The following is a 56,254-nucleotide window of genomic DNA, read 5'->3' on the forward strand; positions in this document are numbered from 1 at the left end:
GCCGCCGAACAATTTTTGGGAAAACCCCCGCATCTTCGGATGCGGGGGTTTTCTGCGTTTAAGCTCGAATCCATGCGCTATGACCTCGTGATTTTCGACAACGACGGCGTGCTCGTCGACAGTGAGCCCATTTCCAACCGGTTGCTCGCGGCGTACCTCACCGAACTGGGGCACCCCACCTCCTACGAGGAGTCCATTCGGGACTACATGGGGTCGGCGATGCACCGCATTCACGAGCTGGTCCTAGAGCGGACCGGACAGCGGTTGCCGCAGGACTTCGACGACGTCTTTCACACACGGGTGTTCACGGCCTTCGAGCAGGAACTCGTGGCCGTGGCCGGGGCCTCCGAGGTGCTGGAGAAGCTGGCCGCTGACGGGGTGCCGTACTGCGTGGCGTCCTCCGGGAGCCATGAGCGAATTCGCGTGGGGCATCGGACCACCGGGCTCGACCGGTGGTTCGACGAGGAGCGGATCTTCAGCTCGCAGGACGTCGGGCGGGGCAAGCCGGCCCCTGATCTCTTCCTGTACGCGGCTGAGCGGATGGGGGTCGCGCCGCAGCGGTGCGTCGTCGTCGAGGACAGTCCGCTGGGGGTGCAGGCGGCAGTCGCAGCCGGCATGGACGTGTACGGGTTCACCGCCATGACGCCCGCGGAGAAGCTCGCCGGGGCCACCCGGCTCTTCTCCGGCATGGGGGAGTTGCTCGACCTGCTGGTGTGAGCCGTTCCCGACGACCAGGCCGAAGCTGAGGAGAATTCATCTTTGGCTGGATCTACCCACGGGTAGGCCTGGGCCCTACGCTCGCCGCCATGACTGATGTGCTGCGGCGCGGCAGGGGCTCGTTGGCGTTCAGCTTCCTGGTGCAGGGTGTCGCCTTCGCTCTGCTCGTGACGAGGATCCCGGCCATCCAGGACCGGTACGGGGTTTCCGACGCGCTGCTGCCCGCGTTTCTGGCGGCCGTGCCGATCCTCGCCGGGGTCGGGAGCGTGACCACTGAGCGGTTGGTGAAGCGGGTACGGCCGAGCCGGCTGCTGCGGTGGTCCCAGCCCGTGGTGCTGCTGGCGCTGCTCGGCGTCGGGGCCGGGGAGCGGATGGTGGAGCTCGGGATCGCGCTTGCGGCCTTCGGTCTCGCCGTCGGCGTGCTGGACGCGTCGATGAACATGCTCGGGGTGAGCCTGCAGCGGTCGTACGGGCGCAGCATCATGCTCAGTTTCCACGCGGCGTACAGCCTGGGCGGGATCGTCGGGGCGTCGCTGGCGTGGGTGGGGGCGCACTGGCATCTGGCGTTGTGGGTGTCGTACCTGCCGGTCGTGCTGGTGCTGCTGCCGGCCGTGCTGGTGGGGAGCCGGTGGTACGTCGACGACCGGGGCGGTGCGGCGGGCGAGGCGGAGGAGCCGGCCGGGGAGGGCCAGGTCCTCGTCTTCAAGTGGCTGTTGCCGCTGTGTCTGGTGATGACGGTCGCGTACATCGGGGACTCGACGGTCTCCAACTGGAGTGCCAAGTACCTCCAGGACGTGCTCGGGAGCTCGGAGCAGATGGCGACCGTGCCGTACAACGTGTACATGGTCACGACGCTGCTGGGGCGGACGATCGGGGACCTCGGGGTGCGGCGGTTCGGGGCCGTGGCGGTCGTGCGGGCCGGGGCGCTGGTCGCGGCGGGTGGGTTCGCCGTGGTGGCGGGGGCGCCGGGGGCGTGGGTCGGGATGCTGGGGTTCACGCTGTTGGGGCTGGGGTTGTGCGTGCTGGTGCCGCAGACGTTCGCGGCGGCCGGGAGGCTGTTCCCGGGGGCGTCGGACGCGGCCGTCGCGCGGCTGAATGTCTTCAACTATGTGGGGTTCTTGATCGGTTCGCCGTTGGTGGGGGCGCTCGGGGATCTGTGGAGCTACCGCGGGGCCATGCTCGTGCCGATGGTGTTGGTGCTGGTGACGCTGGTGTACGCCCGTTCGTTCGCGGCTCAACCGGACCGATACGGTGGCGGGCATGAGCGGCCGCGCACAGCTGATGTGGGACGAGGCAGTAACGGGCTATGACTTCGGTCCCGGGCACCCGATGGACCCGGTCCGGCTCGCCCTGACCCGGAGACTGGTCGACGCCTTCGGGCTGGACCGTGAGGTGGAGGTCGTCGCCGCGAAGGCGGCCGGGGAGTCGACGCTGCGGCTCGTCCACCGCCAGGACTACATCGGTGCGGTGAAGGCCGCGTCGGCGGATCCGGGGGCGGCGGACCAGTCGTACGGGCTGGGGACGATGGACGATCCGGCGTTCGCCGGGATGCACGAGGTGTCGTCGCTGATCGCCGGGCAGTCGGTGGGGGCGGCGGAGGCCGTGTGGCGGGGTGAGGCGCTGCACGCGGTGAACTTCGCGGGCGGGCTGCACCACGCGATGCCGGGCGGTGCGTCCGGGTTCTGCATCTACAACGACGCCTCGCTGGCGATCGCGCGGCTGCTGGAGCTCGGGGCGGAGCGGGTCGCGTACATCGACGTCGACGTGCATCACGGGGACGGGGTCCAGGCGGCGTTCTGGGAGGACCCTCGGGTGCTGACGATCTCGCTGCACGAGCATCCCCAGACGCTGTTCCCGCAGACCGGGTGGCCGGAGGAGACCGGGGCGGACTCCGCGGAGGGGTCGGCGGTGAACGTGGCGCTGCCGGCCGGGACGGGCGACGCGGGGTGGCTGCGGGCGTTCCACGCGGTCGTGCCGGAGCTGATCGCCGACTTCCGGCCTCAGGTGCTGGTGACGCAGCACGGGGCCGACACGCACTTCGAGGATCCGCTGGCGCACCTGGCGGTGTCGCTGGACGCGCAACGGGCGGTGCAGGTGGCCTGTCACGACCTGGCGCACGAGTACGCCGACGGGCGGTGGGTGGCCCTGGGCGGGGGCGGTTACGCGGTGGTCGACGTGGTGCCGCGCTCCTGGACGCACCTGGTGGCGATCGCGGCCGGGCGGGCCGTGGAGCCCGAGGCGATGATCCCCGAGGGCTGGCGTCAGGAAGTGTTCGCGAAGACGCGGCAGTTGGCCCCGGCGCGGATGACGGACGGGCGCTGGCCCGTGGCCTGGTCGGGCTGGGACGAGGGGTACGACCCGGCGGACCGGCTGGACCAGGCGGTGCTGGCGACCCGGCGGGCGGCGTTCCCGCTGCGGGGGCTGCTGGCGTGAGGGAGTGCCGGCGGGCGTAGGCCGACCGTGCGGTGTTCGCGGGTTCTCGGGACAGGGGGAGTTCCGGTCACGCACGATCTTCTTGTGCTGACCACCGAAGCCCTGCGTGCGCATCTGGTGGGCGCTCGGCTCGCCGGGACCGTGGCGACCTCGCGGGAGGAGAGCCTGCGCAGTTACCGGCTCTTCGCCGCCCGGGACCCCCGGGTGCTGCTCGGTATCGATCCCGAAGGTGCCTGGGGGCAGCGGGAGTTGATCGAGCTGATGGCGGACCGGTGTGGTGTTTCGGCCGATTACCGGTTGGTTTCCGGCCAGGACGTGATCGATCCGGAGCGGACCCTGGCGGCTCTGGACGCCTTCGCGGAACGTCTCGCCGAGGCCGCCGGGCGGGGTGCTCCCGTGCTTCTCGGGACCGGGCACCCGCATCGGCTGCTCGGCTTCTACGGCGCTCTGGCAGACGCGCTGTCGGCGGCTGGATGTGCCGTTCTCACCCCGGCGCAGGGTCGCCGTGTCGACATAACGACCCGGTTCGGCCTACGCACGTACAACCTCGACTACGTACGAGGAGTCGCGCTGGTGCGGACCCCGGGCGTGGAACGCCCCGGTTGTGAGCCCGGCGCACATACGCACTCACCTCTCCCGGTTCGTACCGTACTGGCCGCTTGTGCGGAGGCCGGCGGGCCCCTTCCGGAGCTGGTGATCGGGGACCACGGGTGGGTCTGCGGGGCAGGTCAGCTGGGGTTCGAGGCCATCGGGCCGGCCGATACGGACGACCCGGCGCTGTTCGTGGGGGAGGCCGAGGGGTCCGTGGCCGTGGCCGTTCCACTTGATGACGGCGTGCGGTCCGATTACTACCTGCCGCTTACCCGCTACGTACTCAATCGGGCGTGTCTGTCACAGTAGGCCGCCGATGGGTGCACCTCTTCCCCACTCGCATCACTGGCACCTACATTGGGGAGTGAGCACGCAGCGACGAAGAGTCACCGGAAGGGGAAGCCGGTGGCCGTCGAGTGCGGAAGGTTCAGGTGTGTCATGGCTGCAGCTGGCGAGAGGCCTCTGAACGAGGTTCAGTTCCTTACCGTGGCGGAAGTCGCCTCGGTGATGCGAGTGTCGAAGATGACCGTGTACCGGCTGGTGCACAGCGGTCATCTGCCCGCGATCCGTGTGGGGCGGTCCTTCCGCGTCCCGGAGCAAGCGGTTCACGAGTACCTCCGCGAGAGTTACGTGGGGGTGGAAACCGCCTGACGGCAGGGTCGGGGCGATCCCCACAGGGCACTCGGGATCCCCCCGGCCTCCTCGATTACGACCTCAGCGCTCGGACGGGTAGGCTGGCCCCTCGTAGGTCGTATGGGCCCATGGCGCCCAAACACCGAGTGATGAGAAGTGAGCGAGGGTAGTCGTGGGCTCTGTTATCAAGAAGCGGCGCAAGCGGATGGCGAAGAAGAAGCACCGCAAGCTGCTCAAGCGCACGCGCGTTCAGCGTCGCAACAAGAAGTAAGTTCGCGACGCGCGAGCCGCGAAAGCGTTGCTGTGGCCCCCCACCCACCGGTGGGGGGCCACACGCATATCCGCCTCGGGACCCGCGGCCGCGGCCCCGCGCTCCTGCGTCCGGCTGCTTCGGTCACTTCGCGCATCGGGCGGTCATCACAGCGCAACGACAACCCGCTAAGTTGGCCCCACGGGGGAACGCGGCGGGGGCAAGACGTTCTGGAAGGAAGGCGCTGATCTTGGGCAAGGTCGTGCTCGTGACCGGAGTGGCCCGCCAGCTGGGGGGCCGGTTCGTCAGGCGGATCCAGCGGGACCCCGAGGTGGACCGGGTCGTCGCCGTGGACGCGGTGCCGCCCGAGCACCATCTGGGCGGCGCGGACTTCATCCAGGCCGACATCCGGCAGCCCGGGATCGCGAGGGTGCTCGCCGAGACGGGCGCCGACACGATCGTCCACCTGGACGTGACGGGCACACCGCTGGGCAGCGGCAACCGTGCCTCCCTGAAGGAGACCAACGTCATCGGCACCATGCAGCTGCTCGGTGCCTGTCAGAAGTCCCCGTCCGTGCGACGGCTGGTCGTGAAGTCCAGCACGAACGTCTACGGCTCCGCGCCCCGCGACCCGGCCGTGTTCACCGAGACGACCCCGCCCAAGTCCCTGCCCAGCGGCGGCTTCGCCAAGGACACCGTCGAGGTCGAGGGCTATGTCCGCGGCTTCGCGCGCCGCCGGCCCGACGTGGCCGTGTGTGTGCTGCGGTTCGCCAACATCCTGGGCCCGACCGCGGACACCCCGCTCGTCTCGTACTTCGCGCTGCCGGTCCTGCCGACGGTGTTCGGCTACGACCCGCGGCTGCAGTTCGTGCACGAGGACGACGTGATCGAGGTGCTGCGGATCGGCTCGCACGAGCCCCGGCGGGGCACGCTCAACAGCGGCACCTTCAACATCGCCGGCGACGGTGTGCTGCTGCTCTCCCAGTGCTCCCGGCGCCTCGGGCGGCCCACGGTGCCGCTGCTGCTGCCGGCCGTCACCTGGGCGGGCTCGCTGGTGCGTACGCTGGGCATGACGGACTTCTCGCCCGAGCAGATCCGGCTGCTCACACACGGCCGGGTGGTGGCCACGGGCCAGATGCGCGAGACGCTGGGATTCCAGCCCAAGTACACGACCGCGGAGACGTTCGCGGACTTCGCCCGCAGCCAGGGCCCCGGACTTCTTCCGCCGGAGGCCCTTGCGGGGGCCGTCGACCGGATCGCCGACTCGCCCCTCGCGGGCGGCGGACACTCCCCGACGCAGAGCGCCAACTGAGGAGCGCATCAACGATGGCGGACGCCAAGGTCATTCCGTTCGACGACGACCGGTCCCGCGGGAGCGCCGTGCAGCGCCCGCAGCGGCGCCGGGGCGCCGGGAACCGCCGCTCGGGCGCGGAGTCCGTGCCGGTACGCGAGGTGCAGCCCCTGCCCACCAGGGCCGTTCCGCAGGATGATGTTCCTGTGACTTCCGATGAACAGCCGCCGGAGCCTTCCCGGGACGGCGAGGGCGGGCTGGAACGGCGGATCGCGGGCGGCCTGGCCTTCCTGCGCCGCCGCCTCACCGGGGACTACGAGGTCGACGACTTCGGCTACGACGAGGAACTCACCGACCAGGTCCTGATGTCCCTGCTGCGCCCGCTGTACGACACGTACTTCCGGGTCGAGGTGAAGGGCATCGAGAACATCCCGTCCGAGGGCGGTGCCCTGATCGTCGCCAACCACTCCGGCACACTGCCGATGGACGGCCTGATGATGCAGGTCGCCGTGCACGACAACCACCCGGCGGGCCGGCATCTGCGGCTCCTCGCCGCCGACCTGGTGTTCATGCTGCCGGTGGTCAACGAGCTGGCCCGCAAGCTGGGTCACACCCTGGCGTGCGCCGAGGACGCGTCCCGGCTGCTGGAGCAGGGCGAGCTGGTCGGGGTGATGCCGGAGGGCTTCAAGGGGCTGGGCAAGCCCTTCGCGGACCGCTACAAGCTCCAGCGCTTCGGCCGCGGCGGTTTCGTCTCGACGGCGCTGCGCGCGGGGACGCCGATCGTGCCCTGCTCGATCGTCGGGGCGGAGGAGATCTACCCGATGATCGGCAATGCCAAGACGGTCGCGCGGCTGCTGGGCTTCCCGTACTTCCCGATCACGCCCACCTTCCCGTGGCTCGGGCCGCTCGGGGCGATCCCGCTGCCGACCAAGTGGACGATCCAGTTCGGCGAGCCGATCCCCACGGACGGCTATCCGCCGGAGGCGGCCGAGGACCCGATGCTGATGTTCAACCTGACCGACCAGGTCAGGGAGCAGATCCAGCACACGCTGTACAAGCTGCTGGTGCAGCGGAGGTCGGTGTTCTTCTGACGCCGACGTTCGCAACAGCCGGCCGGTCGCTCGGAGCCGCCGGACGGAGTCCGGCGCAGCTGTCCGAAGCCCGCGGAGCGGTGCGAGGGCAGCAGACAGGAGGGGCCAAGCTGCTGGTGCAGCGGAGGTCGGTGTTCTTCTGAACCTGCCCGCGTATTGAGCCGGCCCGCGTACGGCGTTGGGGGCGCCCCTTGCCGAAGGGGCGCCCCCAACGCCGCTGTCTAGTCCGCGTCCTCGCTGTCGATGCCCAGGCCGGGCAGCAGTCCGGGCAGGAGCGGGGGGAGCGTCACATCCGGCTCGGGGACGGGTGTGTGGCCCTCCGCCGACGGAGAGGTGCTCGCCTCGCCGTCCTTGCCCTTCGGCGGGTCGAGGAGGCCGCCGGTGTTGCCGCCGAGCAGGCCGTCACCGTCGCTGCCGGAGCCGGTCGAGCGGCTGGGGCCGCCGCTGCCGGTGCGGCCCTCGTCGCTGGGCCTGCCGCCGCTGTCGCTGGGGCGGGCCGAGCGGTCGGTGCCGGAGGAGCCACTGGGGGCCGACTCGGAGGCGCCGCGCCGCTTGCCGTCGCCGCCGCTCGTGGCCGGGGGCTCGGGCAGCAGGGACTGCAGCGGGGCGACGTCCTCGTCTATGGCGTCGAACACGGACGACACCTGCTCGCTGACGTCCCCGAGCTGGACGGGCAGTCGCTCGCGCAGTTCGCCCCAGGCCTCGCGGTGGGAGCGGGAGAACGCGGACAGGGCCTGGATGGGGCCCAGCGAGTCCGGGTCGCGCTCGTACGCCTCGCTCAGCAGCCGGTGGCCCTCCGACGCGTCGTGCCGCATCCCGGACAGGGCACGGCGGATCTCGCCGAGGGACTCGTGGTCCAGGGGGCCGCTGCGGCCGCGTTCCATCAGGCGGCGTGCCTCGCTGAGCCGGGTGGAGGCGTGGTCGAGGTAGACCCGGCCGCGCTCGTCCGACCCGTCGGCGAGGCCGAGCGTGACGTCCTCGATGCCGCGCTTGAGGCCGTAGAGCGAGTCGCCGGGCAGGGCGTCCGAGCTGGCGGCGGAGACTCCGCCGAAGGCGCTCGCGGCCACCCCTACGCTGAGTCCGCCCGCGGTGAGGCCCTTGGCGAGCCGGGAACGCGGCCGGAACTTCTTCAGCGAACTCGCGCGGTGCGCGCCGCGAGCCCGGGATCGCTGCTCGGGGACCGCGCTGTCCGTCGCCCCGCCGCCCGCGGTGCCCTCCTGGAGCATGGCCTCGAAAGCGGCCACCAGCTGGGCCCGCTGGACGACCTTGACCTCGGGGTCGAGCTCCGGCTTGGGCAGCGCGCCGAGCCCCGAGGCGAGCGCCAGATGGCGGTCCTGCTCGCTCGGTTCCGCGGCCGCCGGGGCCGGTGCCGATCCTTCGGGCTGCCCGGCCGCCGTGCCCTGCTCGGGCTGCTCCTCCAGGGCCTGGGCGAAGGCGTTCGCCCGCCGGTGCGCCGATACGTTCGCGATCACTGGCGGCACCTCCTCTCGTCATGACGGTCGACTCCCCAGGGGGTCCTGAGGGTTGCACACCCTGACCACGACCACACGATCGAGTGATCGGAGCCGGCCAGGGGGTGACCACAGGGAGCCTGCATCCCGCACAACGAGCGGCGCGGCACTTGGGTTACGGACACCGGCTGATCGAATGCCGAAGCCAACGAACCGTCACGGAACGTGAGTTGAATGTCGCCGATCGTGCGGGGCGGTCAGCGGGCGTCTTCCGGGAGGAGCCGGGCGAGGGTGCGGACGGCCCGGTACTGGAGGGTCTTGATGGCGCCCTCGTTCTTGCCCATCACCCGGGCGGTCTCGGCGACGGAGAGGCCCTGGAGGAAGCGGAGCGTCACGCACTCCTGCTGCTGTGGGTTGAGCCGCCGTACGGCGTCGAGCAGGGCGGCGTTGGAGAGGGACTCCAGGACGGAGTCCTCGGGGGAGCGCTCGACCTCGTTGGCGTCGAGCATCTCGCCGGTGGTGACCTCGAGGCGGAAGCGGCTGGACTTGAAGTGGTCCGCGACGAGGTTGCGGGCGATGGTCACGAGCCAGGCGCCGAAGTCACGGCCCTGCCAGGTGAACGTGCCGATGCGGCGCAGGGCGCGCAGGAAGGTCTCGCTGGTGAGGTCCTCGGCAGTCGCCTTTCCTCCGACCCGGTAGTAGATGTACCGGTAGACGGTGTCGCTGTACTGGTCGTAGAGGCGGCCGAAGGCGTCGGACTCGCCGGCCTGGGCGCGCTCCACGAGGTCCATCATCCGGGCGCTGTCGCTGTCCGCCGCCGGACGGCGGGCGGTGGCCGCCCCGGACGGGCGGCCTCGTCTGCCGACCGCGGCGCTGCCGTCGGCCAGTGCGTAGCACGGGCCGACGGGCGCGGCGGTGGCGAATGCGGGGACGGCGTACGCGGTGGGGACGAAGCCGCGCAACAGGTCTTGGACCGTTGCGCGCAGCGTAGCCAGGCCCGAGGCGTCAACCCCGACGTGTGGGTACACGGGACTCCCAGAGGCAGAGCTTCCATCACGTGCAGTGCGGGACCTTTCACCCGTCGTAGCGACGGAGGGGTACCGGTTTGCGTCTGAGGAGAATAACGCTTCGTGCAGGCGCTGCTACACCGAGTTGCTCAAATCATCGATTACGTCGCTTCCGTAACCGATTGACACCGGATCAAGTGCCTGAGGGTGAGCGGTTGTTGATCGAAATGGTTCGGATTGCGGCTGAGTCCGGGGCGTGTTGTGGCCGTGTGCAGCCAAGAGGACTGGATGCGAGGTTGTGGGGGTACGCCAGTTGGATTTACGGCGATTGTCAGGCCGTAAACGATGGTGTCCCGGTTTGATCGGTTGGTCAGCGGCGCCGGCGGTGCAGGGCGATGGCGGCCGCGGTGCCGCCTGCCACCGCGCCGACACCCGCCGCGGCCGGGATGCCGACCTTCGCGGCCTTGCGGCCCGTGCGGTAGTCGCGCAGGCGCCAGTCCAGCCGGCGGGCGTGCTTGCGCAGCTTGCTGTCCGGGTTGATGGCGTAGGGGTGGCCGACCAGCGAGAGCATCGGGATGTCGTTGTGCGAGTCGCTGTAGGCGGCGCAGCGGCCGAGGTCCAGGCCCTCGGCGGCGGCCAGGGCGCGGACGGCCTCGGCCTTCGCGGGGCCGTGCAGCGGTTCGCCGACGAGTTTGCCGGTGTAGACGCCGTCGACGGACTCGGCGACCGTGCCCAGGGCGCCGGTCAGGCCGAGGCGGCGGGCGATGACCGTGGCGATCTCGACGGGGGCGGCCGTCACCAGCCACACCTTCTGGCCGGCGTCCAGGTGGGCCTGGGCGAGGGCGCGGGTGCCGGGCCAGATGCGCTCGGCCATGTACTCGTCGTAGATCTCCTCGCCGATCGACTGCAGTTCGGCGACGCGGTGGCCCTGGACGATCGAGAGGGCCGAGTCGCGGGCCTCCTGCATGTGTTCGGGGTCCTCGACCCCGGCGAGGCGGAACCACGCCTGCTGCCAGGCGAACTTCGCCAGCTCGCGCGTCTCGAAGAACTTCCGCTTGTACAGGCCACGTCCGAAGTGGAAGATGGCCGCGCCCTGCATGACCGTGTTGTCCAGGTCGAAGAACGCGGCGGCCTGGTCGTCGCCGTGCACCGGGAACTGCGGTTCCTCGGTCGTGCCGGCGACTTCCTGCGTGGACTTGCGGGCTGCCTCCGCCGAGGCCTCGCCTGCCAAAACGCTCCGCGCCGTGGCGGAGCGCCTACGGGGAGTGAGCCATCCTAGAGCGGCCATGGCGTGAGCATAGCCAGTTTGTTCGGGGGTTCCGGAGTCGGAAGGTTGGGAGCCTGTGAACTCTCGGCAAGCGTGTCGTTAAAGATGCCGCGCGGGACGGGCGCGGTCGGCGCGTCCTCTGGCGCTTTCACGAGGGTTCCGCCCGGGCGCGGCCGCGCGACAATGGCCGACATGAGTCCCCTCTTCCGTCGCAGGCCCCCTCGGGACCGGCTCGTCACCCTGATCCGCAAGCCCGGCTGTCATCTGTGTGATGACGCACAGGTCGTTGTGGAGAAGGTGTGCGGTGATCTCGGAGTCCCCTGGGAGCAGAAGGACATCACCGAGGATCGGGAACTGCACGACCAGTACTGGGAGCAGATCCCGGTCGTGCTGGTGGACGGCAGGCAGCACACGTTCTGGCGCGTGAACGAGGACCGCCTGCGCAAGGCGCTGACCGACTGATCCCGCCCGGTGAGCGACTGACCGATCAGTCCAAAGAGGCCGTCGAGTCGCTTAGGATCGATGGTGACTTGGTCTCGGGGGCGGGATTCACTGAGGAGAGTGTGCGGTTTTGCCCCCGAAAGACAAGGAGCGGCGGTGCGTATGCGCCGGTTCCCTGCGCGTGCGCCGGGGGCGCGTGACCCCGGTCACGTTGGCCGGGCAAATCGGACACCATCTTTGTGCACGCGTTCACAAAGACATAGCCTGCATTCGACGGGGCGGTCATGTAGGGACGTATGACCGCCTACAGCCCCGCTCTACCCGCAGGAGCACCGTGGCAACTGGCCGAACTCACCGACCGGCGACCCGCAGCCGAGGGATTCCCGAGGCCACCGTCGCCCGGCTTCCGCTGTACCTCCGCGCTCTGACCGCGCTGTCGGAGCGCTCGGTGCCCACGGTCTCCTCCGAGGAGCTCGCGGCCGCGGCGGGGGTCAACTCCGCGAAGCTGCGCAAGGACTTCTCCTACCTCGGGTCGTACGGGACCAGGGGCGTCGGCTACGACGTCGAGTATCTCGTGTACCAGATCTCCCGCGAACTGGGGCTCACCCAGGACTGGCCGGTTGTGATCGTCGGTATCGGTAACCTCGGCGCCGCCCTGGCCAACTACGGCGGGTTCGCCTCCCGTGGGTTCCGGGTCGCCGCGCTGATCGACGCCGACCCCGCGATGGCCGGAAAGCCCGTCGCCGGGATCCCGGTGCAGCACGCCGACGACCTGGAGAAGATCATCCAGGACAACGGCGTGTCGATCGGTGTCATCGCCACCCCCGCCGGTGCCGCCCAGGCGGTCTGCGACCGGCTCGTGGCCGCCGGTGTCACCTCCATCCTGAACTTCGCGCCGACCGTGCTGTCCGTCCCCGAGGGCGTCGACGTGCGCAAGGTCGACCTCTCCATCGAGCTGCAGATCCTCGCCTTCCACGAGCAGCGCAAGGCCGGGGAGGAGGCCGCCGCCTCCGACGGGGGCGTCCCCACCGCCGCCGCCCGCAGCGACTCCACCGACCAGGGGCCCGACGGGGACATGCCCGCCGTGATGCCGGCATGAGCCTCCTCGTCGTCGGACTCAGCCACCGCAGCGCCCCGGTCAGCGTGCTGGAGCGGGCCGCGTTGACCGCGGACTCGCAGGTCAAGCTGCTCCAGGACACGGTCGCCGCCGAACCGGCCTCCGAGGCCGCGGTGCTCGCCACCTGCAACCGCATCGAGCTCTACGCCGACGTGGACAAGTTCCACGCCGGTGTCGCCGAGCTGTCCACGCTGCTCGCCCAGCACAGCGGCGTCGGCCTGGAGGAGCTCACCCCTTATCTCTATGTGCACTACGAGGACCGGGCCGTCCACCACCTGTTCTCGGTGGCCTGCGGGCTGGACTCGATGGTCGTCGGCGAGGGGCAGATCCTCGGCCAGATCAAGGACTCCCTGGCCCGGGCGCAGGACCTGCAGTCCGCCGGCCGGCTCCTGAACGACCTGTTCCAGCAGGCCCTGCGGGTCGGCAAGCGCGCCCACTCCGAGACCGGCATCGACCGCGCCGGCCAGTCCCTGGTCACCTTCGGCCTGGAGCAGCTGGCCCGGGGCGGGGACGTACAGCAGTGGGCGCGGGGCAAGAAGGCCCTGGTCATCGGGGCCGGGTCGATGTCCTCCCTGGCCGCCGCCACGCTCGCGCGGGCCGGGGTCGCCGAGATCGTCGTCGCCAACCGCACCCTCGACCGCGCCGAGCGCCTCGCCCAGATCCTCATGGACGGCGACGACACGGACGTGGCGGCCCGCGCGGTACCGATGGAGTCGGTGCCGGCCGAGCTGACACGTGCCGACGTCACCGTCTCCTGCACGGGTGCGACGGGCCTGGTCCTGACGGCCGAGTCGGTCGCCGAGGCGGTCGAGGGCCGTACGCCGGCGCCGGCCGCCGGGTCCGGCGAGGACGGACCGGGGGCGCCGGGCGGCGAGTCCGGCTCCGCGACCGGTTCCGGGGAGCGGCGCGGCGGTGCGTCGGGCACCAGCCTCGGCAGCGAGGACGGCTGCCCGCTCGACCTCTCCGCGGTGCAGGGCACCGCCGGGTTCTCCGTGCTGGGCGAGGCCGCAGTGGCCGGGATGGCCGCCGCCGACCTCGAACAGCACGCGGCGTGGGTGGACAACGGCTCGGTTGGTGGCGACCGGCGTGCCGCGTCCGGTACGGCCCGGCCGGGACGGACCGGCACGCTCGACCCGGCCGCGGACACCGACGCCATCGCCGCGCTCGCCGCGACCGTCGCCACCGTCGGGCGGATCCCCGAGCGGCGCCGGCCCGAGCCGCTCGAGGAGCCGCAGCGGCCCGAGCCCGTGCTCTTCCTGCTGGACCTCGCGATGCCGCGCGACATCGACGCGGCCGTGCACCGGCTGGCCGGGGTGCGGCTGGTGGACATCGAGTCGCTGGCGGAGGCCTCCGCGGGCGCTCCGATGGCTGCCGATGTGGACCAGGTACGGCGTATCGTCTCCGACGAGGTCGCGGCCTTCGGGGCAGCACTGCGGGCCGCGCACATCACACCGACCGTGGTCGCCCTGCGCACCATGGCCGCCGATGTCGTGGCCGGCGAGATCGCCCGGCTGGACGGTCGGCTGCCCGGTCTCGACGACAAACACCGAGCGGAGATCACCCAGACCGTGCGGCGCGTGGTCGACAAACTGCTCCACGCGCCGACCGTGCGGGTCAAGCAACTCGCGGCCGAACCCGGCGGCGCCGGGTACGCGGACGCACTGCGGACCCTGTTCGACCTCGACCCCGAGACGGTGGCCGCCGTCTCCCGGGCCGAGGACAGCACCACCGAGAAAGACCGAGGGCCGGCATGACCGACAAGACGCTGAGGCTCGGCACCCGGCGCAGCAGGCTCGCCATGGCCCAGTCCGGGCAGGTGGCGGAAGCCGTGAGCCGGGTGACCGGGCGGCCCGTCGAGCTCGTCGAGATCACCACGTACGGCGACACCTCGCGCGAGCAGCTCGCCCAGATCGGCGGCACCGGCGTGTTCGTGACCGCCCTGCGCGACGCGCTCCTCAAGGGCGAGGTCGACTTCGCGGTGCACTCGCTGAAGGACCTGCCGACCACGCAGCCCGACGACCTGGTCGTCGCGGCCGTGCCGGTGCGCGAGGACCCGCGGGACGTGATCGTCGCCCGGGACGCGCTGAAGTTCACCGACCTGCCCTCCGGGGCCCGCATCGGTACGGGTTCGCCGCGCCGCATGGCGCAGCTCAACGCGTACGCCCGCAGCCACGGCCTGGACATAGCGACGGTCCCGATCCGCGGCAACGTCGACACCCGCATCGGGTTCGTGCGCAGCGGAGAACTCGACGCCGTCGTGCTGGCCGCCGCCGGACTCAACCGGATCGGCCGCGGCGACGAAGTGACCGACTTCCTGTCGGTCGACACGGTTTTGCCCGCCCCCGGCCAGGGGGCCCTGGCGATCGAGTGCACCGCGGGCAACGCGGACCTCATCGCCGCGCTCGCCGAACTCGACGACCCGTTCACGCGGATCGCCGTGACGGCCGAGCGATCACTGCTCGCCGCCCTGGAGGCCGGCTGCAGCGCACCTGTGGGCGCGTTGGCCGACCTTCTGGCCGACGGGCAGATTGTCAAGGAAATGCGCCTGCGCGCCGTCGTCGGGACCACCGACGGCACGCGCATGGTGCAGCTGTCCACCACCGGTCCCGTGCCCGAGACGCACGACGGGGCAATGGCGCTCGGTCGCGAACTCGCGGCCGAGATGCTCGCCCAGGGCGCGGCCGGTCTGATGGGGGAGCGAGCACAGTGAGCCCCACCACCCTTTCCGCCGGTCCTGAACACGGGCACGTCACCTTCCTGGGTGCCGGACCCGGAGATCCGGGACTGCTGACTCTGCGCGCCGTGGAGGCGCTGGCGAGTGCCGACGTCCTCGTCGCCGAGCACGAAGTGCTCGACGTCGTACGTCAGCACGCCAGGCAGGGCGTGTCCGAAGTGCATACGGACCCGGATCCTTCCCAGGATCCGGCACCGGGCACAGGAACGCCCCAGCTGACGGTAGTTGACGGCACGTCAACCACCGTCGCCGCCCCCGCGGTGCGGGATGCCGCACATCTTGTCATGGAGGCCGCACGGGGCGGCAGGCGGGTCGTGCGTGCGGTGTCCGGGGACCCGGGCCTCGACACGTACGCCGCCGAGGAGATGCTGGCGTGCGCCGCCGCCGGGGTGCCCTTCGAGGTCGTCCCCGGCATCGCGAGCGCCGTCGGCGTGCCCGCCTACGCCGGTGTGCCGCTGCGCGACGCGCAGGGCGCGGACGTGCGGTTCGTGGACGCGCGGACGGCGTCGGACCGGTGCTGGACGGAGGTCGGGGCGTCGGACGGCACGGTCGTCGTGTCCACGACGCTGGACTCCGTCGCCGCGGCGGCCGGCGAGCTCGTCTCCGCCGGGCGCAAGCCGGACACCCCGATGACGGTCACCGTCGCCGGCACCACCACCCGGCAGCGCACCTGGAGCGCCACGCTCGGCACGATCGCGCAGACGCTGAAGCAGCTCAAGGTGCTGCCCTCGCCCGACGGCGGCCGGCCGGTGATAGCCGTGGTCGGTGAGCGTTCCGCCGCCGCCCAGCGCGACCAGCTCGCGTGGTTCGAGTCCAAGCCGCTGTTCGGCTGGAAGGTGCTCGTGCCGCGGACCAAGGAGCAGGCGGCGTCGCTCTCCGACCAGCTGCGGTCGTACGGGGCCGTGCCGCACGAGGTGCCGACGATCGCCGTCGAGCCGCCGCGCACGCCCCAGCAGATGGAGCGCGCGGTCAAGGGGCTCGTCACGGGCCGCTACGAGTGGATCGCCTTCACCTCGGTCAACGCGGTCAAGGCCGTGCGGGAGAAGTTCGAGGAGTACGGGCTCGACGCGCGTGCCTTCGCGGGCATCAAGGTCGCGGCCGTCGGCGAGCAGACGGCGAAGGCGCTGATCGCGTTCGGCGTGAAGCCGGACCTGGTGCCGAGCGGTGAGCAGTCGGCCGCCGGTCTGCTGGAGGACTGGCCGCCCTACGACCCGGTCTTCGACCCGATCGACCGAGTGTTCCTGCCGCGTGCCGACATCGCCACGGAGACGCTGGTCGCCGGGCTGATCGAGCTCGGCTGGGAGGTCGACGACGTCACGGCCTACCGGACCGTGCGGGCCTCGCCGCCGCCGGCGGAGACCCGCGAGGCGATCAAGGGCGGTGGCTTCGACGCCGTTCTGTTCACCTCGTCGTCCACCGTGCGGAACCTGGTCGGCATCGCCGGCAAGCCGCACAACGTCACCGTGATCGCGTGTATCGGCCCGGCCACGGCGAAGACCGCCGAGGAGCACGGGCTCCGGGTGGACGTCATGGCTCCCGAGCCGTCCGTCCACAAGCTGGCCGAAGCCCTGGCCGACTTCGGCGCGAAGCGCCGTGCGGCGGCTTTGGAGGCCGGCGACCCGGTGACGCGGCCGAGCGAGCGGCGGCCGGGGGCGCGGCGGAGGCGGTCGACGACGTGACCGACCCTCACTGGCTGCGGCTACGCGGGAGTCACCGCGTGGCCGTAGCGCAGGAGGTTGTCCGGGTCGTAGACGGACTTGTCGTGGCGTAGGCGGGCGTAGACCTCCGGGGTCCAGGCTCGGGCGATGTCCTGTTCGTCGCCCGGGGTGCCGTGGATGTTGACCATGGTGCGGCCCGTCCCGTACGGGGCCATGGCCGTGTAGAGGCTGCGCGTCGCCTGCTCGACGGCCTCGGCCACGGGTGGGGCGGGCATGATGCCGACCGACTCCATGAAGTAGCGGGCGTCGCGGGAGCAGACGGCGTCCTCGACGGCGGACGGGCGGGACAGTGCGCCGCCCATGTGCCGCAGCGAGGCGACCAGCAGGGGGTACTCGGCGCCGGCGCCGGGGCCCACCTGCTCCAGGAACGTGCCCATGGCGTCGGGGGGCAGGTCGCGCAGGAGCATGCAGCACTCGCGTGCCGGGAGCGGGTCCTGGGGTTCCATGTGGATGCGGTCCAGGGCCGCGTGATCCATCTCCTCGACGGTATCGACGGCGACGGGGGCGGCTTCGCGCAGCGGCGCGATCAGGGCCTGGCCCTCGGCCGGGTCGCCCGGCCACGCGATCGCGACCCGGGCCCAGAAGCCGCCGCGCAAGGGCTCCGGGATCTGCGGGATCGGCGGCAGGCGCAGCACCGAGAACATGCTGCACATCTCGTCCGGGACGGTGCGGGTCCAGTCCGTCCAGGTCCGCAGCAGGGTCTCCGTGTGTTCGGCGTGGCAGTGGATGCCGCCGCCGTAGAGCCTGGGCAGGGGCAGCAGCTCGGTGACCAGCGAGGTGACGACACCTACGTTGCCCTTGCCGCCGCGCAGGGCCCAGAACAGTTCCGGTTCGTGGCGGGGGTCCGACTCGCGCAGGTGCCCGTCCGGGGTGACGACCTGGAAGGAGCGGACCAGGTCGGCGGCGTAGCCGTAGGCCCGGCCGAGGACCGGGAGTCCGCCGCCGAGGGTGTAGCCGACGACGCCCGCGTCCGTGGAGGTGCCGCACAGGCCCGCCAGGCCGTGCGGGGCGGCCGCGGCCATGACGTGGCTCCACTTGGCGCCGGCGGCGATGGTGGCGGTGCGGGTGGTGGGGTCGACGTGGACGTCCGTCATGCGGGACGTGTTGATCAGCAGGCCGTGCTCGATCGGGAAGTTGGCGCCGTGGCCGGTGGCCTGGACGGCGACGGGGGTGTGGGTGGCGTGTGCCCAGCGCATGGCGGTGACCACGTCGTCGGGGCCGGTCGCGCCTATGGCCACGTCCGGGGTGTGCAGGGAGGCCAGGTTGAAGCCGGTGACCTCGTCGGCGTAGGCGCCTTCGCCGGGGCGTAGGACGGGGCCGTGGATCTCTGAGAGGGCGAAGAGGTCGGGGGTGTGGTGGGGGGCGGTCATCGCGTCCTCCGTGGGGGGCGTACGGAGGGACGGCGGCGGTGTGGGGGCCGTCGGGGTCCTTGTTGTTTCAGCATGGACCTGGGTGGTGTCGGGCGCATTGTGGGGCGGTGGGCTGCGAGGTGCTCGGCGTGGGGGCTGGGGGCGGGGCGTGTCGCAGCCCGGCGTAGCGGGGTGCCGCTGCGCCCACCCGTGCCGCCCCTAGCGGCACGCATGCCCGCAGCTGGGCGGCTGCGCATGCCCGCAGCGGGGGCGGCTCGCATGCCCGCAGCGGGGCGGGGCGGTGCGCGTGCGGGCGGCGGGGGCCGACAAGGCGTCGGTATCGGGGGGTTTGGGGCGGGCGTAGCGTAGGGGCATGACGACGTACGGATCTTTCCCCGGTACTCGGCCGCGGCGGTTGCGGACCAACCCCGTGATGCGTCGGATGGTCGCCGAGACCCGGTTGCACCCCGCCGATCTCATTCTCCCGGCCTTCGTGCGGGAGGGCGTCAGCGAGCCCGTGCCGATCACCGCGATGCCGGGGGTCGTGCAGCACACCCGGGACAGTCTGAAGAAGGCCGCCGCGGAGGCGGTCGCGGCGGGGATCTCCGGGATCATGCTGTTCGGCGTGCCGGAGGAGTCGAAGAAGGACGCACTCGGGACGCCGGGGACCGACCCGGACGGGATCCTCCAGGTCGCCCTGCGGGACGTGCGGGCCGAGGTCGGCGACGATCTGCTCGTCATGTCCGACCTGTGCCTCGACGAGACCACCGACCACGGGCACTGCGGCGTCCTCGACGAGCACGGCCGCGTCGACAACGACGCGACCCTGGAGCGGTACGCCGAGATGGCCCAGGTGCAGGCCGACGCCGGCGCCCATGTCGTCGGGCCCAGCGGGATGATGGACGGGCAGGTCGGGGTCATCCGCGACGCGCTCGACCAGATCGGGCGGGAGGACGTCGCCATCCTCGCCTACACCGTCAAGTACGCCTCCGCCTTCTACGGGCCCTTCCGGGAGGCCGTCGGCTCGTCCCTGCAAGGGGATCGCAAGACGTACCAGCAGGATCCCGCGAATGTGCGTGAGTCGCTGCGGGAGCTCGCCCTCGACCTGGAGGAGGGCGCCGACATGGTGATGGTCAAGCCGGCCGGGCCCTACCTGGACATCCTCGCCCGGGTCGCGGACGCCGTGGACGTGCCCGTCGCCGCCTACCAGATCTCCGGCGAGTACTCGATGATCGAGGCCGCCGCCGAGAAGGGCTGGATCGACCGGGACCGGGCGATCATGGAGGCCCTGACCGGCATCCGCCGGGCCGGTGCGCGGAGCATCCTCACCTACTGGGCCACCGAAGTGGCCCAGAAGCTCAAGGATCAGTAGGTCGACCATCAGCAGGTCGAGGATCAGTAGGTCAGCGCGTCGTCCCTGTCGCGCAGCCAGTACGTGACCGTGAGCGTGCTGTCGTAGTACACGCCCTTGGCCGGCAGGGTCGGGAGCGCCGAGGGGCCGCCGTCGCTGTTCGGCGTGCGGCCCTGGAAGTCGACCGTGAGCTTGTGGCTGGTCGCGCCCCACTCGCCGCTGCCGTCGGCCGCCGACAGTGAGACGCCCGCGTAGCCGGACTCGCCGGGGGCCAGCGTCGTCACCGCCTGCGGCTTGGAGTCCTTGATCGGCCGCGGGACCCACTGCATCTCGTCGAAGCGCAGGACCGGGTAGTAGGTCAGGTCGCACATCTTCGAGCCGGTGTTCTTCACCGTGAGCAGCATGTGGTTGAGGGGGCGGCGGACCGGCTGGGCGGTGACGGTGGTGTTGGAGCCGTTGCAGGAGACACGGGTCGCCGTGGTGCCCTTCGCGGCCTTGTCTCCCTTCGCGGACTTGCCGCCCTTGGTGGGCTGCGTACCCGTCGCGCCGGTCGTGCCCTGCGTGCCGGTTGCCCCGGTCGTGCCCTGCGTACCGGTCGCGCCGCTCGTTCCCTTCCCGCCGGCCCCGTCCTCGGCCGGGTGCGTCGCGGTGACGCTCGCCGAGGCCGGGTCGGGGTGCGCCGCGCCTTCGTCCTTCGTGCCCGTTCCGTCCTGACAGGCCGTCAGGGCCAGGGCGGCCAGGAGGGCGACGGGGAGGGTGTGGTACTTGCGCATATCTTGCGTTTCCTTTCGGACAAAGGCAGTGGACAAGCGGGCCCGGGCGGGTCGCGCTGCCGGTGGGCCGGGAGCGGCGTGCTTGGATGACCAGAGCTTGTGCGGGGGTCCGTCCCGGCCGCCAGACCCGGCGGGGGATCGGGGACGTTGGAACGCCCGCACATGCTGTGACCAGGGAGAACAGTCATTCCCTGGAACGGGGGAACGGGACACGGGGCATGGAGGAGCGGTGTCGGAGGGCACGACCGCGGCGGCATTCGCCGCCCTGCTGGGGGAGTTGAAGGAGCGCTCGGGGCTGAGCTACGGGGTGCTCGCCAAGCGGCTTCACATGAGTACGTCGACGCTGCACCGGTACTGCAACGGCGATGCCGTGCCGACCGATTACGCACCGGTGGAGCGGCTCGCCCGGCTGTGCAAGGCGTCGCCGGAGGAACTCGTCGAGCTGCACCGTCGGTGGGTGCTGGCGGATGCGGGGCGGGTGCGCAAGGGGAGTGGCGGTACGGGGAACGGTGGTACGGGGAACGGCGGTACGGGGAACGGCGGTACGGGGAACGGCAGTACGGGGAACGGCGGTACGGGAGGTGCGGGTTCGGGGGGCACGGCTGCGGGGAGTGGCGCTTCGGAGGTGACCTCTATGGAGGTGCCCCCGACGGACGTGACCCCCATGGACGTGCCCCCGACAGACGTGACTCCGACCGAGGCGGCCTCCTCGGATGCCGGCGTCCTCGCGTCGAAGGAGGGGTCCTCGCAGGCCGACGTACCCGAACCGTCGGAGCCCGCGGGCCGCCCGCGCCCCCGTCGCGCCCTGCTCGTCGGTGTCGCCGCGGCCGTGGTGCTCGGCGGGGTCGGTCTCGCCGTGGCCGTTCCCTCCGGTGGGTCGGACGACGAGGGGCGGCGTGGCGCGGCGGCGGCCTCCGGCGGTGGCGGCGGGCAGGAGGGGAGGGGCGCGGCGGCGTCCGTGTCGCCCTCGGCCGGTTCGTCGTCGGCGGGCCGCGAGGACAAGGGCGAGGGGAAGGGCAAGGGCGGGAAGGGCAAGATGACTGCTTCCGAGTCCCCCACCTCGGCCTCACCCGGCACAGGTGCCGGCCCCGGCCCCGGCGCCGGTGGCACCGGGCGGGACAACGCCCCCGCCTCTGCTCCCCTCACCGTGGACACGGAGCCGCATGCCTGGGAAAGCCCCTGCTCCCAGCGCTACTTGATCGATCTGCCGCCGGGGCGGGTCGGGCCGCCGCCGCCGGAGCAGGATGCGCCCGGCTGGGTGGCGGCCAACGGGGCCGTGCCGTCGGGGGAGCAGTTCCTGAAGCTGACCGTGCAGGGGAAGGGGCAGGAGACCGTGGTCGTCAAGCGGCTGACGGTCCGTATGGCCGGGAAGCGCGCGCCGCTCGCCTGGAACGACTACGCCATGGGGTATCCCGGCGTCGGCTGCGGCGGTGGCGTGCCGACCCGGTTCTTCACCGTCGCCCTCGACGCCGCGCGCCCGGGGGTCGTGCCCGAGGCGGGGCACGCGGACTTCCCCTTCAAGGTGAGTGAGAGCGATCCGGAGGTGTACTACATCCGGGCCGACGCCTCCGCGTACGACGTCAGCTGGTACCTGGAGCTGGACTGGTCCAGCGGCGCCCGCACGGGCACGCTGACCGTGGACGACCACGGCCGGCCCTTCCGCACGAGCGGCAACAACGGGCGTCCGGCATACGAGTTCCCGCTGGGCGGCGAGAAGTGGGTCAAGGAAGGGACCACGCAGTAGCCCTGACGGGGCGGGCTCTGTGGGCGGGCTCAGTGGAACTCGTGGACCAGCTCGATCTTTCCGACGATGTGGGCGTTGAACTCGTCGAGTTCCTCGGCCGGGACCCACAGTTCGAGGATGGTGCGGCCGCCGGCCTGCTGGACCGGGTAGCGGGTCAGGAAGCCGGTGTCGACCTCGAAGCGGGTGACGAAGCCGGCCCCGTCGTGCTTGACGTTCCAGTCCCGGGCGATCCGGATCGCGTAGTCCTCGTTGAGGACCGGGTAGAAGATCGGCTGCTCGGGGAGTCGGGGTGGCCAGGCGCGCCAGTCGAGGTCGCGGACCAGGTCCAGCTCCTTGGGGCCGGTCGGGCGCCAGAGGGTCGTCGTCGGTCGGTGGTCGTTCGGCACGGGCACCATCAAATCAGTTGAACCGTTAGGTTGTTGACCGTCGTAGTGGTTGCTGATTGAACAACCTACTTTCAGGGAGACGTCCATGTCCGGTGACGCCCTCAGCCAGGATCCCGCCGAGCTGCAGAGGAGGATCGACAGCAGCAAGGCGCACCCGGCCCGGGTCTACGACGTCTTCCTCGGCGGCAAGGACCACTACGCCGCCGACCGGGACGCGGCCGCCGCCGCGCTGGCCGCCAACCCGCGCGGGTACCTCGACGTACGGCACAACCGCGACTTCCTCCGGCGTGCGGTGACCACGCTCGTGGAGCAGGACGGCATCCGGCAGTTCCTGGACATCGGGACCGGGCTGCCCACCGCCGAGAACGTGCACCAGATCGCGCAGCGGATCACGCCCGAGTCGCGGGTCGTGTACGTCGACAACGACCCCGTGGTGCTCGCGCACGCACGCGCCCTGCTGACCAGCGGACCCGAGGGGCGTACGGACTACATCGACGCCGATCTGCGGGACCCGGCCCGCATCCTCGAACAGGCCGCCAAGACCCTGGACTTCGACCGGCCGGTCGCGCTCTGCCTGGTCGCGGTCCTGCACTTCGTCGCTGACGAGGAGGCGTATCCGCTGGTGAGCGGGCTGATCGACGAACTGCCCGCCGGCAGCCGGCTGGTGCTGAGCCACCTCACCGAGGACCTCAACCCCGAGAACATCCGCGCGGTCCAGCGGACCTACACCGAGCGCGGGTTCACCTTCGTGCTGCGGTCCCGGGCCGACGTCGAGCGGTTCTTCACGGACAACGGGCTGGAGATCGCCGACCCGGGGGTCGTCCCGGCGCACCGCTGGCGGCCCGACCACGCCGCCCCCGTCCCCGAGCAGCCGGAGGAGTCCTACCTCGCCGGTCTTGAGGAGATCGAGAAGGTGCGCTACCGCGACATCAACGACGTGACGGACGCGGACATCAACGTGTACGCGGCGATCGGCGCCAAGGCGTGAGCCATGGGTTCCGCCACGGTGACCGGCACCAAGGGGTGAGCCACCGGTCCCGCCGTGGTGCACGACGGGGCGTCCGGATCCCGGAAACCTGCTTGTAGACGGCACGTACTTCCTTAGGCTGCGGGGCACCAGGCGTCACCGCAGCCGAAGGAGCCGTGTCATGACCGTCGCCGAGCCCCTGCCCACCCACTCTCCCGTGCCGCCCCTGGCCGCGCGGGTACGGGCCGTCGGCGGCTCCCCCGTACGGGACATCCTCGCCGTCACCGCCCGCCCCGAGGTGATCAACTTCGCGGGCGGGCTCCCGGCACCGGAGCTGTTCGACGCCGAGGGCATCGCCGCCGCATACGAGGCCGTGCTCGCCGAAGCACCCGGTCGGGCGCTGCAGTACTCCACGACCGAAGGCGAACCCGCGCTGCGCGACGCCCTCGCCGCCCGGACCACCGCGCGCGGCCTGTCGACCGGCCCCGACGACCTGCTCGTCACCACCGGCTCCCAGCAGGCCCTCTCGCTCCTGGCCACCGCGCTGCTCGAACCCGGGGACACCGTCCTCGTCGAGAGCCCCTGTTATCTGGCCGCACTCCAGGCCTTCGGCTTCGCCGGGGCGCGGATCGTGGTCGTGCCCGGCGACGAGCACGGCATCGACCCCGCGGCGCTGGAGGAACTCGTCGTGCGCGAGCGGCCCAAGCTGCTCTACACCGTGCCCACCTTCCAGAACCCCACCGGCCGGACGCTGCCCGCCGAGCGGCGCGCCGCCGTGGCGTCGGTCGCCGCCCGGCGCGGACTGTGGATCGTCGAGGACGACCCGTACGGGGAGCTGCGCTACGACGGGGAACGCGTGCCGTGGATCGCCGCCCACCCGGGCGCCGAGGACCGGACGGTGCTGCTCGGCAGCTTCTCCAAGGTCATGGCGCCCGGGCTGCGGCTGGGCTGGCTGCGGGCGCCCGGCGAGCTGCGGCGCGCCTGTGCCGTCGCCAAGCAGGCCGCCGATCTGCACACCCCGACCGTCAACCAGCTCGCCGCGGCCCGCTACCTCGCCGACAACGACCTGGACGCCCATGTCGCCCGCGTCGCCGGCGTGTACCGCGACCGCCGCGACGCGATGCTCTCCGGGCTCGCCGGGGCGCTGCCCGAGGGGTCGGTCTGGCACCGGCCCGAGGGCGGCATGTTCCTCTGGGCCCGCCTGCCGGAGCCGTACGACACCACGGCCCTGCTGCCGCAGGTGGTCCGGCAGAACGTGGCCTACGTCCCCGGCGCCCCCTTCTACGCGGGCACGCCCGACCGGACCACCCTGCGGCTGTGCTTCGTGACGCAGACGCCACAGGAGATCGGGGAAGGGCTGCGCAGGCTGGGGGAGGGGCTCAGTCCCACCAGAAGTGCCACGTCCGCTGGTTGAGGACCTGGTGCTCGGCGTAGGCGCGGAGGGTCGGGTCCGCGCCCTGGTGGATGTTGTCGGGGCAGAACGCGAGGTGTTCGGCGGCGACGGCCTGCGCGGCGGCCCGGGTCGTGGGCGGGCTCGCCACGGACACCAGCAGGTGATCGAAACCGAGGGCTACGACCCGTATGCCGAAGCGGTCCTCCCAGGACCGGAGCACCGCGCTGAGCCGGGCCGTGTCGCCCTCGTGGTTCGCAGGGCCCGTCCAGCCGATCGCCGTCGGGATGTCCGCGCTGCGGCGGGCCGGGACGAGGGCGAGGCGGGGATCCTTGAAAGGGCCGCCGTCGCCGAGCAGGGCGTCCACGGTGCCGGCGGCCACGGCGTCCGGGTCATCCTGGGTCTCAAGGGCCGCATCGGCCGGGCCCGGACAGGCTTCGCCCTCGGCGTGCTCTTCCCAGTACTCCGCCAGGACCTCCTCGGCATCGTGGTCCCCGGGGTAGGACACCTCGCCCGGCATCAACTCCCAGCGGTCCGGGCCGCCGTGGCCGTCGCCCGTCTCCAGCACGACCGGCAGGAGGCCCGCACGACGGGCCGGCTCCAGCGCCGTCCAGCCGCCCGGGACGGCCCGTTCACCGGCGCACCACAGCAACGGCTCGTGCCAGGGGCCCTCGTCGGTGGTGTCGAGGAGCGTCCCGGCGGGGAGTCGGAGGCCGAGCGAACCGCCGCTCGGGTCTGCCGCCAGCTTCGGCAGAGGGTTGGGAAGAGTCGCCATGGTGGTGACTGTAGAGCCGGGCACTGACACTCCGCCCCGGCCGACGACCGCCGTAGCGGACAGCAACTGACCTACTTCCTCCCTACGGTCGGGACATGACCACTTCCTCCGAGAAGACGGACCTGCTCGCCGCGTTCGCGGAGCAGCGCGCGCTGCTGCTGATCACCGTGCGCGGACTCACCGACGCGCAGGCCGGGCGGCGTACGACGGTGAGCGAGCTGACGCTCGGCGGCATCGTGAAGCACCTCGCCACGGGAGAGGAGATGTGGACCCGGATCATGTCCGAGCGCGACGGTGAACTGCCCGACGGCATGCTCGAGGTGGCGCAGTACCGCATGGCCGAGGGCGACACGCTCCCCGCGCTGCTGGAGCGCTACGCGTCGGCCGCCCGGGCCACCGAGGAGGCGGTGTCCGCGCTGCCGGACCTGGACGTCAGCGTGCCGCTGCCGAAGACGCCCTGGTCCCCGCCGGAGCCCGAGTTCTGGTCCGCGCGCCGCATCCTGCTGCACCTGATCAGGGAGACCGCCCAGCACGCCGGGCACGCGGACCTCGTCCGGGAGACCCTGGACGGCGCGAACACCACGGCGCAGCGCTGACGCCCGAGGGCGGCACCCCCTGGGGGAGTGCCGCCCTCGATGCGGTCACGGAAGAATCCGGCGTCAGAGCCGCCCGGCGTCAATGCCGCCCGGACTCCGAGCCGTCCGGCGTCAGAGCCGCTCGGGGGTCCGGATGCCCAGCAGGGCCATGCCCCGGTGGAGGGTGCGGGCCGTGACGTCGCAGAGGAACAGGCGGTTCTCGATCTGCTCCTGCGTCTCGGCCTTCAGGACCGGGCACTTGTCGTAGAACGTCGTGTACAGCGACGCCAGCTGGTACAGGTACGCCGCCAGCTTGTGCGGGGCGTACTCCGTCGCCGCCTCCGCCACCGTCGCCGCGAACGAGTCCGCGTGCAGGCCCAGCGCGCGCTCCGCCTCGTGCAGCTCCAGCTCGGGGTGCGCGGCCGGGCGGGAGGCGCCGGCCTTGCGCAGGATCGACTGGATACGGGCGTAGGCGTACTGGAGGTAGACGGAGGTGTCGCCGTTGAGCGAGACCATCTGGTCCAGGTCGAACTTGTAGTCGCGGTTGGCCGACGTCGACAGGTCGGCGTACTTCACCGCGCCGACGCCCACCTGGGTGCCGCGCTCGGCGATCTCCTCCTCGGAGAGGTCCTGGGCCTTCTCGCGGACGACTGCCGAGGCGCGGTCGATCGCCTCGTCGAGGAGGTCGACCAGGCGGACCGTCTCGCCCTCACGGGTCTTGAAGGGCTTGCCGTCCTTGCCGAGGACCGTGCCGAAGGCCAGCTGGTGGGCCTTCACGTCGTCGCCCAGCCAGCCCGCCTTGCGGGCCGTCTCGAAGACCATCTTGAAGTGGAGCGACTGACGGGCGTCCACCACGTAGATGATGCTGTTCGCCTTGAGGTTGAAGACGCGGTCGCGGATCGCGGAGAGGTCCGTCGCCGCGTAGCCGTAGCCGCCGTCCGACTTCTGCACGATCAGCGGGACCGGGTTGCCGTCCGGGCCCTTGATGTCGTCGAAGAAGACGCACAGGGCGCCCTCGGAGCGGACCGCGACGCCCGACTCCTCCAGGAGGCGGCAGGTCTCGGCGAGCATGTCGTTGTAACCCGACTCGCCGACGATGTCCGCGTCGCGGATCTCCATGTCCAGCTTCTCGAAGACGGAGAAGAAGTAGATCTTCGACTCGTCGACGAACTTCTGCCACGTGGCGAGGGTCTGCGGGTCGCCCGCCTGGAGGTCCACCACCCGGCGCCGGGCCCGGGTCTTGAACTCCTCGTCGGCGTCGAAGAGCTTGCGGGCGGCCTTGTAGAGGCGGTCGAGGTTCGACATCGCCTCTTCGCCGGAGGCATTGTCGGCCTTGTGGTCCAGCTCGTGCGGGTGCTCCTCCAGGTACTGGATGAGCATGCCGAACTGGGTGCCCCAGTCGCCGATGTGGTGGCGCCGGACCACGTTCTCGCCGGTGAACTCCAGCAGCTGCACCACCGCGTCGCCGATCACCGCGGAACGCAGGTGGCCGACGTGCATCTCCTTCGCCACGTTCGGCTGGGCGTAGTCGATGACCGTGGTGCCCGGCTGCTCGGCGTGCGGCACGCCGAGGCGGCCGGTGTCGTCGGCGTAACGCGCGGCGAGGTTCCCGGTGATCGCGCGGTCGGTGAGGGTGATGTTGAGGAAGCCGGGGCCGGAGACCTCGACGTCCTTGATCAGCTCACCCGACTCGACACCGGAGACGACCTGAGTGGCCAGCTCGCGCGGGTTGGCCTTCTCCTTCTTGGCCAGGGCCAGGATCCCGTTGGCCTGGAAGTCGGCCCGGTCGCTTCGTCGCAGCAGCGGGTCCGCGGAGCCGGCCTGCGGCAGGGCCGCCGACAGGGCCGCCGCGAGGCGCTGGTGGACGGAGTCGCTGAGGGACGTGACCGAGGCCATAGGTAAGGGTGCCGTTCTCCTCGAGGGAATCGATAGACACGCCCAGTATCCCATGGGGGTAAAGCCGTTTTTCCGGGCGCCAGGGGGTCTGGGACAATGGTGCGGTCAGCCGTGCGACCGTACCGGCTGCCCGATGCAGAAAGAAGGACGTGCCGATCGTGGCTCAGAGCACCGAGACCACCGACTGGGTCTCCCGTTTCGCGGATGAGGTCATCGAGGAGTCGGAGCGCCGGGCCCCGGGCAAACCCGTCGTCGTCGCGTCCGGCCTGTCACCCTCGGGCCCCATCCACCTCGGCAACCTGCGCGAGGTCATGACCCCGCACCTCGTCGCCGACGAGATCCGCCGCCGGGGCCACCAGGTGCGGCACCTGATCTCCTGGGACGACTACGACCGGTACCGCAAGGTGCCCAAGGGCATCGCCGGGGTCGACGAGGACAGCTACAAGGAGCACATCGGCAAGCCGCTGACGTCCGTCCCGGCGCCGAAGGGCTCCTCGCACCCGAACTGGGCCGAGCACTTCAAAGCCGCGATGATCGAGTCGCTGGCCGAGCTGGGCGTGGAGTTCGACGGGATCAGCCAGACCGAGCAGTACACCACCGGCGTGTACCGCGAGCAGATCCTGCACGCCATCAGGCACCGCGGCGACATCGACGCGATCCTCGACCAGTACCGCACGAAGAAGGCACCGGCGAAGAAGCAGGGCCAGAAGCCGGTCGACGAGGCCGAGCTGGAGGCCGCCGAGGGCTCCGGCGCGGCCGGTGAGGACGACGGCAGCTCCACCGCCGCCGGGTACTTCCCGTACAAGCCGTACTGCGGCAACTGCGAGAAGGACCTCACCTCCGTCACCTCCTACGACGACGACTCCACCGAGCTGACCTACGCCTGTACCGCGTGCGGCTTCTCGGAGACGGTCCGGCTGAACGAGTTCAACCGCGGCAAGCTGGTCTGGAAGGTCGACTGGCCCATGCGCTGGGCGTACGAGGGGGTCGTGTTCGAGCCGTCCGGCGTCGACCACTCCTCCCCGGGGTCGTCGTTCCAGGTCGGCGGGCAGATCGTCGGGATCTTCGGCGGGAAGCAGCCGATCGGGCCGATGTACGCGTTCGTCGGCATCTCCGGCATGGCGAAGATGTCCTCCTCGAAGGGCGGTGTGCCCACCCCGGCCGACGCCCTGCAGATCATGGAGCCGCAGCTGCTGCGCTGGCTGTACGCGCGCCGCAGGCCCAACCAGTCCTTCAAGGTCGCCTTCGACCAGGAGATCCAGCGGCTCTACGACGAGTGGGACCGGCTGGACGCCAAGGTCGCCGACGGCAGCGCCCTGCCGGCCGACGTGGCCGCGCACGCGCGCGCCGTGGGCACGGCCGCCGGTGAGCTGCCCCGGACGCCCCGGCCGCTGCCGTACCGGACGCTGGCGTCCGTCGCCGACATCACCGCCGGGCACGAGGACCAGGCGCTGCGCATCCTCAGCGAGCTGGATCCCGATCAGCCGCTGACCTCGCTCGACGAGGCGCGCCCGCGCTACGACAAGGCCGAGGCCTGGATCAACACGCACGTCCCCGCCGACCAGCGGACGATCGTGCGGGACGAGCCGGACGCCGAGCTGCTGAAGTCGCTCGACGAGGCCTCCCAGCAGTCGCTGCGGCTGCTGCTCGACGGGCTGGCCGAGCACTGGTCGCTCGACGGGCTGACGCACCTGGTCTACGGCGTGCCGAAGGTGCAGGCCGGGTTCTCCGCCGACGCCACGCCGAAGGAGCTGCCGCCGGAGATCAAGTCCGCCCAGCGGTCGTTCTTCGCGCTGCTGTACCACCTGCTGGTGGGCCGGGACACCGGGCCGCGGCTGCCCACGCTGCTGCTGGCGGTGGGGCAGGACCGGGTGCGCGCGCTGCTCGGCCAGTAGTCGCCCGACAGGGAAGGGGCCCTCCAGCCGGAGGGCCCCTTCTCGTGTCAGGCCCCGGGCTTCTGGAACAGCAGCATCGTCGACGAGCCGAACGCCTCGGTGTCCGTGTGGGTGCTGCTCACCAGCCGGAAGCCGTGCCGGCTGATCTCCTCGGTGAGGGCGTCCCCGGACCGCTCCGCGTAGGGGAGCACCTCCAGGCCGATGTTCTTCTCGCCGTCCTCGACGCGGATCCTGCGGGAGATGACCCGCCCCGGGACGAGGTCTTCGGAGATGCCGTCGTAGTCGGGGATGGAGAAGAAGCCCTTCCCCCACTCGCTCGCGCAGTGGTCCACGACGAAGTGCCCGCCCGGGCGGAGGATCTCGTGGACGCGGGAGATGTGGCGGGCCCGCTGCTCCTCGTCGACCAGCATGTGCAGGCAGCCCATGTTCATCGCGAGGTCGAAGCCGCCCTCCTCGAAGCCGCGCAGATAGATGATGTCGCGCTCCATGAACCCGGAGGCGTCCAGGTTCGCGGCGGCGGCCCGCTCCCGCGCGCGGGACAGCGCCGAGTGGGACACGTCGACCGAGACGACGTCGTGCCCCTGCGACAGCAGGTAGAGGGAGTCGCGGCCCTCGCCGCAGCCCAGGTCGATGATCCGCCCGGCGAAGACGTCCGGGCGCTCCTGCATGAGCAGGTGCAGCGAGGCGTTCGGCTCCGCCGACTCCCACAGCTCGGCGCCGTGCTCGTACACGGTCCGGTAACGGTCCTCGTAGCCGTAGTAGTAGTCGTCGAGGGTGCCGACGATGCTGCGGACGTCGTCGCTGGTGGGGGAGAACTCCACCGGGGCGGCCGTGACGTCGGCGTCCGCGCCCAGCACCAGGAGCGCGGTGTCGTCGAGCAGCCCGATGGCCAGCAGGTACTGCGACTCCGAGCACTCGACCGCCTCGCCGACCCCGAAGGGCGCGCAACACTCCTTCAGGGCGTCCAGGGTCAGGGCCGCCGCCTTCTCGCAGACGAAGACCGCCGCCCGGCCGTGGGTCACCTTGGCGGCGAAGCCGGACGGGCTGTCGAGCTGCCACACGGTGGTCCGGTCGGCGAGTTTGATCGTGCTCGGCGGCACGTCGCCGGGCGCGGTCTCGTCGAGTATCGCTTGGTAAAGGCTCACTTCAGTACCCCCTGTGTGTGGCGTTCGGATGTGCGCAGCGCCGCCAGCCGGGCCGCGTACTCGTCGAGCACGGGGCTGCGGTGGCGGAAGATCCGGCCGGACTCGCGCAGGTGCTCGGCGAGTTCGTAGTTGCGGGAGCGGAGGGCCGCCTCGATCCCGGTGAGTTCGACGACGTCGCGCTGGGCGTTGCTGCCGCCCATCGCGAACGCCCGGTGGTAGGACCTGGCCAGCCGGTCGGCGGCGTCGGCGTAGTCGCCGGTGGTGAAGGAGCGGAAGCCGAGGAAGACGTCGACCATCTCCTCGGGCACCTCCTTGCCGCGGGACAGGACGGCTTCCAGGAGGGCGTCGGCGCGGCCGTACTCGCCGACCTGGCAGTAGGTGAGGTACGCGTGGAAGTCGTTGAAGAGGTACCAGCTCTCCTCCAGGTACTGCTCCCACTCCTGGTAGAGCGAGCGCCAGTAGGCGGAGAGGTCGAGCTGCGGCCTGATCAGGGCGAGGCGCCAGAGCAGGGTGACGGCGTCCAGGTCCTCGGCCGAGCGCAGGGACGTCTTCCTGCGGATGCCGATGCGGTAACAGGCCAGCACTTCCTGGATGTTGTCCGCGTAGAGCTCGAACAGGGCGTAGTGCCACCAGACGTGGATGCGCATGGGGGTCGAGGCGTCGCGGCCGCGCATGTAGTCGCGGATGTAGCGGGCGCCCTCCTCGTGCCGGCCGGTCTCGTACAGGCAGTGCACCATCGCGTGCATCGCGTAGATGTCGTCGGCGTTCAGCGCGAGGGCCAGCCGGCAGCGTTCGATCGCCGCCTCGATCAGGCCGTTCTCCTCCAGCGCGAAGGCGTGCAGGCCGTGCAGGTAGCCGATGACCGGGTCGTCGGGGGCGAAGGCCGCCAGGGAGTCGGTCGTCGTGGCGAGCATGTGCGGGGCGTCGCCGAGGAAGAAGTCCAGCATGTGCACGGCGTAGATCGACACGGCGTCGCCGGGATACGTGTCGACGAGGGTCTGGAAGCCGTTGCGGGCGGCGACCAGGTCCCCGGTGGTCCAGAAGCCGAGGGCGGAGCGCATCGCCTCGGTCCGGGCGTCGGCGGGACCGGTCTCCGGCAGGGCTGCGAGGATCGCGCCGGCCTCCTCGACCGCCGGGCGCTCCATGGAGCACAGCAGGTCCACGGCCAGGATCAGGTGAAGGGCCGCACCGGAGCGGCGACATCGGGCGTGGTCCAGTTTCATGGAGACGAGTTGGACGATCGCCCTCTCGACCCTTTCCAAGTCCGGCGGGCTTTCCACGTGTTGCGGAACGCCTCGGGAATCGGTGAGCACGGTCATTCGGACACCTCCGCCGGTACGAGTCGGTTGTGCTGGGCCTTGCGAATGGCGTGGAACGAGAGAACGAGCAGCAGGGTCAGCGCGAACGGCGCCAGCCAGATCTGCGCGGAGAAGAATCTGCCGCCCGCGAGGACCACCGACAGCAAAAGGAGGGAGCAGGCGTTCGCGTTCGCCACGATCGCGCCGACCTGGCGTGGCGAGAAGTTCTCCGCGGCTTCCGCGCGCAGGAGTACGCGCAGGGAACCGAAGGCGCATCCGAGAGCGAAGACGGCGACCATCTGCGCCGCCCCGAATACCGGGACGACGGCCCAGATCACCATCGCCGCGGCCACCGCGCCGGCGGCTCCCGTCAGCACCCAGCGCATGTCCAGGCTTTTCGTGAGCCGGTGCAGGAAGGTTCCGGCGACGGCCATTCCGATGCCGAGCAGCATGTCCAGGACGCCGACGGTGAGCATGCTCCTGCCGTGGGCGAGGGCCTGCAGCGGCAGCATGAGGTTGAACGTCCCCAGGATGGGCCAGACCAGGAGGAAGGCCAGGAGGTAGAGCCCGCCCACGCCACCCGCGCGCCGCGGCCCGGCCGTCTCGGGTTCCTCCTGCGCGGTGGTGGCGGAGCGGTGCGACCCGAGGCTCAGGACGGCGACGACGGCGAACAGTCCGGCGCACACGACCAGCACCCACTCGGTCCGGATCAGGCGAGTGAACAGCGGGGCGAACAGCGGACCGACCATCAGGGCGACCTGGTTGACGGTCATGGTGAGCGAACTGTGCTTGCGCAGGGCCTCACCGTGCACTCCGGACGCCTCGTCGTTGAACCAGACCTCCCAGGTCGACTCCAGGTAGAAGAAGAAGATCCACAGGACGAAGTTCAGGGCGACGACCGCGTGCACCTGGGACCAGCAGGCCGCGATCGCGAGCAGCGTCAGACAGATCCCGGTGAGGCCCGCCGCGGTCATCCGGGCCCCGCCGGTGATCGGCGTGAAGCGGATCAGCGGCGGGACGAAGACGGCCGGGACGAAGGAGAGCGTGGTGGAGACGGCCAGCGCGTCGTAGCCGCCGCCCTGCGCGGACGCGATGTGCCAGTTCAGGAGCAGCAGCACCACTCCGTTGAAGAATCGGTAGAGACCGGAGTAGAGCGTGTACCGTGTCACGCCCCGGCCGCCTCACCCGTCACGAAGATCTGGTCGGACAGGTCCTTCGCCACCGTCACCGGCAGCGGCGTCTTCGCATCGAACAGCTCGTCCCATTCGAGCTCGATGAGGCCTTCCCGGGTGCTCCAGTTCTTGGCCGCGTGGGAGACGTCGCCGGGCTTGGCGCCGATGTTGACGCTGCGCACCTCGGGCGGCAGCGGCTTCCCGTCGAGCACGTCCAGGATCCGTCCCGGCGCGGCCTTGAGGAACGCGATCGCCGAGGTCCTGACGGGCGTCGCGGCGGCGACGGTGTCCAGGAGGTCGACGCCCAGGTAGGAACCGACGTGCAGCCGGTAGGGGTTGAGCTCGTAGGCCCGCTCGACCTGGTCCATGATCCCGTCGCCGCCCGGGCGGGCCGCCACCTCGATCACCCAGGGCGTCCCCTCCGCGCCGAACTTGATCTCCACATGGGCGAGACCCCGGTCGATGCCCAGCGCGACACAGGCCCGTACCGCGAGGTCGGTCAGCGCCTCGTCGCCCGTGCGGTGACTCGGCACCAGGTGGGCGAGCTCGGCGAACCAGGGGCGCGGGGACAGGTACTTCTCCGTCACGGCGAGGACCCGCGCGCGCCCGGCACCGCAGAGCACCTCCACGGACACCTCGTCGTCGGAGTCGACGAACTGCTCGACCATGTACTTGTCGCCGAGGATGTTGAACGCCGCGCCGTACTGGGCGATGACGCCCTTGGACTCCGCGAGGCCGGCCAGCGCCTCCTCGCGGGTCGTGGCCAGGACGACGCCGCCGCTGCCGCCGAAGTCGTACGGCTTGATGACCACGGGCAGGCCGAGGTCCTCGACCGCGTCGAGCAGTTCCTCCTTGGACTGCACCAGCCGGGACCGGGGGGTGCGCACACCGGCGGCCAGGAGGGCCTGCTTCATCGCGTGCTTGTTGCGGGCGTTGGTGACCGCGGTGGCGTCCAGGCCGCCCAGGCCCAGGGTGCGGTTCACGACGTTCGCCGAGTGCACCGTCCAGTCGTTGAGCGGCACGACGACCCGGGGGTGCCAGCCCCGGGCGGAGTGCCGGCGGATGGCCCGCAGCAGGGAGTCCGCGTCCTTCGGGTCGGCGGAGAGCATGGTGTCGAACGTGCGGTTCAGTCTGCGGACGGCGTCCTCCGACGCCGCCCAGACCGGAAGGCCGATGGCCTCTTTCGCGCCCGAGAAGGCTCTTTCCCGGAGATATTGGTCGGCTCCGAGCAGGAGTACATATTCTTTTGGCTGCATGGCTGCGCCCCCAACTTCCAGAATTCCCCCGCCATGCGACGTCGCTACGTGACGTCGTCGCCCGGGAGTTGGGTGATAAAGTGAATCAATTCATCGCCGAGAGGGGTCGCCGCAGTCGGCTTGCGGCGAACTCGTGTCATCTCTATCGGCGTGTCAGTGAACTGCCTGCATAGATCCCCCGCTTCCGCCGCAGGATCGTAGCCACGCGGCGCGGGGGCGCGCAAGGGATTGTTTTCGGAAATGGCCTGAACAGAGCCGTGGGCCGGCCGGGGGCCCGGCGACGGAATAAATGATTCCGAAATTTCCCCCGGCTATGCGATGTGGTCCTCTTCCAGTTCCGCGTTGTGCCGGTTCGTGAAGCGGTTGACCATGCGCTTGGCGTCCTCCGGCGGCAGGCCGATGCCGAACTCCGCCTCCACGTTGTCGATGAGCTCGCGCGGCGTGGGGTAGCTGCCGTTGATCGACTGCTTGAACACCTGGTAGAACGACTCCTCGTCCGGCTCCGGGACGGGCACGGAGCCGGGGGGCGGGGTGCCGCCGCCCTCGCCCAGTTCACGGGTGCGGCCCGGCCCCACCGGGATGGGGAAGCTGCCCGTGTCCTCCGGGGACGGCGCCTCGAACGGCTGGTCCTCCAGGTACTGCTCGGCCTGCTGCTGCTCCGCGAACCACTGGGCGTACTGCTCCGGGTCGTAGGCAGGGTCGTAGCCACCCTGGTACGCGACCTCGCGCGGGGTGTTGAACCAGGGACTCTGGTCGGGTTCGGGCTCCGCTTCCAGGAACTCGGGAGCGGGAGAGGGGGCGCCGTCGAGCTCCAGGCGCTGCTCGCCGGGAGGCGTCGTCGCCCTGCGGGGAGCGGGCTGGGAGGAAGCGGCAGCCCCGCCCCCGGACCGGGCGGGCGGGGCCGCCGCGTCCAGCGCCTGCTGGGGAGCCGGCGGGATCAGCGCCGGTTCGATACCCGCCGCCGCCAGCCCCGCCGGAGCCGTCTCGGCCAACGGCACCCCGTACCGCGCCAGCCGCAGCGGCATCAGGGACTCCACCGGAGCCTTCCTGCGCCACGACCGCCCGAACCGCGACCGCAGCCGCGCCTGGTAGACCAGCCGCTCCTGCTCCAGCTTGATGACCTGCTCGTAGGAGCGGAGCTCCCAGAGCTTCATACGGCGCCAGAGGAGGAACGTGGGGACGGGGGAGAGGAGCCAGCGGGTGAGGCGGACGCCCTCCATGTGCTTGTCGGCCGTGATGTCGGCGATACGGCCGATTGCGTGCCGGGCCGCCTCGACCGAGACCACGAACAGGATCGGGATCACCGCGTGCATGCCCACACCGAGCGGATCCGGCCACGCGGCCGCGCCGTTGAAGGCGATCGTCGCCGCGGTCAGCAGCCACGCCGTCTGGCGCAGCAGGGGGAACGGGATCCTGATCCAGGTGAGGAGCAGATCCAGGGCCAGCAGGACGCAGATGCCCGCGTCGATGCCGATCGGGAAGACGTAGGAGAAGTTCCCGAAGCCCTTCTTCAGGGCCAACTCGCGGACCGCCGCGTACGAACCGGCGAAGCCGATACCGGCGATGATCACGGCGCCCGCCACGACCACGCCGATGAGAACGCGGTGCATCCGAGTCAGCTGCAGTGGCGCGGCCACCCGTACTCCCCTCCCCTTGCATGTTGTTGCGCGCAACAGGGTGGCACATGTGTGCGGAGAACGGGTGGCCGGTTCCCGTCGGAGATGCTCAGCTCTTCGACGCGGGCTTCTTCGACGGCGAGGTCGAGGCGTCCTTCGAGGGCTCGTCCGAGGCTTCCTTGGACGCGGACTTCGACGGCGACTTCGACGGCGACTTGGACGCGGACTTGGACGGGCTGCCGCCCGCCTTGCCGCCGCCCTTGCCGTTCGCCTCGGACACGGCGTCCACCGCCTCCTTGGCGGCCTTCTTCGCGTCCTTCAGCATGTCGGAGCCGCTCGGCGTCTTGTCGCCGGCCAGACCCGCGCCGTTGTAGTCGAGCGTGACCACGACGTTCTCGACGCGCGCCACGACCGTCTGCTGCTTGAAGGTGCCTTCCTTCTTCTTCAGGTCGTAGTGCACGGCCGTCGCCTGGTCGCCCGTACCGGCCACCGGCTCCGTCTTGACGCCCTTCGCGCCCTCGACGGCCTGGGCCTCCTGCACCTGCTTCTCGAAGTACTCCTGGGCCAGCTTGTCGGCCGGGCCGCGGGTGACGTCCGACTCGAAGCGCAGCATCGACACGTTCAGCCAGCGGAACTGCGAGCCCTTCACGCCGTTGTTGTCGAGGCTGTTCCAGGAGCAGCTGCCCCGGGTCGAGATGTCGTCCGACTTGCCCTCCTTGCCGGACTTGCCCTTCGGGACGAGGTCCTCCAGCGTCTTCTTCGAGAACGCCTTGCACGGCTCCGGAAGCTTGCCGTACGCCGCCGCCTGCACGGTCGGTGACGGGCTCGCGGACGCCGAAGCGGCGGCCTTCGCCGACTTGTCCGTGCTGTCGCCGGAGCCGGAGTCCGAGGAGCAGCCGGCGGCGACCAGCATCACGGGGACGGCGGCCGCGCAGACAAGGACGCGGCCCCGCCCCTTCGCTCGCTGATCTCGCTCTTCACGCTGTGCTCGTCGCTGCATGGTTCCTTCACTCATGACGCTCGTGGTTCCCTGCGGTCGGAACGGGTCCGAGTGGTCACCGTACGCGGTGAGGCAACGGTTTGTTCTTCCTTCGGGTGCTTTGCGGGTACGCGTGAAGGGGCCGTGAAAGGGGCTCAGTCGCTCAGCGAATCCGCCAGCTGGGAGGCCAGTTTCTGCGCCCTGTCCTGCATTTCCTTGCTGTCCGGGACGACGCCGACGGTCGCCGGCTGCTCCGCGTACTCGATGGTCACGATGACGTTGGACGTGCGGAACGCCACAGTCACCGTCCGCTGCTTGGCCGTCGAACCGGAACTGCTGAGCCCGTCGTCGAGGAAGGCCTCGTCGCCGAGGTCCTCCAGTACCCGGGGCTGCAGTTCGGTCGGGGCGGCGGACACGGACGCCGAGGGCGAGGAGGAGCCGGACGGGGAGGGGGAGCCGCTCGGGGACGCGCTCGCACCGCCCGCCGGGGTGCTGCCGGTGGCCGCCGTCTCGGTCGCGGTCGGCACCGGCAGGTGGGCCGAGGCCTCCTGCTCCGCGAAGAGCTGTTCGGCCTGGTTGTCGTCGCTGACGGCGTTGTCGTAGGAGACGACCCGCTCGAAGTCGATCAGCAGGTGGTCGGTGGCGTCCGGAGAGTCCACCTTCCAGCGGCAGCCGACCTTGCGGTCGGTGTCGAACGTGGTCGTGGGCTCACCCTCGTAGGCCTTCTCGCGCTGCTCCTCGTCGCCGATCTCCCGGATGCCCGGGAGGAGTTCGTCGAGCGTGCTCTCGCCGACCTCGGCGCAGGGCTCGGGGAGGGTGCGGTAGCGGCCGGGCTCGGCGGCGGGCGATGCCGTGCCCGTGTCGCCCGGGTTGGAGCCGTCCGTCGTCCCCTCGTCGCCCGAGCCGCCGGTGCAGCCGGCCAGGACCGCCGCGAGGAGCACGGCGATACCGGGTACGTAGGCCTTCCGTTGCACGTGGTGGCCCCTCTCGACACGGATATTGGCTTGCCGCCCCAGGCCGGGCGATGAACACAATGTGTATCGCACGCACTGCCGTGAACGCCGGTCCGATTTCCCTTTCGTCGACTTTGGCTCCGGTATTTGCTGTTGAAGACTTCTGTTCGTTTACGGGGGATTGAGGGTGTTATGTCGTATGTAGAGATACCGGGTGCGAAGGTACCGATCCGGATGTGGACCGACCCGGCCTCGGTCGAGGAGGGCGCGCTCCAGCAGCTGCGGAACGTCGCCACGCTGCCGTGGATCAAGGGCCTTGCCGTCATGCCTGACGTGCACTACGGCAAGGGCGCGACGGTCGGCTCGGTCATCGCGATGCGGGGCGCGGTGTGCCCGGCGGCGGTGGGTGTCGACATCGGCTGCGGAATGTCGGCGGTGAAGACGTCCCTGACGGCGAACGACCTGCCCGGCGACCTGTCCCGGCTGCGGTCGCGGATCGAGCAGGTGATTCCGGTGGGACGCGGGATGCATGACGACCCGGTGGATCCGGGGCGCTTCCATGGAATGGCCACTGCCGGGTGGGACGACTTCTGGTCGCGGTTCGACGGGGTGGCCGAGGCGGTCAAGTTCCGCCAGGAGCGTGCCACCAAGCAGATGGGAACGCTCGGATCCGGGAATCATTTTGTCGAAGTTTGTACGGATACAACCGGTTCCGTCTGGCTGATGCTGCACTCCGGGTCCCGGAACATCGGCAAGGAACTGGCCGACCATCACATCGGCGTGGCCCAGAAGCTCCCGCACAACCAGAACCTGGTCGACCGCGACCTCGCCGTGTTCGTCGCGGACACCCCGCAGATGGCGGCGTACCGCAACGACCTGTTCTGGGCGCAGGAGTACGCGAAGCACAACCGCTCGATCATGATGGCGCTCCTCAAGGACGTGATCCGCAAGGAGTTCAAGAAGGCCAAGCCCACCTTCGAGCCGGAGATCAGCGCGCACCACAACTACGTGGCCGAGGAGCGCTACGACGGGATGGACCTGCTCGTGACCCGCAAGGGCGCGATCCGGGCCGGCTCCGGCGAGTACGGGATCATCCCCGGCTCCATGGGCACGGGTTCGTACATCGTGAAGGGCCTCGGCAACGCCAAGTCCTTCAACTCGGCCTCCCACGGCGCGGGCCGGCGCATGAGCCGCAACGCGGCCAAGCGCCGGTTCACCACGAAGGACCTGGAGCAGCAGACCCAGGGTGTGGAGTGCCGCAAGGACTCCGGGGTCGTCGACGAGATCCCCGGCGCCTACAAGCCGATCGAGCAGGTCATCGACCAGCAGCGCGACCTCGTGGAGGTCGTGGCGCAGATCAAGCAGGTCGTCTGCGTGAAGGGCTGACCGGCGCTACGCGTCCCGGTGCACCTTCGTGTTGGAGGCCTGGGCGCGGGGGCGCAGGACCAGGAGGTCGACGTTGACGTGGGCGGGGCGGGTGACCGCCCACGTGATCGTGTCGGCGACGTCGTCGGCCGTGAGGGGTTCGGCGACGCCCTGGTAGACCTTGGCCGCCTTCTCCTCGTCGCCGCCGAAGCGGGTCAGGGCGAACTCGTCCGTCTTGACCATGCCGGGGGCGACCTCGATGACCCGGACCGGCTGGCCGACGATCTCCAGGCGCAGGGTCTCGGCGAGGACGTGGGAGCCGTGCTTGGCGGCGACGTAGCCACCGCCGCCCTCGTAGGTGCCGTGGCCGGCGGTGGAGGAGACGACCACGACCGTGCCGTCGCCGCTCGCGATCAGCTTGGGCAGCAGGGCCTGGGTGAGGTTGAGGGTGCCGATGACGTTCGTCTCGTACATCTGCCGCCAGTCGGCCGGGTCGCCGGTGGCGACCGGGTCGGCGCCGAGCGCGCCGCCCGCGTTGTTGACCAGCACGCCGATCGTCTTGAACGCCGTGGCGAACTCGTCGACCGCGGCGCGGTCGGTGACGTCGAGGGTGTACGCCGTGGCCTGGTGGCCCGCTGCGGTGATCTCCTCGGCCAGGGCCTCGATGCGGTCCTTGCGGCGCGCGGTGAGGACGACGCGGTAGCCCGCCGCGGCGAGCTGCCGGGCCGTGGCGGCGCCGATCCCGCTGCTCGCACCCGTGACGACGGCGATACGGGAGGCTGCGGGCGGGGCGGCGGTGGCCATGGGGTGCTCCTCGGGTCCTCGGGCGTGGGCGGGCCCGGCGTCCGCGTCGGGTCCGTGGCCAGGATAGGCGGGCCCTTCGGTGGGAGAATGAGGACGGGTGATCCCCTGTTCTCCCGGAGGTGGATCATGGGCGAGGCGCGTGAGGTCATGGACCGGCTCACGGACGCGGTCACCACACACACGGATCTGAAGGCCGTCGGCGAGCTCTACGCCGAGGACGCGGTCGCCTTCACCCCCGACGAGGGGGAGCTGCGCGGGCGCGACTCGATCGTCGACTACTGGCGGACGATGACCGAGGCGGTCCCCGGGGCGACGTTCGAGGTGCTGCATTCCTACGAGGCCGGGGACACGGCCATCGACGAGGGCATCTACCGCGGGCGGAACACCGGGCCGCTGGAGCTGCCCAACGGCGAGACGCTGCCGCCGACGCAGAAGGAGGTCCGGATCCGCGGGGTGGACATCGCCACCGTGCGGGACGGGCGGATCGTCGACTACCGGCTGTACTTCGACGAGATGGACTTCCTGGGGCAGTTGGGGCTGCTCCCGCCCGACGAGCCGTTCTGAGCCGCCCGAGGGGTCGGTCAGTTTCCCCGCGGGGCGTACATGATGACGGCCATGCCCGCGAGGCAGACCAGCGCGCCCGTGATGTCCCAGCGGTCCGGGCGGTAGCCGTCCGCGACCACGCCCCACAGGATCGAACCGGCGACGAAGATCCCGCCGTACGCGGCGAGGACGCGGCCGAAGTGGGCGTCGGGCTGGAAGGTCGCGACGAAGCCGTAGGCGCCGAGCGCGAGGACACCGCCGGCCGCCCAGAGCCAGCCCTTGTTCTCGCGCACGCCCTGCCAGACGAGCCAGGCGCCGCCGATCTCGAGGAGCGCGGCGAGAACGAAGAGGGCGGCGGAGCGGAGCACGGACATGGCGGTCAGCTTCGCACGCCCGGCATGGCCTCGTGCCGTCAGCCGTCAGCCGTCAGCCGTCAGCCGTCAGCCGTCAGCCATCAGCCCTTAGCCGTCAGGCGTCGGCGGACTCGGCGTCGTAGCGCTCGCGGGCGTCCCTGACCTCGTCGAAGTGGTTCTCCGCCCAGTCCTTCACGGCGGTCAGCAGCAGGGCCAGGTTCTGGCCGAGGGGCGTGAGCGCGTAGTCGACGCGGACCGGGACGGACGGGGTGACGGTGCGGGTGAGCAGGCCGTCGCGTTCCAGGGAGCGCAGGGTCTGGGTGAGCATCTTGGGGCTGACGCCGGCGATCTTGCGGCCGAGGTCGCTGTAGCGCAGGGGTCCCGGGGCGAGGGCGGACACGACCAGGCTGACCCACTTGTCGCTGATGCGGTCCAGGAGCTGGTTGGTGGGGCAGCTCTTGAGGAACGCGTCGTACTCGATGCGGGCCTGTTCGCGCCGCTGGGCGGCCGTCAGGGTGGCCATGGCTCACCTCCGGGGTACATACGCACTCGCAGGTAACTACTTACTCCTGGATAGTAACTCTTCCTAGGGTTGTGCGCAGGGGGCGGAGAACGTCCCCGGTGCCGACAATCCGAGGAGCGTCGCTGTGCGTGCTGTAGTGGTGAATTCGTTCGGTGGGCCGGACGTCGTGGAGGTCGTGGAGACCGAGGTGCCGGAACCCGGTGCGCGAGAGATACGGATCAAGGTGGCGGCGGCCTCGCTGAACCCCGTGGACGCGGGGGTGCGGGCCGGTGTCTTCGGGGGTGCGGGCAAGCGGATCGGGCTGGGCTGGGACGTCGCCGGGACGGTGGACGCGGTGGGGGTGGCCAGTTCGTGGAGCGTGGGGGACGAGGTGGTGGCCCTCGACTACGGCATGGTCAAGCCGCTGGGCACCCACGCCGAGTACGTCGTCGTGGACACCGACGCGGCGGCCCTCGCGCCCGCCACGGTGGACGCCGTCCGGGCGGCGACCCTGCCCCTGAACGCGCTGACCGCCTTGCAGGCCCTGGACCGGCTGGAGCTCGCCCCGGGCGATTCGCTGCTGGTGACGGGCGCGGCGGGGGCGGTCGGCGGCTACGCGGTCCAGCTCGCCGCGCACCGGGGGATATCGGTGACCGGCCTGGCGCGCGAGGGCGACGAGGCGTTCGTGCGGTCCCTGGGGGCCGGGCGCTTCGTCGGCGCCGTCGCGGACCGGGACTTCGACGCGGTGCTGGACGCCGCCGTCCTCGGTGAGCCGGCCCTGGCGGCAGTGCGCGACGGGGGCCGGTACATCGGCGTCATCCCGCAGGCCGAGCCCGCCTCCGTCCGGGGGGTGCGGACCGGTGCCGTCGAGGTGAGCGCCGATGGTGCGCGGCTGGCTGAGCTGGTGCGGCTGGTGGACGAGGGGGTGCTGACGACGCGGGTGGCCGAGACGTTCGCCCTGGAGGACGCCGCGAAGGCGCATGCCCGGCTGGACGGGGGCGGTGTGCGGGGGCGGCTGGTGCTCGTGCCCTGACGGGTGCGGACACGGCCTACGCCCCTCCGCGTCCGGCCCGGGTCTCCGCCGCGTACGCCGTGGGCGGCACCCCCACCGTCGCCGTGAAGTCCCGTACGAGGTGGGCCTGGTCGGCGTAGCCGAGGTCGGCGGCGAGGGCGGCCCAGTCGATGTCGTCGCGGGTGCCGGCCTGTTCCAGGGCCTCGTGGATGCGGTAGCGGAGGATGACCCACTTGGGGCTCACCCCCACGCAGGTGGCGAACAGCCGTTGCAGGGCCCGCACCGACAGGCCCTCGGCGCGGGCGAAGTCGCCGACGCGGCGCACGGTGCGGTCGGCGCGGATGTGCCGGACGAGATCGATGGCGAGGTCGGCCTGCGGGTCCGGGGCGTGGGGCAGGGAGAGCAGGAAGGCGTCCAGGGCGGCCACCCGGGCGCGGTCGCCGGCGGCGGTGACGATCGAGCGGGCGGTGTCGCCGGTGATCTGCGGGAACACCTCCCGGGCGGGCAGCGCGCGGCCCGTCCACCGGGAGACGGGTGCCTCGGGGGTGTACGGCCGGAAGCCGCCGGGCCGGAACTTCGCCCCGCAGACGCGGCCCCGCTCGGTCAGCTTCCTGGTGTACAGCCCCAGGGCGACGCCCGTGACCTCGGCGTACGGCGGGCCCTCGTCCTCGTCCCACTGGAAGGTGAGGTTGACGGCGGGGTGCGGGACGATGTGGGAGGCGTAGGGCGCGGGCAGGTCCCAGTCGATGAGCCAGTACCACTCGACGTACCGGCGCAGGGGCTCGGCGGGCTCGTGGCGGCGGAATCGGACGCGGTCGAGCAGCCCGGACGGGTCGACGATCCCGCGGGTGTCGTGGCGGGGTGCCTCCATGGCCGGATCGTACGTCGCGTTTCTTCAAGAGGGGCAGACCCCGGCCTGCCTACGGTCGGGGTATGGACACGAACGCGGTGAGGACCCACGGCATCGGTGAGCTGCTGGCCCTGGCGAGGGAGCGGGCGGTGCCGGTGGTGGGGGGCATTCCGGACGCTGCGCTGGCCGCTCCCACGCCCTGCGCCGAGTACGACGTGCGGGCCCTGGTCGATCACCTCTTCCAGGTGATCGTGCAGTTCCAGCGGCTGGCCGCGAAGGAGGCGTCGGACTTCGGTGAGACGGCCGGTGTGGTCGCCGAGGATCCCGGATGGCGCGAGCGGTTCGCGCGGGAGGCGGACCGGCTGGTGGCGGCCTGGTCCGCGCCGGGTGCCGAGGAGGGCACGACCGGCGGGATGGACATGCCGGCCCGGCTGGTCGGCTCGATGGCGCTGCTCGATCTGACGGTGCACGTGTGGGACCTGGCGCGGGCGACGGGTCAGGACTTCCCGGGCGCCGACGAGGCGGTCGTGGCGGAGCTGGCGGGCGCGGTGGACCAGCTGGCGCCGACGGCCCGGAAGATGGGCGTGTTCGGGGAGCCGGTGCCCGAGGGCGCGGGCGCGTCGGCGTTCGAGCGGCTGCTGGCGCGGACCGGCAGGGACCCCCACTGGGAATAGCACCCGGGAGGCCGCCGTTCTCCGGGTAAGGTTGAACCGTAAACAACCTGGAGGGTGAGCGACCATGCAGTTCGGGATCTTCAGCGTCGGCGACGTCACGCCCGACCCGACCACCGGCCGGACCCCGACCGAGCGCGAGCGGATCAAGGCCATGGTCGCCATCGCGCTGAAGGCCGAGGAGGTGGGGCTCGACGTCTTCGCGACCGGCGAGCACCACAACCCGCCCTTCGTGCCCTCGTCGCCGACCACGATGCTCGGCTACGTCGCGGCCCGCACCGAGCGGCTGATCCTCTCCACGGCCACGACCCTGATCACCACCAACGACCCGGTGAAGATCGCCGAGGACTTCGCGATGCTCCAGCACCTGGCCGACGGCCGGGTCGACCTGATGCTGGGCCGCGGGAACACCGGCCCGGTCTACCCGTGGTTCGGGCAGGACATCCGGCAGGGCATCAACCTGGCCGTCGAGAACTACGCCCTGCTCCACCGCCTGTGGCGCGAGGACGTCGTCGACTGGGAGGGGAAGTTCCGCACGCCCCTGCAGGGCTTCACGGCCACGCCCCGCCCGCTGGACGGCGTACCGCCCTTCGTCTGGCACGGCTCCATCCGCTCCCCGGAGATCGCCGAGCAGGCCGCGTACTACGGTGACGGCTTCTTCCACAACAACATCTTCTGGCCGGCCGACCACACCAAGCGCATGGTCGAGCTGTACCGATCGCGCTACGCCCATTACGGCCACGGCACGCCCGAGCAGGCGATCGTCGGGCTCGGCGGGCACGTCTTCATGCGGAAGAACTCCCAGGACGCGGTGCGCGAGTTCCGGCCCTACTTCGACGTCGCCCCGGTGTACGGCCACGGGCCGTCGCTGGAGGACTTCACGGAGCAGACGCCGCTGACCGTGGGCTCCCCGCAGCAGGTCATCGAGAAGACGCTGGCCTTCCGCGAGTACGCCGGCGACTACCAGCGCCAGCTGTTCCTGATCGACCACGCCGGGCTGCCGCTGAAGACCGTGCTGGAGCAGATCGACCTGCTGGGCGAGGAGGTCGTGCCGGTGCTGCGCAAGGAGTTCGCCGTGGACCGCCCGGCGGACGTGCCGGACGCCCCGACGCACGCGTCCCGGCTCGCCGGTGACCGGCGGTGAGGAGACGGTAGGGCCCGGCTCCCGGGTTGCCCTGCCCCTGGTGAGAGGGGAGTAAGAAGGACGCCCCGGCGCAGCGCATACGGCCTGGAGCGCCGGGCGGCTTGGCACACTGGACGCGTGCCCCACACCGTGCTGCTCGCCGAAGACGACCGCGCCATCCGCAACGCCCTGGAGCGTGCCCTGACCCTGGAGGGCTACCAGGTCCTGGCGGTCGCCGACGGCGTCGAGGCGCTGGCACAGGCCCACCGCAACCGTCCGGACGTGCTCCTCCTGGACGTGATGATGCCCGGCATCGACGGGCTCCAGGTGTGCCGGGTGCTGCGCGCCGAGGGCGACCGCACGCCGGTGCTGATGCTGACGGCCCTCGTCGAGACGGCCGACCGGATCGCCGGGCTGGACGCGGGCGCCGACGACTACGTGGTCAAGCCCTTCGACGTGGAGGAGGTCTTCGCCCGGCTGCGCGCCCTGTTGCGCCGCACCAGCCCGGTGGGCGCCGGCAGCGCACCCGCGGCCGAGGCGCCCAAGGCGCTCCCGGAGCGGTTCATCGAGGCGGCCGGCATCCGCATGGACCCGCAGGCGCGCCGGGCCTGGCGCGGCGCGCGCGAGCTGGAACTGACCCGCACCGAGTTCGAGCTGCTGGAACTGCTGGTGCGCAACGCGGGCATCGTCCTCGACCACTCCACGATCTACGACCGCATCTGGGGCTACGACTTCGGGCCCGGCTCGAAGAACCTCGCCGTCTACGTCGGCTATCTGCGCCGCAAGCTCGACGAGCCGGACGCACCGCTGCTGATCCACACGGTGCGCGGCGTGGGTTACGTGCTGCGGGAGGACTGAGTGGGCCGCCTCCGTCGCCTGCTGGCCGGGCGGCGGCCGAAGCTGGTCTCGCTGCGCACCACGTTCGCCGTGTCGTTCGCGACGGTGACGGCGGCCGTGACGATCCTGGTCGGCATCCTGTCCTACAGCGCCGCCGCCCGGCTGGTGCGGGTGGACCAGCAGACGGTCTTCGACGAGGTCGTGCAGGACCTGCGCGACGAGGTGCGGCAGAACCACATGACGCCCGGCGACTTCTCGTCCGCCGCGCCCGGTCACGACCTCGTACGGCCCGCCCGCACCGACGTGCAGGTGCTCGGCCCGGACGGGCACGTCGTCGACGCGGGCAGTCCGGGGCTGCCGGTCACCGGCAGCGACGCGCGGATCGCCGCCGAGACGCTGTCCGGGCAGGTGGTCGAGCACAAGGACGTCGACGTGGGCAGCGACGTCTACCGCGTCGCCACCGTCTCCCTCGGCGGCGGTCGGGGCGCGGTGCAGGTCGCGCAGGAGTTCAGCGACGTCGAGGACCTGCTGCGGGCGCTCCAGCAGCGGACGCTGCTGCTGATGGCCGCCGTGGTGATCGGCGCCGGGCTGTTCGGCTGGTGGCTGGCCCGGCGGATCACGCGCCGCCTGGTCGTGCTGACCGACGCCGCCGAGGACGTCGCCCGCACCCGCCGGCTGGGCATCCAGGTGCCGGTGGCCGGTCATGACGAGGTGGGCCGGCTCGGCCGGGCCTTCGACCGCATGCTGGGCCGGCTCGCGCAGTCCGAGGAGGACCAGCGCCGTCTGGTCCAGGACGCGGGCCACGAGCTGCGCACGCCGCTGACCTCGCTGCGTACGAACATCTCCCTGCTGCGCCGGATCGACGAACTCCCGCCGAAGGCCCGCGAGGAACTGGTCGCCGACCTGGGCCAGGAGGCCCGTGAGCTGACCGACCTGGTCAACGAGCTGGTGGATCTCGCGGCCGGGCAGTCCGACACCGAACCGCCGCGCCGGGTGGACCTCGCCGACATCGCCGAGGAGGTGGCGGGGGTGGCCCGCCGCCGCAGCGGCCGGGAGATCCGGCTGCGCGCGAGCGGTGACACCACGACCGACGGACGGCCCGGGATGCTGACCCGGGCGCTGTCCAACCTCGTCGAGAACGCGGTGAAGTTCGACCAGGGCGGCAGGGCTCCCGTCGAGATCGTCGTCTCGGGGCCCGCCCGGCCCGGCCGGATCCGGGTCGAGGTCCTCGACCGCGGCCCGGGCATCGCCGACAGCGACCTCACCCGGGTCTTCGACCGCTTCTACCGGGCCGCCGACGCCCGCTCCCTGCCGGGTTCCGGCCTGGGGCTGTCCATCGTCCGCGAGGTGGCCCTCGCACACGGGGGAGCGCCCTTCGCGTTCCGGCGGGAGGGCGGCGGCACGGTCACCGGCTTCACGGTGGGCGGAGGCCTCGACTGACGCGGCGGGCCTCCCGTCCGTGCCGCTAGTCCGCGATGCCGTCGTACGCGAGGACCTCGTGCACCGTCGCCCGCACCAGGTACTCCCCGGGCACCGAGTTGCGCGCCCCGTAGCGCTCGGCCAGGTCCTCGCCCATGTAGCGGGCGCCGATGCGGGTCGCCCAGTGGCGCAGCTCCTTGGGGTCCTCGGTGAGCCGCGCCGTGCAGTCGAGCATCACGTAGTTGTACGGCGGCTCTTGGTCGTCCACGCACAGCGCGAACCGCGGGGAGCGCAGCAGCGCCCTGGCCTTGAGGGAGGCGTGCCAGGTGGTGAACAGGAGCTGCGGTTCGCCGTCCGGGGTGTCGTCCAGGAGGAACCACACCGGGGTGACGTGGGGCCGTCCGTCCCTGCGATGCGTCGCCAGCTTCCCCGTGCGGGTGCCGGTGAGGACGAACGACCTCCACTGCCCTTCGGACATCGGCCTCACGCGGCGACCGTCTCCGCCGCCGGCATCGCCACCGCCGACACCCGGAACCCGCTGGCCGTCTCCTTCAGCGCGGCCTCCACCTCCCCGCTCGCGCGCCCGCGGAAGCGGAACCGGCCGCCGACGTGCTCGTAGTAGGCGTCCGCGAGCGGCAGGACCTCGCCCACGTCGAGCAGGGCCTCGGCGTAGGGGCCGGGGGTGCGGCCGGTCATCGGCGTGACCTCGGTGATGCGGCAGGGGCGCGCGGCCGGGGCCGGGATCAGGAGGTAGCCGCCGAACTCGCGGTCCGGCTTCGGCGCGCCGGGCGGCAGGGGGCGGCCCAGCTGGAACCGGAAGGCCGCGTGCATCAGGTCGTAGTCGTGCACCTCGCGCCATACGAAGGCGATCTCGGCGCCGCCGACCCGCGCCCCGACCTCCAGGAAGCTGACGTGCGGCCGGCCCGCGACGGTGTCGACGAACACCTCCAGGTGGAAGACGGTCGCCTGCCCGGTCAGGGCCTTCAGGGCCTCGACGGCGTAGGCGCCGATCGCCGCGAGGACCCCCTCGTCGTCCTCCTCGACCGAGCCGAGGAAGCTGCCCGTGCGGAAGCCCAGGCAGGTGTTGACGTACCGGGACGCGGTCCAGTGCAGCAGCTCGGAGCCGGTGAAGACGCCGTCGACGTGGTAGATCCGGCCCGCCTGGAAGCGCTGCACGAGCAGTGGTTCGCCGGTGAAGTCCAGCCGGGGTACGTCCTCGGGGCCGTCGAGCCGTACGACGCCCTCGCTGCAGCTGCCCCGGGTGGGCTTCACCACGAGCGGCCAGCCGTGCGTCCGGCCGAAGTCCACGACAGTGCGGGCGTCGGGCGCGAGGGCGAAGTCCGGTACGTCGAGGCCGGCTTGGGCGACGGCGGTGGCCATCAGGAACTTGTCGCGGAACGGCTCCAGGAACTCCGTGCGCGGGCCCGGGCAGTCCCACTCCTCGCGCAGGGCCGCCGCGACCAGCAGGTCGTCCTCCTTGAGGGTGACGATGCCCTGCGGCGGTCCGTACCGGGCGGCGAGCAGCCGGGTCGCGGCGCGTACGGCCTCCAGGTCGTCGGTGCGCTCGACCAGGACGACGTCGGCGGCGGCCTCCGGTACCGAGGGCAGGCCCACCTCGGTGGTGATGTACGAGACGTGGTGGGTGTCGTGGTCCACGTACGCGGCATAGCGGGCGTAGCTCTCGCGCCAGCGGTTGACGACCACGAGGTGCGGCTTCGGGGCGCGGGGCATGCTCACTCCTCCCCGGCCAGCTCGTACATGCCCTCGCCGTCGAGGTAGTGGATGGTGCCGATGTCGCGCATGACGACCTCCTCCATCTCGTGGAAGAGCCGCACGAAGCCGACGTAGGTCATGTCGTCGGTGGTGGGCACGATCTCGCCGCCGACGGGGACGAACTGCGAGAAGTCGTAGAAGCTCTCCAGCTTCTTGATGTCCTCGATGTGGCGCAGTCCCGCGAGCCGGCCGGTGGCCGGGGAGACCAGGCCGACGGAGGCGAAGTGCTGCTTGATCGTGTAGTCCTGGGCGTGGCGCGCCTGGAAGCGCTCGGGCCGGACGTAGGCGTCGACGGCCCAGTCGAAGGGGGACTCGCCGGTGGCGTGACGGACGTAGTACGGCAGGTCGCCGCCGCAGATCCGGGCGCCCATCTCGATCAGCACCGGCCCCTCGGGGGTGAGCTTCAGCTCGATGTGGGCGGGGCCGTGCCGCACGCCGAGGGCGTCTAGGACGCTCAGCGCGTAGGGGACCAGCCGGTCCTGCACGTCGCCGCGACGGGGCAGCAGGTAGACGGAGTTGGAGATGTCGTGCACGCCGTTCACCGAGATGCGGGTGGTGGCGATGATGTCGGTGACGTGGTGACGGCCGTCCCGGCTGACGGTGTTGACCATGTACTCGCCGCCGTAGAGGTACTCCTGGGCGACCACGCCCTCGTTGCGCTGCGAGAACAGGTTGTCGGCGCCGGTGAGTTCGCGGAAGGCGGCGGCGCTGTCCTGCGGGGTGTCGCAGAACCGGATGCCGTCGTTGCCGGCGCTGGACAGGGGCTTCACGACGACGCGGCCGCCGTGCTCCGCGTGCCAGGCCTCCAGTTCGTCGGCGCTGGTGGCCAGCAGCTGGCGGGCGCCGCGCAGCCCGGCCGCCTTGATCGTCTCGATCATCGTGAACTTGTCGCGGCGGGCCTTGCTGAGGGCGGTGCCGTTGGTGGGCAGGCCCAGCGCCTCGCTGAGCCGGTCGGCGAACTCGACGCCGAACTCGTGCCCGGCCATGACGGCGACCGGCTCGTAGGCGCTCACCCGGCGCAGGGTGTCCTCGAAGTCCCCGTGGTGGACGATGTTGTCCGCGTAGAGGGACAGGTCGAGCGAGGAGGCGAAGGCCGCCGGCTGCTCGGGGGTGCTCTGCACGCGCACGCACTCATAGCCGGCGTCGCGGAACTCCGGCGGGTAGAACCGCGCCGTGCCGAAGGCGTCGACGAGGACGACGTGACCCTTGGTGCTCATCCACTGCTCCTTGATGCGTCAGGGGGTTGTGAGGTGGGGCGGGCGGCGGGCCCGCGCGATACCGACGGGGCTCGTGCGGGAGGCCGTGCGGCGGCTCAGGCCTTCGCTTCGGCCAGGGCGGCGTGGTCCGGCTCCGGTGCGCTGCTCCTGGTGGGGCGGCGGCCCAGCCAGAGGTGTCCGGTGAGGGCGAGGGCGGACAGGGCGGCACCGGCCAGGCCGATGACGACGAAGGCCCAGCGGGGGCCGGCCGAGTCCTGGACCGCGCCGGACAGGGCGGGTCCGACGCTGTTGCCGACGGTGAGGGCGGCGCTGTAGCAACCCATGACGACGCCGCGGGAGCCTTCCGGGGCGAGGGCGCTGGCCGCGCTGCCGGTGGAGGCGAACGCGGGCGAGCACAGGGCCGCCGGGAGCACCATGGCGAGGCAGAGCAGCCGCCAGTCGCCGGTCGCGAAGCCGCCGACGACGGTGGTGAGGCCGACCAGCCCGGCGATGACGGCGAAGCCGGGCGGGCGCTTGATGGTGCCGTAGACGAGGGCGCCGATCAGCGAGCAGAACCCGCAGACGGTCAGGACCAGGCCGGAGAACTCCATCTGGCCCGCGTGGCGCAGTCCGCCGACGATGGCCGTCTCGTACCCGGCGGTGGCCAGGGTGGTGGCGGTGGTCGCCATGAGGACGGGCACCAGGGCGGGCGTGAACCACTGCCGGAACGTCGGCTTCGGAGGCTGGGTGCCGGTGGCGGACGGGGACGTGGTCGCCTTCACCGCCGGGTCGAGCACGGCGAGTCCGAGCCCCGCGAGGCTGATGATGACGCCGAGTCCGCGCATGGAGGCCGTGCTGGAGACGGCGGTGGCGACGGTGACGCCGAGGGCGGGGCCCACCATGTACGAGATGTTGGAGGTCATGGCGTCCAGGGCGAAGGCCGCGTTGCGGTCCTCGTCGGGGATCGCCACCGCCAGCCGCAGCCGCACCAGGGCGAAGCCGGGCAGGTTGAGCAGCCCGACCGCGAGCGCGCCGGCGATCAGCCCCTCGTAGGGCAGCAGCGGGCCCAGGCCCCAGAACAGCACCTGGGCGGCGACCGAGGCCAGCAGCACCGGGCGGGCTCCGTGGCGGTCCATCATGCGGCCCTGGAGGGGGCCGCCGATGCCCACGCCGACCGTCCAGGCCGTGATGACCAGTCCGGCGGCGCCGAACCCGCGGTCCAGGCCGAGGACCACCGCGAGGTTCAGGACGACGGGGATCGCCACCACGGCGATCTTGGAGAACAGGCCCAGGAGCATCAGCGATCCGATGCCCTGGTGGGCCAGCACCTTGCGATACGTTTTCATGTTCATGTCACTGAACCGGTTCCGTCGGGTCGGGCGCGGCGGCCCCCACGGCCCGCGCGATCTGCGCCAGGAGCGCCTCGTCGGTGAACCGGTGCCGCCGCCACAACGAGGCGAGCTTGCCGGGCAGTTCCGGCCGGTCCTCGAGTGCGCAGGTGAGGATGATGTTGGGGTGCCGCACCCCGTCGATGGTGAGGGTCTGGGTGCGGACGACGTCCAGCTCGCGCGTGGCGTCCCGGACGAACTCCGGTGTGGGGTCGTGGATCGGGAACTGCAGGCACACCTGCCGGACGGGTGCCACGGCCGGCACCCCGGGCGCGGGCCAGCTGCCGTCCAGGATCGACAGCAGGCAGTCGTAGGTGTTGAAGCCGGACGCGGCGATGCAGGGGGTGGTGGTGCCGGTGACCCGGGGGTTGATCTCCAGGATCTTGTAACGCCCGTCCTGGTAGATCATGTCGATCCCGATGGCGCCCTCCAGGTCCAGCGCGCGGCACAGCGCCTGGAGCTTCTCGGCGACGGGCGCGAACGCCTCGTCGTGCCCGGGGCGCGGGGCGGCGTAGCGCAGCCGGCCGAAGTTGAAGACCGGTCCGGCCTCGGCCGGGCCCTGCCACACCCGGGGCTGCACCACGTAGGAACCGCGGGCGCCCACGACTTCCACCGAGCAGATCTCCCCGGAGACGCACTGCTCCAGAATGAAATTGCCGTCGTGCGGCCGGGCCAGATGGTCCTGCAGTTCGCTCTCGTCGGATATCGCCACCATGCCGACGCCCATGCAGTCCCACAACGGCTTGCTGATCAACGGATATCCGAGGTCGGACGCCTGCATCAGAATGGAGTCGACATAGGCGGGGATCCGCAGTCCGCGGCCGGCCAGCACATCGCTGTCGACGAGGATGCCGCCGGGTAGGTCGAAGCCGTGGTCCCGCAGCAGGCCCTTCGTCTCCCACTTGTTGGAGCCGACGTGCACGGCCGCCAGGCTGTGACCGACCATGGGGATGCCGACGGGCTCCAGGATCCGCTTCACCACCGCGTCACGCAGGGCGTTCTCGTCCGCGATGGACAGCGACACCACGCCGTCGGCGGACCAGTCGATCACCTTCTTGGCGAGCTCCGCCGGCGAGATGTCACCGGGCAGTTTCTCCGCCGTACCCGGAAAGTCGTCCGGTCCGCAATCGCCGTCCGTGTAAAAGAGTTTGGCTTCTATTCCCTCCCGTTCGAACCTCGACTCAAGACTTGTGAGATAAGGCTTGGTCTGCTGAATCTCGATGGATCGCAGGAAAGCGATTCGGCGCATTCTTCACCCTTTCGGGGGGCCATGGCCGCACAGCCATGCCGATTCGTGCAGCGCGATACGAGGATTCTGGCAGCGTTCCCGCGCCGAGCAGAGAGATAATCGGTGGCCCAAGGTGGCCTGACCGGAAGAGGAAGCCGACGATGGAGCGTTCGGGAACACAGCAGCGGGAGCCGGAACCGGTGCTCCGGCAGGGCTCGCTGCTGCTCTACGAGTGGGCCCTGCGCCACGGCACGCTCCGCGACCCCGGCGAGGCTGCCCGGGAACTGGGGCTCTCCGAAGGGGAGTTGAGCATAGCCCTCGACGACCTGGCACGGCACGGTCTGCTCCAGCGGCTCGGTGACGATCTCGCATGGACCCCGGTGGACCCCACCGTCGCGGAGGTGACCGCGCGGGCCCCGCTGGAACGCGAGATACGCGAACGGCAGCGGGAGTTGACCCGGCTGCACACCCGGCTGAGGCCGCTTGCCGCGCTGTTCGCCGAGCACTCCCGCAGCGGGCGCAGGACCGACCGGCTCCGGCAGGTGGACAGCCCCGCCGAGGTGCGGCGGGAGCTGTCGGCGATGACCCGGCTGTGCATGGAGGAGATGGTCAGCATCCAGCCCGGCGGCGGCCGCAGCCCGAACACGCTGCACGGGATCGTCGCCGAGAGCGTCGGGATGCTGGAGCGGGGGGTGCGGGTGCGCACGCTCTACCAGCACACGGCCCGGGCGAGCCTCACGACGCAGACCTACGTCCGTGCCGTGTCGGCGGCGGGCGCGCAGATCCGCACCACCGCCGAGGTGTTCGACCGGGTCATCATCTTCGACCGGGAGACCGCGTTCGTTCCGCAGCCCCGGGTCGAGGGACGTCCGCCGGGCGCGTCGATCGTCACCGACCCGACCGTCGTGGGGTTCCTGTACCGGATGTTCGAGACGCTGTGGCGGTCCGGGCGGCCGTTCGACCTCGACGAGGTGCACGGCGGACGGCTCACCGAGCAGGGCGAGACCGCCCAGGACCGGCTGGCCTCCGACGATCTGAAACTGGCCATCCTGCGGCTGATGGCGGCCGGCCTCAAGGACGACGTGATCGCCCGCCGCCTCGGCATGGCCCCCCGCACCCTGCGCCGTCACCTGCGGGACATCACCGACGAACTCGACGCGGAGAGCAGGTTCCAGGCCGGATACCGCGCCTGGCGCCTGGGACTGCCCCTGGAGGACGGGGCCGGCGAGGGGGAGCCCGAGGACCGGGCGGTGGACGGGTAGGCCTGACCGGAAGTCGCCCCCGCCCGCGGAAATATTGCCCGGGTATTACGCTGCGCGATTGTCTGCACGCGGACAGATGGGAAAGGGTTACACTCTCGCGGGTTTGCGACTACCGACCTCACTCCGGGGGAGTTGGCGATGAGTCCAGCAAAGTCCGTGGTCCCGATACCCAGCACCAAAGCCCGCTCGACCTATGTCGAGTTGCTCCGCAAGGAATGGCACGGGCAGTCGGGCAGCAGTACCGAACCGGTCCGCCGGGAGGACTGCGACCTCGACGAGGGCACGCTCGGCGAGCTGTTGGCGATGGGCATGGTCAGTCAGGATCCGGCCGCACCCGAGCAGGTGTCCGTCGTCGACCCCGGCGTGGTGGAGGCCCGGCTCGGGGCCCTGCTGCGGTCCACGGCCCTGACCATGCTGGACGAGGCCCGCAGCCTGACCGACCTGTTGCAGCCCCTGATCGCCGAGTCGCGCAAGGGCCCGCGCCCGCAGGACGGCGAGCCCATCGTCCGTATCGAGGGCAAGGCCGCGATCAGCGCGATCGTCAACGAGTCGGTGCAGCAGGCGACCAAGGAGCTGTTCACCGCGCAGCCCGGCGGCGGGCGGCCCAAGGACACTCTGGAGAAGGTGCGGATGCAGACGGCCGAGCTGCTCGGCCGCGGTGTGGAGGTCCGCACGCTGTACCAGCACACGGCCTGGCACGACAGCCCGACCCGGCAGTACGTGGCCGACATGACCGCGCTCGGCGCCCAGGTGCGCACCATGGACGAGCTGTTCGACCGGCTGATCGTCATCGACCGCAGCGTGGCGTTCATCCCGGCCGACAACGAACGCGACCAGGCGGTGATCATCCGGGAGCCGGCCGTCGTACGGTTCCTCGTGGGCGTGTTCGAGCGCAACTGGCTGCGGGCGAAGCCGTTCGAGGGCTCCCGCACACCGAACGAGTCCAGCCACATCAGCGGGGTGCTGCGCGAGACCATCATCCGCTGCCTGATCAACGGCGACAGCGACACCGCGATCGCCAAGCGGATCGGGCTGAGCACCCGGGCCTACGCCACGCACCTCGCCAAGCTGAAGTCCGAGCTCAAGGCGGAGACCCGGTTCCAGCTCGGCTACCAGCTGGGCATGCTGGCGGCCCGTTCGGTCGCGGAACCGGGGGACATGGCCGGGCTGTGAGCCACGGCACGGAAGAGGGCCGCGAGCGGAGGGACGCTCGCGGCCTTCGGCACGTGAACAGGGCCGCGAGCGGGAGGAGACTCGCGGCCCTGCGGGGTGAGGCGTTTCGGTCAGACTGCGGTGGGCTCGGCCGGCTGCGGTTCCTTCGGCCGGATTTCGGCGGCCGGCTGCGGTTCCTTCGGCCGGATTTCGGCGGTCGGTTGCGGATCGTTCGGCCGGATTCCGGCGGTCGGTTGCGGATCGTTCGGTCCGTTCCCGGCGGCCGGCTGCGGTTCCTTCGGTGGGTCCCCGGCGGGCCCCTGAAGCTCTTCCGGTCGGTCCTCGCCGGCCGGCTGAGGCACCGGCTCCGGTACCTCCTCGCCCCAGCGGCGGCCCGCGGCGAGCAGGTGGTACCCGAGCAGCGTCACCACCGTGCCCAGCGCGATGCCGCCGACGGAGAAGTCGCCCAGAGTGACGGTGACCCCGCCGATGCCGAGGACCGAACCGGCCGCGAT

General features: G+C 71.2%; 53 protein-coding genes (1 of these 53 cut by a window edge). 28 read left to right on the forward strand and 25 right to left on the reverse strand.

Features of this window, described 5'->3' with window-relative positions; genetic code table 11:
• The first annotated feature begins 72 nt into the window (after positions 1-72).
• The 8 genes from IE153_RS20390 to IE153_RS20425 all read left to right on the forward strand — a co-directional run bounded on the left by IE153_RS20390 (position 73) and on the right by IE153_RS20425 (position 7,006).
• Positions 73-717 (forward strand): HAD family hydrolase, encoded by a 645-nt coding sequence (locus IE153_RS20390; protein ID WP_189591290.1) that lies wholly within the window; start codon positions 73-75, stop codon positions 715-717.
• 89 nt (positions 718-806) lie between these two features.
• The gene (locus IE153_RS20395) at positions 807-2,027 is read left to right on the forward strand and encodes an MFS transporter (protein ID WP_189591292.1); all 1,221 of its coding nucleotides are present in this window, start codon (positions 807-809) and stop codon (positions 2,025-2,027) included.
• A complete protein-coding gene (locus tag IE153_RS20400; RefSeq protein ID WP_189591294.1) occupies positions 1,978-3,150 on the forward strand; it encodes an acetoin utilization protein AcuC in 1,173 nt (390 codons plus the stop codon). The genes IE153_RS20395 and IE153_RS20400 overlap by 50 nt, the downstream gene beginning before the upstream one ends.
• 84 nt (positions 3,151-3,234) lie before the next feature.
• A complete protein-coding gene (locus IE153_RS20405; protein WP_189591296.1) occupies positions 3,235-4,050 on the forward strand; it encodes a phosphatase in 816 nt (271 codons plus the stop codon).
• 129 nt (positions 4,051-4,179) lie between these two features.
• Positions 4,180-4,392 carry a helix-turn-helix domain-containing protein gene (locus tag IE153_RS20410; protein WP_004984898.1) on the forward strand — a complete coding sequence of 71 codons (213 nt, stop codon included), beginning with the start codon at positions 4,180-4,182 and terminating at the stop codon, positions 4,390-4,392.
• A gap of 154 nt (positions 4,393-4,546) precedes the next feature.
• Positions 4,547-4,645 (forward strand): 30S ribosomal protein bS22, encoded by a 99-nt coding sequence (locus IE153_RS20415; RefSeq protein WP_003948845.1) that lies wholly within the window; start codon positions 4,547-4,549, stop codon positions 4,643-4,645.
• A 229-nt stretch (positions 4,646-4,874) separates the two neighbouring features.
• The gene (locus tag IE153_RS20420) at positions 4,875-5,936 is read left to right on the forward strand and encodes an NAD-dependent epimerase/dehydratase family protein (protein ID WP_189591298.1); all 1,062 of its coding nucleotides are present in this window, start codon (positions 4,875-4,877) and stop codon (positions 5,934-5,936) included.
• Positions 5,937-5,950: 14 nt separating this feature from the next.
• Positions 5,951-7,006 carry a lysophospholipid acyltransferase family protein gene (locus IE153_RS20425; protein ID WP_184909393.1) on the forward strand — a complete coding sequence of 352 codons (1,056 nt, stop codon included), beginning with the start codon at positions 5,951-5,953 and terminating at the stop codon, positions 7,004-7,006.
• A gap of 221 nt (positions 7,007-7,227) precedes the next feature.
• On the opposite strand, the gene IE153_RS20430 is transcribed toward IE153_RS20425, so the two are convergent.
• The 3 genes from IE153_RS20430 to IE153_RS20440 all read right to left on the reverse strand — a co-directional run bounded on the left by IE153_RS20430 (position 7,228) and on the right by IE153_RS20440 (position 10,752).
• Positions 7,228-8,478: a DUF5667 domain-containing protein gene (locus tag IE153_RS20430; RefSeq protein ID WP_189591299.1), complete on the reverse strand. Its 1,251-nt coding sequence runs from the start codon at positions 8,476-8,478 to the stop codon at positions 7,228-7,230.
• 236 nt (positions 8,479-8,714) lie between these two features.
• Positions 8,715-9,485, reverse strand: coding sequence for an ECF subfamily RNA polymerase sigma factor, BldN family (locus IE153_RS20435; protein ID WP_030840376.1), 771 nt, complete (start codon positions 9,483-9,485; stop codon positions 8,715-8,717).
• Positions 9,486-9,834: 349 nt separating this feature from the next.
• Complete coding sequence (locus tag IE153_RS20440) at positions 9,835-10,752, reverse strand: HAD family hydrolase (RefSeq protein ID WP_051853675.1); 918 nt, start codon at positions 10,750-10,752, stop codon at positions 9,835-9,837.
• 162 nt (positions 10,753-10,914) lie between these two features.
• On the opposite strand from IE153_RS20440, the gene IE153_RS20445 reads away from it, so the two are divergent.
• The 5 genes from IE153_RS20445 to IE153_RS20465 all read left to right on the forward strand — a co-directional run bounded on the left by IE153_RS20445 (position 10,915) and on the right by IE153_RS20465 (position 16,702).
• Positions 10,915-11,193, forward strand: coding sequence for a glutaredoxin family protein (locus IE153_RS20445; RefSeq protein ID WP_086603661.1), 279 nt, complete (start codon positions 10,915-10,917; stop codon positions 11,191-11,193).
• A gap of 313 nt (positions 11,194-11,506) precedes the next feature.
• Positions 11,507-12,271, forward strand: a complete 765-nt coding sequence (locus tag IE153_RS20450) for a redox-sensing transcriptional repressor Rex (protein ID WP_030840369.1) — start codon at positions 11,507-11,509, stop codon at positions 12,269-12,271.
• Positions 12,268-14,043: a glutamyl-tRNA reductase gene (locus tag IE153_RS20455; protein ID WP_189591302.1), complete on the forward strand. Its 1,776-nt coding sequence runs from the start codon at positions 12,268-12,270 to the stop codon at positions 14,041-14,043. The genes IE153_RS20450 and IE153_RS20455 overlap by 4 nt, the downstream gene beginning before the upstream one ends.
• Complete coding sequence (gene hemC, locus IE153_RS20460; RefSeq protein ID WP_189591303.1) at positions 14,040-14,999, forward strand: hydroxymethylbilane synthase; 960 nt, start codon at positions 14,040-14,042, stop codon at positions 14,997-14,999. Before IE153_RS20455 ends, hemC begins: the two co-directional genes overlap by 4 nt.
• A complete protein-coding gene (locus IE153_RS20465) occupies positions 14,996-16,702 on the forward strand; it encodes a bifunctional uroporphyrinogen-III C-methyltransferase/uroporphyrinogen-III synthase (protein WP_097218782.1) in 1,707 nt (568 codons plus the stop codon). The genes hemC and IE153_RS20465 overlap by 4 nt, the downstream gene beginning before the upstream one ends.
• Before the next feature lie 20 nt (positions 16,703-16,722).
• Here the strand turns inward: IE153_RS20465 and IE153_RS20470 are convergent, their stop codons facing one another.
• A complete protein-coding gene (locus IE153_RS20470) occupies positions 16,723-18,111 on the reverse strand; it encodes an FAD-binding oxidoreductase (protein ID WP_189591305.1) in 1,389 nt (462 codons plus the stop codon).
• 352 nt (positions 18,112-18,463) lie between these two features.
• Here IE153_RS20470 and hemB point away from each other — a divergent pair, with 352 nt between their 5' ends.
• A complete protein-coding gene (gene hemB, locus IE153_RS20475) occupies positions 18,464-19,462 on the forward strand; it encodes a porphobilinogen synthase (RefSeq protein ID WP_189591307.1) in 999 nt (332 codons plus the stop codon).
• Positions 19,463-19,485: 23 nt separating this feature from the next.
• Here hemB and IE153_RS20480 read toward each other — a convergent pair whose 3' ends face one another.
• Entirely contained in the window at positions 19,486-20,214 is a 729-nt protein-coding gene (locus tag IE153_RS20480; RefSeq protein WP_189591309.1) for a DUF4232 domain-containing protein, read from the reverse strand.
• A 229-nt stretch (positions 20,215-20,443) separates the two neighbouring features.
• On the opposite strand from IE153_RS20480, the gene IE153_RS20485 reads away from it, so the two are divergent.
• Entirely contained in the window at positions 20,444-21,958 is a 1,515-nt protein-coding gene (locus IE153_RS20485) for a helix-turn-helix domain-containing protein (RefSeq protein ID WP_189591311.1), read from the forward strand.
• Between the two features lie 29 nt (positions 21,959-21,987).
• On the opposite strand, the gene IE153_RS20490 is transcribed toward IE153_RS20485, so the two are convergent.
• Positions 21,988-22,353, reverse strand: coding sequence for a hypothetical protein (locus tag IE153_RS20490; RefSeq protein WP_189591313.1), 366 nt, complete (start codon positions 22,351-22,353; stop codon positions 21,988-21,990).
• Positions 22,354-22,429: 76 nt separating this feature from the next.
• Here IE153_RS20490 and IE153_RS20495 point away from each other — a divergent pair, with 76 nt between their 5' ends.
• A complete protein-coding gene (locus tag IE153_RS20495; protein WP_189591315.1) occupies positions 22,430-23,332 on the forward strand; it encodes an SAM-dependent methyltransferase in 903 nt (300 codons plus the stop codon).
• Between the two features lie 160 nt (positions 23,333-23,492).
• Complete coding sequence (locus IE153_RS20500; RefSeq protein WP_189591317.1) at positions 23,493-24,725, forward strand: aminotransferase-like domain-containing protein; 1,233 nt, start codon at positions 23,493-23,495, stop codon at positions 24,723-24,725.
• On the opposite strand, the gene IE153_RS20505 is transcribed toward IE153_RS20500, so the two are convergent.
• Complete coding sequence (locus IE153_RS20505) at positions 24,691-25,476, reverse strand: DUF4253 domain-containing protein (protein ID WP_189591319.1); 786 nt, start codon at positions 25,474-25,476, stop codon at positions 24,691-24,693. The two genes, IE153_RS20500 and IE153_RS20505, sit on opposite strands and share 35 nt — an antisense overlap.
• Before the next feature lie 95 nt (positions 25,477-25,571).
• Between IE153_RS20505 and IE153_RS20510 the strand changes: the two genes are divergently transcribed.
• Positions 25,572-26,072, forward strand: coding sequence for a DinB family protein (locus IE153_RS20510; protein ID WP_189591320.1), 501 nt, complete (start codon positions 25,572-25,574; stop codon positions 26,070-26,072).
• Positions 26,073-26,183: 111 nt separating this feature from the next.
• Here IE153_RS20510 and argS read toward each other — a convergent pair whose 3' ends face one another.
• Entirely contained in the window at positions 26,184-27,947 is a 1,764-nt protein-coding gene (gene argS / locus IE153_RS20515; RefSeq protein ID WP_189591321.1) for an arginine--tRNA ligase, read from the reverse strand.
• Between the two features lie 149 nt (positions 27,948-28,096).
• Between argS and lysS the strand changes: the two genes are divergently transcribed.
• Positions 28,097-29,842 (forward strand): lysine--tRNA ligase, encoded by a 1,746-nt coding sequence (gene lysS, locus IE153_RS20520; protein ID WP_189591322.1) that lies wholly within the window; start codon positions 28,097-28,099, stop codon positions 29,840-29,842.
• A gap of 47 nt (positions 29,843-29,889) precedes the next feature.
• On the opposite strand, the gene IE153_RS41685 is transcribed toward lysS, so the two are convergent.
• The 7 genes from IE153_RS41685 to IE153_RS20555 form a co-directional block, all read right to left on the reverse strand.
• Complete coding sequence (locus IE153_RS41685; protein ID WP_229829073.1) at positions 29,890-30,987, reverse strand: class I SAM-dependent methyltransferase; 1,098 nt, start codon at positions 30,985-30,987, stop codon at positions 29,890-29,892.
• A complete protein-coding gene (locus IE153_RS20530; protein ID WP_229829074.1) occupies positions 30,984-32,210 on the reverse strand; it encodes a tetratricopeptide repeat protein in 1,227 nt (408 codons plus the stop codon). Before IE153_RS20530 ends, IE153_RS41685 begins: the two co-directional genes overlap by 4 nt.
• A gap of 92 nt (positions 32,211-32,302) precedes the next feature.
• Positions 32,303-33,454, reverse strand: a complete 1,152-nt coding sequence (locus IE153_RS20535) for an MFS transporter (RefSeq protein ID WP_189591326.1) — start codon at positions 33,452-33,454, stop codon at positions 32,303-32,305.
• Positions 33,451-34,713, reverse strand: a complete 1,263-nt coding sequence (locus tag IE153_RS20540; protein ID WP_189591328.1) for an ATP-grasp domain-containing protein — start codon at positions 34,711-34,713, stop codon at positions 33,451-33,453. Before IE153_RS20540 ends, IE153_RS20535 begins: the two co-directional genes overlap by 4 nt.
• Before the next feature lie 311 nt (positions 34,714-35,024).
• Positions 35,025-36,323 (reverse strand): DUF2637 domain-containing protein, encoded by a 1,299-nt coding sequence (locus tag IE153_RS20545; protein WP_189591330.1) that lies wholly within the window; start codon positions 36,321-36,323, stop codon positions 35,025-35,027.
• 115 nt (positions 36,324-36,438) lie between these two features.
• The gene (locus IE153_RS20550) at positions 36,439-37,344 is read right to left on the reverse strand and encodes a DUF3558 family protein (RefSeq protein ID WP_189591332.1); all 906 of its coding nucleotides are present in this window, start codon (positions 37,342-37,344) and stop codon (positions 36,439-36,441) included.
• A gap of 119 nt (positions 37,345-37,463) precedes the next feature.
• Positions 37,464-38,282 (reverse strand): DUF3558 domain-containing protein, encoded by an 819-nt coding sequence (locus IE153_RS20555; RefSeq protein WP_189591334.1) that lies wholly within the window; start codon positions 38,280-38,282, stop codon positions 37,464-37,466.
• A gap of 171 nt (positions 38,283-38,453) precedes the next feature.
• Between IE153_RS20555 and IE153_RS20560 the strand changes: the two genes are divergently transcribed.
• Entirely contained in the window at positions 38,454-39,647 is a 1,194-nt protein-coding gene (locus tag IE153_RS20560; protein ID WP_189591336.1) for an RtcB family protein, read from the forward strand.
• Positions 39,648-39,653: 6 nt separating this feature from the next.
• On the opposite strand, the gene IE153_RS20565 is transcribed toward IE153_RS20560, so the two are convergent.
• The gene (locus IE153_RS20565; protein WP_185012816.1) at positions 39,654-40,430 is read right to left on the reverse strand and encodes an SDR family NAD(P)-dependent oxidoreductase; all 777 of its coding nucleotides are present in this window, start codon (positions 40,428-40,430) and stop codon (positions 39,654-39,656) included.
• Positions 40,431-40,556: 126 nt separating this feature from the next.
• Between IE153_RS20565 and IE153_RS20570 the strand changes: the two genes are divergently transcribed.
• On the forward strand, positions 40,557-40,994 hold the full coding sequence (locus tag IE153_RS20570) for an ester cyclase (protein WP_189591338.1): 438 nt from the start codon (positions 40,557-40,559) through the stop codon (positions 40,992-40,994).
• 17 nt (positions 40,995-41,011) lie between these two features.
• On the opposite strand, the gene IE153_RS20575 is transcribed toward IE153_RS20570, so the two are convergent.
• The gene (locus IE153_RS20575) at positions 41,012-41,347 is read right to left on the reverse strand and encodes a YnfA family protein (protein WP_030840287.1); all 336 of its coding nucleotides are present in this window, start codon (positions 41,345-41,347) and stop codon (positions 41,012-41,014) included.
• Between the two features lie 94 nt (positions 41,348-41,441).
• The gene (locus IE153_RS20580; protein ID WP_031102759.1) at positions 41,442-41,849 is read right to left on the reverse strand and encodes a winged helix-turn-helix transcriptional regulator; all 408 of its coding nucleotides are present in this window, start codon (positions 41,847-41,849) and stop codon (positions 41,442-41,444) included.
• A 124-nt stretch (positions 41,850-41,973) separates the two neighbouring features.
• Here IE153_RS20580 and IE153_RS20585 point away from each other — a divergent pair, with 124 nt between their 5' ends.
• A complete protein-coding gene (locus tag IE153_RS20585; RefSeq protein WP_189591340.1) occupies positions 41,974-42,861 on the forward strand; it encodes an NADP-dependent oxidoreductase in 888 nt (295 codons plus the stop codon).
• 16 nt (positions 42,862-42,877) lie between these two features.
• Here the strand turns inward: IE153_RS20585 and IE153_RS20590 are convergent, their stop codons facing one another.
• Positions 42,878-43,711: a helix-turn-helix domain-containing protein gene (locus IE153_RS20590; protein ID WP_189591341.1), complete on the reverse strand. Its 834-nt coding sequence runs from the start codon at positions 43,709-43,711 to the stop codon at positions 42,878-42,880.
• 62 nt (positions 43,712-43,773) lie between these two features.
• Between IE153_RS20590 and IE153_RS20595 the strand changes: the two genes are divergently transcribed.
• From IE153_RS20595 to IE153_RS20610, 4 genes are all read left to right on the forward strand, one after another.
• Positions 43,774-44,364 (forward strand): TIGR03086 family metal-binding protein, encoded by a 591-nt coding sequence (locus tag IE153_RS20595; protein WP_189591343.1) that lies wholly within the window; start codon positions 43,774-43,776, stop codon positions 44,362-44,364.
• Between the two features lie 64 nt (positions 44,365-44,428).
• On the forward strand, positions 44,429-45,505 hold the full coding sequence (locus IE153_RS20600; protein ID WP_189591345.1) for an LLM class flavin-dependent oxidoreductase: 1,077 nt from the start codon (positions 44,429-44,431) through the stop codon (positions 45,503-45,505).
• Positions 45,506-45,622: 117 nt separating this feature from the next.
• Entirely contained in the window at positions 45,623-46,342 is a 720-nt protein-coding gene (locus IE153_RS20605) for a response regulator transcription factor (RefSeq protein WP_189591347.1), read from the forward strand.
• Positions 46,343-47,761 carry a sensor histidine kinase gene (locus IE153_RS20610; protein ID WP_189591349.1) on the forward strand — a complete coding sequence of 473 codons (1,419 nt, stop codon included), beginning with the start codon at positions 46,343-46,345 and terminating at the stop codon, positions 47,759-47,761.
• Positions 47,762-47,786: 25 nt separating this feature from the next.
• Here IE153_RS20610 and IE153_RS20615 read toward each other — a convergent pair whose 3' ends face one another.
• From IE153_RS20615 to IE153_RS20635, 5 genes are all read right to left on the reverse strand, one after another.
• A complete protein-coding gene (locus IE153_RS20615) occupies positions 47,787-48,218 on the reverse strand; it encodes a PPOX class F420-dependent oxidoreductase (protein WP_189591527.1) in 432 nt (143 codons plus the stop codon).
• A 5-nt stretch (positions 48,219-48,223) separates the two neighbouring features.
• Entirely contained in the window at positions 48,224-49,471 is a 1,248-nt protein-coding gene (locus tag IE153_RS20620; protein ID WP_189591350.1) for an ATP-grasp domain-containing protein, read from the reverse strand.
• 2 nt (positions 49,472-49,473) lie between these two features.
• A complete protein-coding gene (locus IE153_RS20625) occupies positions 49,474-50,730 on the reverse strand; it encodes an ATP-grasp domain-containing protein (RefSeq protein ID WP_189591352.1) in 1,257 nt (418 codons plus the stop codon).
• A 95-nt stretch (positions 50,731-50,825) separates the two neighbouring features.
• Positions 50,826-52,061, reverse strand: coding sequence for an MFS transporter (locus tag IE153_RS20630; protein ID WP_189591354.1), 1,236 nt, complete (start codon positions 52,059-52,061; stop codon positions 50,826-50,828).
• A gap of 1 nt (position 52,062) precedes the next feature.
• Positions 52,063-53,346, reverse strand: a complete 1,284-nt coding sequence (locus tag IE153_RS20635; RefSeq protein ID WP_189591356.1) for an ATP-grasp domain-containing protein — start codon at positions 53,344-53,346, stop codon at positions 52,063-52,065.
• A 140-nt stretch (positions 53,347-53,486) separates the two neighbouring features.
• On the opposite strand from IE153_RS20635, the gene IE153_RS20640 reads away from it, so the two are divergent.
• Together IE153_RS20640 and IE153_RS20645 are read left to right on the forward strand one after the other, a co-directional pair.
• Positions 53,487-54,587, forward strand: a complete 1,101-nt coding sequence (locus IE153_RS20640; protein WP_189591357.1) for a helix-turn-helix transcriptional regulator — start codon at positions 53,487-53,489, stop codon at positions 54,585-54,587.
• A 138-nt stretch (positions 54,588-54,725) separates the two neighbouring features.
• Complete coding sequence (locus tag IE153_RS20645) at positions 54,726-55,760, forward strand: LuxR family transcriptional regulator (RefSeq protein WP_189591359.1); 1,035 nt, start codon at positions 54,726-54,728, stop codon at positions 55,758-55,760.
• Between the two features lie 110 nt (positions 55,761-55,870).
• On the opposite strand, the gene IE153_RS20650 is transcribed toward IE153_RS20645, so the two are convergent.
• Positions 55,871-56,254, reverse strand: partial view of a uracil-xanthine permease family protein gene (locus IE153_RS20650; protein WP_229829075.1) — the final stretch only. 1,206 nt of this gene lie beyond the right edge of the window; 384 of the gene's 1,590 nt are visible here — the last part of the coding sequence; the start codon falls outside the window, past its right edge — the gene reads right to left on this strand; its stop codon occupies positions 55,871-55,873.

The sequence above is a fragment of the Streptomyces massasporeus genome (assembly GCF_014648995.1).
Classification (GTDB): Bacteria; Actinomycetota; Actinomycetes; order Streptomycetales; family Streptomycetaceae; genus Streptomyces; species Streptomyces massasporeus.

Bases quoted from the DNA above. Each gene is read 5' to 3' on its own strand.
- IE153_RS20505 (WP_189591319.1), bottom strand. From the start codon at position 25,476: ATGGCGACTCTTCCCAACCCTCTGCCGAAGCTGGCGGCAGACCCGAGC.
- IE153_RS20400 (WP_189591294.1), top strand. From the start codon at position 1,978: ATGAGCGGCCGCGCACAGCTGATGTGGGACGAGGCAGTAACGGGCTAT.
- hemC (WP_189591303.1), top strand. From the start codon at position 14,040: ATGACCGACAAGACGCTGAGGCTCGGCACCCGGCGCAGCAGGCTCGCC.
- IE153_RS20510 (WP_189591320.1), top strand. From the start codon at position 25,572: ATGACCACTTCCTCCGAGAAGACGGACCTGCTCGCCGCGTTCGCGGAG.
- IE153_RS20410 (WP_004984898.1), top strand. From the start codon at position 4,180: ATGGCTGCAGCTGGCGAGAGGCCTCTGAACGAGGTTCAGTTCCTTACC.
- IE153_RS20470 (WP_189591305.1), bottom strand. From the start codon at position 18,111: ATGACCGCCCCCCACCACACCCCCGACCTCTTCGCCCTCTCAGAGATC.
- IE153_RS20645 (WP_189591359.1), top strand. From the start codon at position 54,726: ATGAGTCCAGCAAAGTCCGTGGTCCCGATACCCAGCACCAAAGCCCGC.
- IE153_RS20630 (WP_189591354.1), bottom strand. From the start codon at position 52,061: ATGAACATGAAAACGTATCGCAAGGTGCTGGCCCACCAGGGCATCGGA.
- argS (WP_189591321.1), bottom strand. From the start codon at position 27,947: ATGGCCTCGGTCACGTCCCTCAGCGACTCCGTCCACCAGCGCCTCGCG.
- IE153_RS20570 (WP_189591338.1), top strand. From the start codon at position 40,557: ATGGGCGAGGCGCGTGAGGTCATGGACCGGCTCACGGACGCGGTCACC.
- IE153_RS20580 (WP_031102759.1), bottom strand. From the start codon at position 41,849: ATGGCCACCCTGACGGCCGCCCAGCGGCGCGAACAGGCCCGCATCGAG.
- IE153_RS20550 (WP_189591332.1), bottom strand. From the start codon at position 37,344: ATGAGTGAAGGAACCATGCAGCGACGAGCACAGCGTGAAGAGCGAGAT.
- IE153_RS20390 (WP_189591290.1), top strand. From the start codon at position 73: ATGCGCTATGACCTCGTGATTTTCGACAACGACGGCGTGCTCGTCGAC.
- IE153_RS20620 (WP_189591350.1), bottom strand. From the start codon at position 49,471: ATGCCCCGCGCCCCGAAGCCGCACCTCGTGGTCGTCAACCGCTGGCGC.
- hemB (WP_189591307.1), top strand. From the start codon at position 18,464: ATGACGACGTACGGATCTTTCCCCGGTACTCGGCCGCGGCGGTTGCGG.
- IE153_RS20490 (WP_189591313.1), bottom strand. From the start codon at position 22,353: ATGGTGCCCGTGCCGAACGACCACCGACCGACGACGACCCTCTGGCGC.
- IE153_RS20480 (WP_189591309.1), bottom strand. From the start codon at position 20,214: ATGCGCAAGTACCACACCCTCCCCGTCGCCCTCCTGGCCGCCCTGGCC.
- IE153_RS20495 (WP_189591315.1), top strand. From the start codon at position 22,430: ATGTCCGGTGACGCCCTCAGCCAGGATCCCGCCGAGCTGCAGAGGAGG.
- IE153_RS20640 (WP_189591357.1), top strand. From the start codon at position 53,487: ATGGAGCGTTCGGGAACACAGCAGCGGGAGCCGGAACCGGTGCTCCGG.
- IE153_RS20500 (WP_189591317.1), top strand. From the start codon at position 23,493: ATGACCGTCGCCGAGCCCCTGCCCACCCACTCTCCCGTGCCGCCCCTG.
- IE153_RS20565 (WP_185012816.1), bottom strand. From the start codon at position 40,430: ATGGCCACCGCCGCCCCGCCCGCAGCCTCCCGTATCGCCGTCGTCACG.
- IE153_RS20440 (WP_051853675.1), bottom strand. From the start codon at position 10,752: ATGGCCGCTCTAGGATGGCTCACTCCCCGTAGGCGCTCCGCCACGGCG.
- IE153_RS20615 (WP_189591527.1), bottom strand. From the start codon at position 48,218: ATGTCCGAAGGGCAGTGGAGGTCGTTCGTCCTCACCGGCACCCGCACG.
- IE153_RS20540 (WP_189591328.1), bottom strand. From the start codon at position 34,713: ATGCAGCCAAAAGAATATGTACTCCTGCTCGGAGCCGACCAATATCTC.
- IE153_RS20590 (WP_189591341.1), bottom strand. From the start codon at position 43,711: ATGGAGGCACCCCGCCACGACACCCGCGGGATCGTCGACCCGTCCGGG.
- IE153_RS20455 (WP_189591302.1), top strand. From the start codon at position 12,268: ATGAGCCTCCTCGTCGTCGGACTCAGCCACCGCAGCGCCCCGGTCAGC.
- IE153_RS20560 (WP_189591336.1), top strand. From the start codon at position 38,454: ATGTCGTATGTAGAGATACCGGGTGCGAAGGTACCGATCCGGATGTGG.
- IE153_RS20395 (WP_189591292.1), top strand. From the start codon at position 807: ATGACTGATGTGCTGCGGCGCGGCAGGGGCTCGTTGGCGTTCAGCTTC.
- IE153_RS20530 (WP_229829074.1), bottom strand. From the start codon at position 32,210: ATGAAACTGGACCACGCCCGATGTCGCCGCTCCGGTGCGGCCCTTCAC.
- IE153_RS20425 (WP_184909393.1), top strand. From the start codon at position 5,951: ATGGCGGACGCCAAGGTCATTCCGTTCGACGACGACCGGTCCCGCGGG.
- IE153_RS20545 (WP_189591330.1), bottom strand. From the start codon at position 36,323: ATGCACCGCGTTCTCATCGGCGTGGTCGTGGCGGGCGCCGTGATCATC.
- IE153_RS20635 (WP_189591356.1), bottom strand. From the start codon at position 53,346: ATGCGCCGAATCGCTTTCCTGCGATCCATCGAGATTCAGCAGACCAAG.
- IE153_RS20600 (WP_189591345.1), top strand. From the start codon at position 44,429: ATGCAGTTCGGGATCTTCAGCGTCGGCGACGTCACGCCCGACCCGACC.
- IE153_RS20625 (WP_189591352.1), bottom strand. From the start codon at position 50,730: ATGAGCACCAAGGGTCACGTCGTCCTCGTCGACGCCTTCGGCACGGCG.
- IE153_RS20575 (WP_030840287.1), bottom strand. From the start codon at position 41,347: ATGTCCGTGCTCCGCTCCGCCGCCCTCTTCGTTCTCGCCGCGCTCCTC.
- IE153_RS20595 (WP_189591343.1), top strand. From the start codon at position 43,774: ATGGACACGAACGCGGTGAGGACCCACGGCATCGGTGAGCTGCTGGCC.
- IE153_RS20445 (WP_086603661.1), top strand. From the start codon at position 10,915: ATGGCCGACATGAGTCCCCTCTTCCGTCGCAGGCCCCCTCGGGACCGG.